Source organism: Aureimonas sp. Leaf454 (assembly GCF_001424685.1).
Classification (GTDB): Bacteria; Pseudomonadota; Alphaproteobacteria; order Rhizobiales; family Rhizobiaceae; genus Plantimonas.
Genome location: NZ_LMQT01000011.1, coordinates 1 through 54949, shown reverse-complemented (window position 1 = coordinate 54949; position 54949 = coordinate 1). Strand labels below are relative to the sequence as shown.

Sequence of the window (54949 nt, the reverse complement as noted above, 5' to 3'; positions counted from 1 at the left end):
GATGGTCATCGCTTCGGGTTCGGGCCTGCGCCCGCTCCCGACGAGGTCGACATGCCGATCTTCCTCTAGTGGCCGGGAGGCATTACCCTTCAGCGCAATCTTCCCGGCGTTGGTCATCCGCATGCGCCGACGCGAACGGAATCGTCGCGACCATCAGCTCCGGGCGATCTGACCCCGCGCTACCTCCCCATTTGCGTGCTGCACCTTCCATGGACCTGGGTCGAAAACGCCTGGACGCCGTCGCTGTCCCGCGGCATCCAAATGCCTGGCGCCCGGTCGTCGGAGCGAAGGAGGAACTCATGGCTTATCTTGAATCCCTGGTCGAGAACGCGCAGGGCGCCGTCGAACGCGCGCTCATGGTAGTCGGAGAGCTGGTCACCCACATGGAGCGCAAGGAACACGGCGACCTGGGGGCGACGCGGCACGTCGAGGGCACGCTGTACGCGGCCCACAATCTGTTAGGCGATCTCGCTCCCTTGATTTTGGAGAATGTCGAGGAGGACGAGGAGGACGAGGAGGAGGAGGAGGGCTGAGCGCGTCAATTCCTCCAAACGCGTCCGATTTCACTCATGGACAATCGGTTTGCCCGCGGCACGTAGTGGTCTTGGTCCCCTACAGAGTCCGTACGGCCGAGCTACTGCTGTAGCCAGGGCTCGACGCATTCCTTTGACGGATGCCGCGATCGTGCGCACCATCTACCTGTCCCTTGCTCGGGACGGTCTGGAGAACTCGGGGAGGTTTCGACCTCCCCTTTTTTTGCCTTCATGTAGGCATGCCTTGACGGTAGTTCCGTAGCCCGCATCGCACCCTGGGCGGGGGTGGTCTAGTGGTTGTCGGGGCCAACGCCCTAGGGCCGATCCGATTGGATCGATGGGCTGGCGCATGACAAGCAGGGCGAACGGCCTGCTAAGGTAGGCATTAGCTCGAAATGTCATCTCGACTCGCCTAGTTGAAGGCTTGTAGGCATTAAGGCGTATAGGCAATCATTCAAATAGTCATGAAGTTTCGTAGGCAGGCAGGTGGATGGGGAAGATCGACCCAGTTTTGGAACTGATTTGTCCCCAGATCGTCCCCGCCGGAGGCGAATGACTACTCACGCCCAAGCTACGCAGGCGTTTCGCATGTCTCTGGGTCCTCATGGGAAATGAGGTTCCGACCCATCCGCGTCAAATTCCCCCCCATGGACAGCCCTCTTCGTCCGGGGCACGAAGGGGAGATGACCCAGTCCTTTCCACTCAGTCCCAACATGCGAGACCGGATCTCGGAGGCGGCCGATCAATACGAACGGCTCGCCGCCGACCTTCGCCGCGTCCTTGCCGACGGCTATCCCGAGCCAGACGACAGCATGCCCTTGATGGATAACTTCACGGTCACGACGCGGACGGTGCCTTGCTTGAGGGGAACCGCCGTCGGCCATCCGACCCTGGTCGCGACGGAGCCGACGACGACGAGTGCCATCGCCCTGTTGAGCTTGCCCGCGGGACTCGTGCGGACACAGTCGCGTTGGTACCGCCTGGGCCAGCGCCTTGCCCAGGACGACCTCCCTGTCATCGCGCTCGGTCTCGACCGAGGAGCCTGACGTCGGGCAGCGGCTGAAGCCGCTCCGTGAGGCTGGCCGCTACTCGGCCGCCTCGACCCAAAGGACGTCGGCGGTCGCGTCCGGTTCCGCCTTCTTCCGCAGGCGTACGAACGACGCCGGGAAGACACCCGTCGGCTCTTCGTCGATATGGCGTTGCTGGGCTTCCATGAGGTCGGCCACGACGGCCGCCTTCTTCGCCTTGATCTTCGCCTTCTCGGCAAGGTCGAGCTTTTCCATGAAGCGACAGACCAAGCGCAGCGCGGTCGTCAGGTTGCTCCGTCGTCCCCTGCCCATTTCCTCGAACCCGGGGGCCGCATGCAGCCTGTGTTCGGCATCCTCGGCCGACTTGACCTTGCGCCCGTTGAGAAGCCGAAGGGCGGCGCGCGCGTCGGACATGCGCTGGCTGACGTTCTCCTGCGCGATCGCCCCTTCCTCGACGAGCCACCGCGCGAACCCCGGCGGGATCGCGACGGGCAACGTGGACGCCGGCGGTTCGCCGCGGGAGTGCGCGAGGAGGATGCGTGCGCATAGCTCGCTGAACGGGGCTGGCACCGAGTTCGCGATCATCAGCATCTTCGACGCCTTGGTCAGCGGCTTCGCCGGGTTCGGATCCCAATTCCAGTCGACCGGGTAACCGGCCAACTGCGCGAGCTGTTCGAAGGACAGCAGCGGCAGGGAATGGACGTCGAGGACGTCCCCCTTGCGCGGCTTGTAGCTGGGTCCCGGGGCATCCCCCGCCCTGCGGGTGATCGTCGAGGCGGGCTCGTCGAGGCTCGACGTTCCGCATGACGAGCTGCCGCCCGGGTAAACGAAGTAAAGGTCTGACCGCAAGAAGAACTGCTCGTCGGATTTGGTGACAACGTAACCGCCCTTTCCGGTCTGCTTCCGGTCGGCCGTAGTGGTCAGCGTCACCCCCGGCTCGTCCGCCGATCTGAAGCTCACCCGGTCTTCGGACCTATGACCCATCCGGAAGTAGACGCTGCCGACGCTGTCGCCCAGGACGTCCCTGACGGTCGTGCGACGGGTGGCCTTCGCCCCTTCCAAGTAGGCGGTGGCCCAGCCGTCCGCCTCTCCCAGCGCCCCGAAAACGATGAGCCGCTGCCTGGCCTGGCCGACGCCGTACCAGCTCATGTCGACGATATCCTCGGATATGCCGTAGCCGGCCCTCCGAAGGATCGCCATCGCCCTGCGGTAGACGCGCGAGCCCTGTGCCTGGGGAACGTTCTCCATGATGAAGTGCCGCGGGCGCGCGGTGGCCACGCAGACCGCGAACGCCTCGGTCAGCTTGGCACGCGGGTCGGCGTCGCCGAGACGCTTGCCCGACGGGCTGAACGCCTGGCAGGGCGGGCCCCCGACGATCACGTCCGGACGCATGTCGGCAATCGTCGGCGCCGCAGACAGGAGGTCGGTCAGGTCAGCCTGTCTCTGCTTCCTCGGCTTCCTCATGGGGAACGGCACGATGCGGCCTTGCGGCGGACAGGGCATGTTGGCGGCATGCACCGCGATCGCGTCCGGCTCGAAATCCCAGGCACCGACGATGTCGCATCCCGCCCGCTTGAATCCTAAGGAAAACCCGCCGGATCCGGCGAAGAGATCGACAATGCGCATGGTGAGTCCTTTGAATGCCTAGTGGTCTTCCTCCACTGGTATCCGGGCGTGCGTTGCCGACTCCCTACGGTTGTCCCGGGGGATCGATTCTCAGTTAAGCGGGCGTCCGCAAACGTGGTTGACGTCGTCTTCCTCTTCCGGGAAGGTGTCGCGACTCCAGGACCTCCGACATGGCTCTCTTCAAGAACATAGGCTGACCTCGAGCGCGCGCCGCGCGATCGATCCGCCATGTTCTAAAGGAGACTTCCATGTCCGACATCCCTTCCCAACGCCCGCTTGGGCCCGACCTTACAAACGCCCGTCTCATTGATCGCTGGACCATTCGAGGTTGGAGTCACGATCCCGTCCTCGTCGGGATTGAGGACGGCGTGGAGGTCGTGATCCCGATCGGGGGGGTGATTCTATCAATCGGCTGGGCGCACCTGCGCGACAACACAGGGACGCTGCGGCTGGGGAACCCTGCGGACGACGCGCCCTCGCCTTGGGACCTGATGGCGATCAGCGAGGGAAACATGCGCGCAGCCGCCGAGGCCGAGGCCGAGGCCAAGGTCGACGTCGAGGGCGAGGAGTGAAAGACCTCACCTACGCGCAGCTCCTCGATCGTGCGCAGGTCCCGGAGCTCATCGACCTCGAGTGTAGCCATGATCATGACTGGCGCGCCCTGATCATGGGCTTGGGCGGTCCCGAGGGGGGTGAGGATCGAGCCAACCTGGTCTGGGCGCTGGAGCAGCGAGGGCAATGCGAGCCGGGCGACACGATCCATGATCCTGGTCCCCACTACTCGGTCGTCGCCACAGTGGTCGCGAACGGCGGGTCGCCCGTCGACGAGACGCGCCTGATGTACGCATGCGCGCTCGCGGGCTGGAGGACGGCGCAGGTCGAGTTGTCCGCGGCGTTCTCGGCGCTCGCCGTCGACCAGCGCCACGTCGCCTATGAATTTGGCCGTCGGGTAAGCCGCGGCGAGCCGACGCCGCAGCTCGTCCGGCGGCTCGAGTATCGAGCGGAGTCGTGCGCTGGCTCCGCGCTCGGATGGGGGGCTGTCGCGAGCGGCCGTCGCGCGTTCGGCCTTCCGGAGGACGCGGGTCTCGACATTCAGGCGCGTGCCATCGGGACCGATCTCCTCGCGATGCTTGGATGGCGGAACCGGAAGCTGCCCGAGGAACCGACCGTCGGCGAGGAGCACAGCGACGGGGAAGAGGTCCTGCCGACGTCCGTCGCGCCTGCCTCGGTTCGGGTCGTGGAGCGTATCGTCGGCAGTACGTCCTTTGCGAAGAATGCGATGACGGGAGTGGCTGATCTCGTAGGCCGCGACATCCCCCTCGTCATCGCGCCAGATGGCGAGGACCTTCGGCGGATCCGGCGGGAGATCGCGGCGGTCTTTCCCCATGCGGTGCCCGCGCTGGACGCGCTGCTTTCAGACGTCGCGCCCGGCCGCGCCATCCGCTTGCGGCCGACCATGTTGCTGGGCCCTCCGGGGACGGGAAAGTCACGTCTAGCACGCCTCCTGCTCGCCCGGTTGGGCGTCCCCTACGCTGCGCTCGACGCCGCGGCCATGGCCGACCAGGCCATCGTCGGCTCTCCCCGGCGGTGGCGGCACTCATACCCATCGGTGCCGATCAGCCTGGTCCTCGAGCACGACGTGGCGAACCCCGGCGTCATCTTGGACGAGATCGAGAAGGCGGGACGGACCGAGGCCGGGTCGGTGCATGACCCGCTTCTCGGGCTGCTTGAGACGGGGACGGCGAAGGCATGGCGCGACCAGTTCCTCGACGCTGCCGCCGACCTCAGTCACCTGACATGGCTCTTCACCGCCAACTCGACCAACGGGGTCCCTGCGCCGCTTCTCAGTCGGATCCGTGTCCTGCGCGTTCCGGCGCCTGCGTCGGAGCATGTGCCCACGCTTGCCCGCTCGCTCCTTCGTGAGGTCCTCGAAGACCGCCTGGTTGACCATCGCCTCGAAGCCGATCTTGCCCCTTTCGAGCTGGAGACCATCGGCACCGCCTTCGCGGGCGTGCGGAACGGCAGCCTGCGCGACCTGAAGCGCATCGTCGAGGCAGCGCTCGACGCCCGCTCGATGCCGCCCAAACACTAAGGAGCCGACATGGCCGACGACTGGCAACGCGTGATCATCGAACGGTGGCGCTACCAATTTCCCAAACACTTCAGCTTCGAGTTCGGGCCCGGCTGGGGGCCGATCATGGACGAGCTGTGCCGCCGCGTGGACGCCGTCCTCGACGACGACTGGAAGGACGGTCAGTCGTTTCAGTGGACACAGTGCAAGGAGAAGTTCGGCTCCGGAAGGTTCTACAATTCAGGACCCGACGAGGTGGAGCGGCACGTGGACTGGGCGGAGGCGGTCACGCTCCGGACCTGTGAACAATGCGGCCAGCCAGGCATCATGCGGCGAGATGGATGGTTCGGCGTGCGATGCGATGAGCACGCCTCCTAACAGGCATGCCTACATACCTACTTGCATCCAACCTGCCGGACGAGGCGACCGCACGGTCGACACCTCGTCGGGCACCGGAAGAACGACGTCGCGCACGTCCGTCGGTTTCCACGCGCTGCGTCTCCGGCCATAGGCCTGGATGGCGGTCGTGGTCACGCAGTGACCGACCGCTGCCGACACCTCGGCGGGGCGCAGGCTGGCTTTCGCCGTGGCGACGAACTGGTGGCGGAGGCTGTAGAGCGTGAACCCGCCCTGCCCGGTTGCCGCCATGCACGCGCGCGACAGGACGTGGGACACCTGCCGCTGCCGACGTTCGTACTGGCCATGGCGGTGCCAGTCGGCGCCCAGCTCCGTCATTCGGATGATCACCCCGCGCGTCCGGTCGGTCACCACGGCGAGGTCGAGGGTCCTCGCCTCGCCGTTCCCGCGCCCGTTCGTTGCCTTCGCGTTCACCACGAACAGCTTGCAGTCCTCGACCATGGCCGCCCGCCACTCCCCGGGGCGGAGCCCGGTCGCCAGACCGGCCACGACCCAATCCGCGGCGATCAATGCCACCTCGGACGTCGAGACGCGACGAAGCCACACGAGGATCCGATCGAAGACGTCTTTCGGGAACCGTTTCCGTTTGCGGGCGCCCGTCCGCCTCGGCTGCCTGCCCTGCTCCGCCGGCTCGCCGATGATCCGGATCGCCGCGTCCGCCGACAGGTCGTCCATGGCTTCGATCACGGTGGCCGCGGCTGCGCGATACTGCCTCCAGGCGGATGGTCGAAGGGTTGGCCTGATAGTGTCCCGCAGCCATTCCGCGAACTCGCGCGAAACCGGGGTTTCGTCGTGCTCCAACCCTGCGGCCGCAACGAACCGGGCGAGCAGGCTCAAGCCCCGCCGGACGTACCGCTCCTGCGTTTGCGCAGTCCGCGTGGGTGCGAGCGCCGTCCCACCCTTGCTTGTCTCGATCCCGGCCGCGCGTGCCTTTCTCAACAGATCTTGCTTGCTCATGTCCTGGCCCTCCCGCCCCGATCATGCGTGCCGGCGTTGCGCACCACCAGGTTGCCGGCGTCCCCGGGCACCGCGCGGACCCCATGACGCATGGCGGAGCAGGGGTATGACCGGGTCCGCCGCTGGAAAGCAGGAGAAAATCGACGCCGGCGCCTGGACGCCGCCTCCCGCGACGCCCGACACTGAGATGGGGGACAAGCCGTCTCGAACTTAGGCAAGCCTATTTGCCTACAAGCCTAGCGCCTAAGACAGGATCACGTCATGACCGTCGCATCCAGGATCACCCAACATGACAACGGGTTCAGCACCCGACGCGACTGGAACTACACCGTCGTCATCAACGCACACGGCGTCGAAGTCGCCGGCACGTACCGCGACGGACGCACCTGGCGCATCCACGACTTCTTCGTCGATCCTGTGACTGGCAGCCGCCACCTCACCACGTCGGCGAACCCGTTCAAGTTCACCTGCCTCGCCGACCTCGTCCATTGCCTGGCCATGACCGCAACGGTCCGTACGGCGCGTCCGGAGACTGCGTCCGCATCTGTCGTGCCCCCGTCGCCCTACCCCGTCAGGGACATCGTGGAGGCGTGCGAAGCGCAAGGGTTCGTCGTCGACGAGGTCTCCCAGCGCGACGATGGCGAATCCGTCCTCGTCCGCTCAAGCAAGGGCACGTTCATCTGCCTCAACCGCGAGGGCACGCGGTGGTCGGCGTGCGCGCCGGATCTCAACAAGCTGCTCATGGGATTCACGGAGCCGCTTGCCGCGATCCGCGCGGCCGTCGGTTTCGACCTTCCGGACGACCCGGCTGTCCTGGCGCCCGCACCCACCCTCCAGTGACGGACTACAGGAAGGCGCAAGGGCAAGCCTTTACGCCTTCCTGCCTAGTTGCCTACAAGCAGACAAGCCGACGGGGAGTGAGAACGCTCATGGCCAAGATCATCGCGGAGCTGTCGGGCAAGGGAGGAGGGGGCAAGTCCACGTCCTCCATCCACCTCGCCACCGCTCTCGCATCCATGGGGCATGCCACGGTCCTGATCGACGTCGACCCGCAAGCCTCGTCGGCCGACTGGGCGGACACGGCCGACCTCGGCGAGAACCTTGTCGTTCAGTCGGTCGTCGCCTCTCGCCTTGGACGGACCATCGAGGCGGCAGCCGACGCCGATTACGTCGTGATCGACACCGGGGCCAAGAGCTCCGAGGAAGCCATGTCGGCGGCTCGCGTGGCCGATCTCATCCTGGTCCCGTGCCGCCCGAGCATCCTCGACCTGCGGGCGATCAAGACCTCGGTCGACGTAGCGAGGATCGCGGGCAAGCTCGACCGGACCTACGTCTTCCTCAACGCCGTGGCCGCTGCGGGGACGGTTGCGGACGAGGCGGAGGAAGCCGCCGGCGGATACGGCGTCCCGGTCTGCCCCGTCCGTTTCGGCAGCCGACGGACGTTCCAGGCGGCCATCGTGTCGGGCTCGCACGCCATGGCCTACGAGCCGAAGGGAAAGGCGGCGGCCGAGCAAGCCGCGCTTGCGGAATGGGTGATCAAGACGATCGACGAGAAGGGGCGCTGAGATGGCCAAGCCGAAGATGAACGAGATGAAAGCCATGCTGGCCGCGACGGCGGGCAAGGCCACGTCGGGCCGTCCGGTTCCGGTCGATGCCCCGGCCCCGGTGGCTGCGGCCGCGGCGCCCGCCGCCCCGGAGACGCTCACCTCCAAGGGCCGGAGCGGCACCAGGGCAGGGAAAAAGATCGTGTCGATCTACATCGACGAGAGTTACCACGACGAGCTGAAGATCTTCGCCATCCGCCGGAAGATGTCGATGGAGGGCATGGTGAAGCATGCCCTGAACGAGTGGCTGGCAGGCCAGGGGATGCCGCCTGCCGCCTGACCTGGGGCTGGATCGAACGGACATGACGGGGGCTGGATCGGGGACGATCTGGCCCCCTTCCGTTTGACACCTCACGCCGCATGGCGTCCATTGCCGAATGGCCGATCATCGGCCGCAAGATTCGCAACGAAGGACAACCGCGACGAGGCAATGAAAACGGCGAAGCCCCCAAGGACGGCAATCCAAGGGGGCTCCAAAAACCATAGGCGCTTTCGCTACCAGACATGGCGAGTAGTGCATGGCTCCGTGCGTGGAGTCAACGTGGAAACGGCGTTTCCGCGAACGCTCCACTTTTGTCCCGACGCGGCCCCGAACGGGAGCCGTGAACGATGCTGCATGCCCTCTTGGACCGTGTCCGGTCCACGCCCCGGGAGGGGCTGACCCGCGTCCTGACGGATGCCTGGGTCCTGTCCGCCGACGGAAAGTTGAACGACGACGAGGCCGCCGAGGTCGAGCGTGCCGTCCGTGCGCGGCAACAGCCGGGTGCCCGTCGCGAGGTGATCGGCCGACGGGGTCCGTCGCGCCGGACCGAGGAACAGCGTGCCGGCGCCCTTGCCCGCCGACGGCTTCTCGCGGCGTCGGGCGCGCTGCCACCCGACGTCGCCGCACGGTTCTCCGTGGCCGAGCAGGCCGTCCTCATGGTGGTCGCCGTCGAGGTGGCGCGTCGAGGCGACTGCCGCATGTCTGTCGGCGAGCTGTCCGCAAGGGCAGGGTGTTCGCAACGGTCCGCCCAAAACGCGGTCAGGAAGGCGGCGTCGGCAGGGCTGATCAGCGTCGAGGCGAGGAAGGTCGCCCGTCGGCGCAACGACACGAACGTCCTCCGTGTCATCGATCGCGCGTGGCGTCGCTGGCTCGATCCGTGGCGGGCGGAGGGGTGGGTGCAAACCAATGCAAGGCAAGATCAGACTCATATTCCAAGAAGGCGATCGACGAGGCTATCGCCGTGGAATCCCGAACCCGTTACAAAGATTGGGAGGGACCAGGAGGCGAAGCCGTGGGAGCGACGAGACAGAAACTGACCGACCGGATCGTGCGCGACGCCGAGGTCGCGGTGGCCGCTGAAATGTACTTGTGGGACGAGCAGGTGAGGGGCCTCGCGCTGCGGGTCCGGCGTGAGGGCGGAAAGAGCTGGCTAGTGAAGCGCGGCCACTGTCGACGGACGCTTGGGAGGGCACCGGAGATGTCGGTTTCGGAGGCGCGTGCCGCAGCCCAGCACGCGATAGCCGAGGAGACCGTCGGACTGGCTCCCCGAAGAAAGCGGACGGCGACCGTGCAGGCTTGCCTACAGGCCTACCTGACCGACTGGGCCGAGACGCGGTGCAAGCCGCGGACACTCGAGGGCTACCGGGATCTGGCCGACAGGGTCATCGGCCCGCGGATCGGCAGCCTGCTCGCCGACAAGCTGACCGCACGCGACGTCGACCGCCTTCTCGTCGACCTGCGAGCGCGACCGGCGACCGCGAACAAGGCGTTGGCCCTTCTCCGGGCCACGATGAAGAAGGCCCTGCGGTGGGACCTCCGCGATCCGGCGCTGGGCGATCCGACGGAGGGTGCGGAAGCCTATGACGTCGCGCCCCGAGAGGTCGCCTTGGAGGCCGGCGAGCTGGCTCTCGTGCTGGATGGACTGCGGTCCGTCGGGCAGCGGTGGCCGGACGCCGCGGCATGCCTTCTCGTGCTCGCCTCGACAGGCTGCCGCCGGGACGAGGTCCGCCTCCTCGAAAGGGACTGGGTCGACTGGGTGGCAGGCGAGGTCATGTGGCCCGATACGAAGACGGGGGCGGGTAGCCTCCACCTCTCGCCGGCGGCGGTGCGGCTGCTCGCCGAGGCGAAGGAGCGGCATGCCGACGGGAAACCTTGGCTGTTCCGGTCGGCCGACGGCACCGGACCGCTCGCGCGCAGCACCCTCTACAGGACCTGGGCGGCCGCCCTCGACGTCGCGGTCGAACTCGGGGCAGATGCCCGTCGCCTCCAGGACTTGCGCCCTCACGACCTCCGGCACACCTTCGCCAGCCTCGGCCTCTCGAGCGGACTCTCCCTGGACGACGTCCGTCGTTTGCTACGCCACCGCTCCCGTCGGTCGACGGAGCGTTACGCTCGGCTTCTCCCGTCGCGGGAAAGGGAACTGGCTCTCGCGTCGGAGACGTTCCTGCGCCTCGCTTGAGGCGCGTCGGCGATGGACGATCGTGGACAACGTCCACTGCCGACCCCGTTTGACCAACGGCCCTCGCGGTCCCAGCCATCGGAGACGCCCCGACTCCGGGAGAGAGCCGCACGCGGCTGAGCGGGAGCTTGGTAGGCTTGGGTCGAGCAGCCGTGGGCAAGGCATGGGATGAGGTTCCGGGCGACGGGGCCCGGGGTGTAGTCTACCAGATCGAAATGTTGACAAAGGCGATGGAAGACATATTGTCTCCCATGTCCAATCCCTGAGGATCCCATGGCGGCCTTTGACTTCCTTGCTTGGCAGACGCGCAACGGCCTGACGAAGGAGCAGGCCGCGGCGATCGTCGAGCTGTCGCCCAAGAGCGTCCAGCGGATCCGTACCGGGACACAGGGCGTAGGCCGCTGGCAGCAGCATCTCGCCGAGGCGTTCGAGGCGAGCCGCCGGGTGTCAGACGACCTCGACATCATGGCCGCCGCCATGGATCTGGCGGTGGCCTGCGAGGCCGCGCCGCTCGGCGTCGTGACCGGGGTCACCTCGGCCGCGCTGCGCGGCTGGTCGACCGCCGCGACGCACGATCGAATCCTTGCCATGCCTCCGCATCCGGCTGTCCTGACCCAGCCCGGGGACGTCCTGGCCGTCGCTTGCACGCTGCTTCCCGAGCGCGTCGAACTTCGCACGGACGTAGACGGCCGCACCTACCGCCTCGCAGATCCCGTCCGTACCCTTGTCGACGCGGCCGCAGGCGATGTAGCGCAGGTCCGGTGGCACGTGCAGGAGGCGTTCAACTGCGCGATCGCCGACGGCGTGGACCTCGACGACGTGCGCGAGTTCGCCGACCGCCGGGCCGACGGCACAAGGGAGAAGGTGGACGCTTACATCGCCGGGGCGTCCGCCGGCGGAGCCGCCCAGGCCGCTTGACGCTTGCGATAGATGGGGGACACCATGGCCTCCATACTTTCCGGAGCGTCCTATGTCCGACAAGCCGTTCAATCCGGCTACCATCGCCGATTCCCTGAAGAACATGGCCAAGGCCCTGGGGACGGACACCCGCCTCTTCCAGGCCCGCTTCGTGATGGAGAGGTTCGTACTCCGCATCGACGTCGTCGACCTCGACGAGGAGATGATGGTCTGCGGCGCCATGATCGCACACCTCACCCCGGGGCTCGAGGGCCACGCCCGGTCGACGACGGACATCGACCTCCGGTCGAACCGATCGGTGCCCGAGGCGGAACGGGTCCTCGGCCTCGTACGCCGCGCGCTTGGAGTCGACCTCGCCGACGGCGTCCGCTTCGACTTGCGCCGCGTGGAGGGCGGCGCGGAGGCGGAGCACGACGGAGGGCTGAAGCTGCACCTGCGCGCGCTCCTCGGCGATACGGGGCCGCGGACGCCGTACGCCGATTTCCACATCGACGTGGCCTTCGGGGGCAGGAGGCCCGCGTCGGTGAAGCGCGTTCGCTTCGACAGCATGCACCCGCGCCTCGCCGGCGGGAGCTACCTGTCATGCGGCATGCCCTACCAGGCTGCCGAGAAGGTGTCGGCCGCCATCCGGATCGGCGCGATCTCGACTCGCATGAAGGATTACCGCGACCTCTGGATGATCGCGACGGGGCGGACGCCCTGCGACCGCGACGAACTCTCCGATGCCCTGTCGACCATCCTTGAGGATCGCGCGCAGCCTCTCGTCGCCGAGGCCCTCGACCTGCCCGGCTACGTCGACGGGTTTGCCGCCGACCACCAGGACGACTGGGCCGCATGGGTGCGCGCGTCGCGCCTGACGGGGCAGGTGCCCGGCGACCTTGCCGAGGTCGTTGCGACCGTCCGCATCCTCGTCGACGAAACTCTCCGCGGCGTCCGTGCGTTGCGCGGCGAGAACGCCTGCGGACCGCGATGATGGTCGCCGACGATTTCGTTCGGATCCCTGCTGCCGCCATGGAGAGCGAGTACCTGTGGCGGCAAGAGGGGCGCTTCGCCGCCTTCGTCCGCCTTTGCGGGGAGGCCGCTCCCAGCCGGCGCGTGGCTGACGTACGCGGCGTGCCCGCCATGCTCGAGCGCGGCCAGCTCGTCGTCACGCGAGACTCCCTCGCCCTCACCTTCCGAACCACACGCGACGTTGCGCGCAGGCACCTCGAGTGTTTCGAGCGGGAGGGCCTCGTGTCCCTCGCCGACGCCTCGTCGGCAGCCGTCGACGGTCAGCCCTCCCCGACCGGACGCCTCGTCACCATCCGGGGGCTGTCCCCGGGGGCGAGGCCCGTCGGGGACGGATGAGCCGTCCTCGTTGTCAACAATGCGGGGAGCTCGGTCGGAAGAGGGAAGACCGGCAGGGCGTCGGAGAGGCTGGCCGTGCTCGGGACGGCGGTCCCCGCCTTGTCGGGCACAAGACTTGAGGCGCCCGACAGGATGAAGCGTTCCGCCCGTCGTGCGGGACGCCGCGGGACGAGGTTCTCGGCGTCCTCGGGAGACGCGCACGGCGTCCGAAGATGACGACAAACTCGAGGCCGACGCGATGCATCGGCTGCGCATCCAGGCACGATCGGCGACGACTGGAAGGGGGCTGCGGCTCCTTCTCCATGTCCGCGTGCCGCCCGTCCGATCCGACTTCCGGCTAGGGAACCAGACCCAAGGGGGGATCGGGCCAACCTCGTGAAGTCTCCCCGTTACTTTCACGCTCGAATCGCGGTTCTCGAACCCGGCCCGCCCGCCAGACCCGGCACCGGGATGGATGCCCGGACCCGGTGATTCCCCCGTCCCGGGGACGGGGCGGCCTTGTGCCAAGTCTGCCGGCGCCGAACCATCGTCGAGACACCCTACCCGGCGCAGATCGGGAGCGGCGACCAGACCCACGACGACCGAGCAGGACCAGCCGATGCCACCGACCCGAAGCCCGAAATCCGTGAAGCCGTTCCGGATGCCCGACGGCGTATTCGAACGCGACAAGGCGCTCGGCGGCGCCTTCCAGTGCGACTACGACACCCTTGCCGAGGTGATCGACCTCCCGCCGGTCCGCTCGGTGTCGCAGGGAAGGGCCATGGCGGCCATCGTCCTCGACGCCGCCGTCGAGGGGCAAGGTCTCGACCGCACGATCTCCTACAGCCGCGGCCGGGACTACTGGTCGCGCAACCGCCCTTGGCACGACAGCGTCGACTACAGCTACGACCACGTCGTCCCGTCGGTCGACGCCCTCGTCGAGGCTGGCCTGCTGCGCGATCACGTGAAGGCACCGTCCGGGAAGCCGACCGGCTGGCAGTCGTCCTACAAGGCGGGCGATGCCCTCCATACCCTCCTGCTGCCGAAGCACCGGGTCGTGCAGACACGAGAGCTGATCCGGATCCGCGATCGCGCGACGAGGCACCTCATGCCAGTTCCGGACACCGAACGGGTGCGGCGCCAGTGGCGCTGGACGGAGCGTTTCGACGAGTCCTTGCAGGGCATCACCATCGAGCTCGGCGCCGGCACGAGGAACGGCGACCTCATCTCGTTCACCCGCATCAACCCAGACGGCAAGGAAGTAACGCATACAGTCCATGTCGGGCAGACGACCTACTACCGCTCCTACAGCGGCGATCTCGATAGTGGCGGCCGCTTCTACGGCCACTGGGTCCAGGGCGTGCCCAGCCTCCTCCGCGAGGGCCTCATCCTGAACGGCGATCGCGTGGCCGAACCCGACTACAAGACCCTGCACTTCGGCCTCCTCTACGCCTCGGCGGGCATCCTCCTGCCCGAGGGATACGACCCGTACCTCGCCGTCGACTGGGGCAACGGGCGCCCGCACAAGCAGCGTCGCGACCTAGTGAAACGCGGGGCGAACACCCTCATCAACGCCCCGTCCTTCCTGTCGGCGCGCGGGGCCATCGCCGCCCGGATCGCCAAGGCCGACGACGCCTTCGTGCTCGGCCCGAGGGGCAAGCTCCAGCCGTCGCGCGAATCCTACGCCGAAGCCGAGGCCATGATCACGGCGGTGAAGGTGGCGCATCCTCGCGTCCGACACCTCCTCCACCGCGACCTGGGGATCCGGTTCCAGCAGATCGATTCAGAGATGGCACGCGAGGTCTGCGACGAGCTGGCCCTGAAGAAGGGGATCGCTGTCGTGCCGATCCACGACAGCTTCGTCGTCCCCATCCAGTCGGAGGGCATTTGCGAGGAGACGATGGAACGGGTGAGGGAAAAAGCCTTCTCACGCGTCATGGAAAAAGGCGGCAGATCAGCGGCTTACAGCCAAAAGATCCAACATGTGCTGGACGGTGCCCTGCCCCCTCCTGCCCCTGCCTCTCCGGTTCCCCCGGCGGTCCTCCAGTCTGACTCTAGCGCGACGGCTGTCCAGCTTGACTCGGGTTCGGACGGATCGGGGTGGCTCGACGCTTCGCCCTTCTCCGATCCATCCTACCTCGCATCCGTCCTGTCCGACGTCGGCTCGTTCGATCCTGCCGCCGATCACCGTCGGGAGCCTCTTGTCGCACTACCTCGTTCCCACGGCCGTGCTGCCCCTCCTGAGGCCCCTGTGGCGGCTCGTGCGGTCGACTTGGTGCATCCGCCCATCCCGGCCGTCGAGAGCGTCGTGGCGCCCGTTCCCGTTGCCCCTTCCGCCCGTGCCAGACGTCCGTCCTTCTGCCAGCCCGGGTATGACTGGGAGGCCGCAGAGCTGGCCGCCATGGCGGCCGCTCCGTTGTCGGGAGCGCGCCGGTGGAAGAAAACCAAAGGCAGGAGGATCAGCCCATGACGACCACGTTCACGGTGTGCAGACCAGTGCGCCAACGTCCCGGGGGACCACCCCTCACCGGAACCACCCGAGTGCGTGGCGTGCCCTTCCAGGTTCGGGGCTACGTGGATCCCGGTCGTCGCCTCCGCCTCGAGCTCGAGCCTGAAAGGAAGGCAACGGCATGGTCGCAGGAGGACGGTCGCATGCTCCTCCGTCGCGTGATCGCGGACGGAAGGGAGCGGTTCGTCGGCGAGTGGGACGGCCTCGGATCCAGGTGGTCGGTCGTCGCTGAGGTCCGCCACCCGCCCGTCGTGGAGACCGGCGCCGTGCCCGGTTCCGAGAGCTGGTACCTATCTTGTAACCTCGAACCGAAAGGGGCGTGACGGGACCTCGGAGGTCCTGCGCGCCCCAGTTCTACCTGGTCTGCGCCAGACCTTCGCTGACGAGACGACCGAGGGCGCCCTCATGCGTCATCGCCGACCCGACGTCGGGCTCGCATCCAAGTCCTCTTGAACATTACAAGGATCTTTGCATAGTCGCGGTCATGAACGATGACTCAGCCGTAACCGCTCTTTCCGCCCTCGCCCATGCCGACCGCTTGGCAGCCTTCCGCATGCTCGTCCGCGCAGGCCCGAACGGCATGCCGTCGGGCGAGATCGCGGAGACGCTCTCGATCCCGCCAACGCGAATGAGCTTCCACCTCGCGACGCTGGAGCGATCGAAGCTCCTGCGGTCGTGGCGGGACGGCCGCTACGTGCGCTACGCGGCGAGCTACGATGACATGCGCCAGCTCCTTGCCTACCTCGTCGACGACTGCTGTTCCGGCAATCCAGAGATCTGCGGCGACCTGACCAGCTTGCTTCCCGCCTGCACACCGGAGACCTGCCCGTGACCGTCACGATCTACCACAACCCCGCCTGCGGGACCTCGCGCAACACGCTGGAGATGATCCGCCAGTCCGGCGAGGAGCCGCAGGTCGTCGAGTACCTGAAGACACCGCCAAGCCGTGAGGTGCTGATCGAACTGCTCGACGTCATGGGGATGAAGCCCCGGGACATCCTGCGGAAGAAAGGCACGCCGTACGCAGAGCTCGGCCTCGACGACCCCGCACTCGGCGATGAAGAGCTGCTCGACGCGATGATGGCGCACCCGATCCTGATCGAGCGCCCGATCGTCGTCACGGACAAGGGCGTTGCGCTCTGCCGTCCGTCGGAGAAGGTGCTACCGCTCCTCGACAACCCCGTCGCGACCTTCACCAAGGAGGACGGTGAGGCCGTGTCGGTCGGATCCGCCTCGTGAGCCTAGTCGGCACTCTTGTTGCCTCGGACGCAGATCTCGTGGGCTTCCTGTCGTCGGCTGGTCTGCCGACGGAGGACGTGCACGAGGCTGGCCGCGTCTTCCTCCGCTTCACCGACCTGTCGGGCCGGCTCGTCGGCGTCGGCGGGTATGAGCCGCGGGGCGACGCCGCCCTGTTGCGTTCGATCGTCGTTGTTCCTGACCGACGCGGCGAAGGGTTCGGGAGGCACATCGCCGAGGCGCTGATGCGTCGTGCTGCCGATGACGGAGCCCAGACGGCGTACGCGCTGACGACGGGGCCGGACACGTTCCTGACCGCGCTCGGCTTCGAGCGCATCGACCGCGCGTCGGCACCGACGTCCGTGCTCGAAACGAGGCAAGCGCGCGGCCTCTGTGGGGCTTCCGCAGGTCTCTGGCATAGGGAAATCGGTGAATGACCGACTCGGTATCGATCGACCTTCCGAACGCCGACCTGACGCAGCTCCAGCCGATCGACGTCGCGGCGTTGGCGGCACCGGGCGACCCGACGCACCCGCCGCGGATCCTCGTCCTCTACGGTTCGATCCGCGAGCGGTCGTTCTCGCGTCTCCTGTCGGAAGAAGCCGGACGGCTGCTCCGCTGGTTCGGCTGCGAGGTGAGGACCTTCGATCCGCGGGACCTGCCGCTGCCCGACGGTGCCGAGCCTGACCATCCGAAGGTCAAGGAACTGCGCGATCTCGCCGAATGGTCGGAGGGCATGGTCTGGGTCAGCCCGGAGCGCCATGGCGCGATGACCGGGATCATGAAGGCGCAGATTGACTGGATCCCCCTCAGCGACGGCGCCAAGCGGCCGACGCAAGGCAAGACGCTGGCGGTCATGGAAGTGTCGGGCGGCTCGCAGTCCTTCAACGCCGTGAACCAGATGCGCATCCTCGGCCGCTGGATGCGCATGGTGACGATCCCGAACCAGTCGTCGGTGCCGAAGGCCTTCCTGGAGTTCGACGAGGCGGGACGCATGAAGCCATCGGCCCTCTACGGCCGCGTGGTCGACGTCTGCGAAGAGCTGGTGAAGTTCACCTGGCTCATACGCGGGCGCTCCGCCTACCTGACGGACCGCTACTCCGAGCGCGTCGAAAGCGCCGAGGAACTCTCCAAGCGCGTCAACCAGCGCTCCCTCTGATCCTCCCGCCTCCGGACATCCCATGCTCGCCTTCGCGATCTTCGTCGCCACCCTCGTTCTCGTCATCTGGCAACCACGGGGGCTTGGCATCGGTTGGTCGGCGCTCGCCGGCGCGGCCGTTGCTTTCGTCACTGGCGTCGTCGGCTGGGCTGACGTCGGCGTTGTCTGGGACATCGTCTGGGATGCGACCTTCACCTTCGTCGCGCTGATCGTGATCTCGCTGATCCTCGACGAGGCCGGGTTCTTCTCCTGGGCCGCGCTCCACGTCGCGCGCTGGGGCGGCGGCAACGGCCGTCGGCTGTTCCCGCTCGTCGTCCTGCTCGGTGCCGCGATCGCGGCCGTCTTCGCGAATGACGGGGCGGCCCTGCTGCTGACGCCGATCGTTCTCGCGATCCTCCTTCGCCTGGACTTCCCGCCAGCCGGCGCGCTCGCCTTCGTCGTCGCCTGCGGCTTCGTCGCCGACACGACGAGCCTGCCACTGGTGGTGTCGAACCTCGTGAACATCGTCACCGCCAACTACTTCGATGTCAGCTTCGGCCGCTACGCCGCAGTGATGGTTCCGGTGAACCTGGTGTCGCTCGTGGCGACGCTCCTCGTCCTCTGGGCGTACTTCAGGCGGGACATCCCCGAGCGCTACGACACGTCCGAGCTGGAAGACCCGGGGCATGCGATCAAGGACCGCCAGGTGTTCCGCGCAGCCTTCCCCCTCCTCGGCCTGCTCCTCGTCGCCTACTTCGTCACTGGACCTCTCGGCGTGCCGATCTCGTTCGTCACCGGCGCGGCTGCCGTCGTCCTGATGGCGATCGCCGGACGCTGGTTCGCGGGCGGGAGCGGTGCCGTCGTGCCGCTCACCAAGGTGCTGCGCGAGGCACCCTGGCAGATCGTTGCCTTCTCGATCGGCATGTACCTCGTCGTCTACGGCCTCGGGAATGCCGGGCTTACCGACATCGCCGCCGGGATGCTTGTTTGGCTCGGCCAGCAGGGCACGCTCATTGCCACCGTCGGGACGGGCTTCGTCGTCGCGGTGCTGGCCTCCGTCATGAACAACATGCCCGCCGTGCTGGTCGGGGCACTCGCCAACGACCGCGCTGCGCTCGACCCGCTGACCCGTGAGCTCATGGTCTACGCCAACGTCGTCGGCAACGACCTCGGGCCGAAGTTCACTCCCATCGGCAGCCTGGCGACGCTGCTCTGGCTCCACGTCCTCGCGGGCAAGGGGCAGACGATCACCTGGGGCCAGTACATGAAGGTCGGTCTCGTCCTCACGCCGCCGGTCCTCTTCGCGACGCTGGTGGCGCTGTGGCTCTGGCTCCCGGTCGTGTCGTGAGGCCGCGCTGGCAGGTCATCTCTGCGCTTGGCGTCTTCGAGATTTTGGCGTGGGGATCGTCCTACTACCTACCTGCTGTCCTCGCGCTTCCGATCGCGAAGGACACCGAGTGGCCCCTGCCCTGGGTGATCGGCGGCGTCAGCGTCGGGTTGCTCGTCTCGGCCTCCATCTCTCCCCGGGTCGGTGCGACGATCGGGAAGACCGGTGGCCGCCCGGTCCTCGCCGTCGGCGCCCTGCTGCTGTCGCTCGGGCTGGCAATCCTGGGCCTCTCACCGAACCTTCCGGTCTTCCTCCTCGGGTGGGCCGTCGTCGGCCTCGGGATGGGCATGGGCCTCTACGATCCGGCATTCGCCACACTCGGCCGCCTCTACGGATCCGACGCCCGATCCGCGATCACGACGCTGACGCTTTGGGGCGGTTTCGCCAGCACGGTCTGCTGGCCCCTGTCCGCCGTGTTGGTCGAGCATCTGGGCTGGCGAGGCGCGTGCGTCGTATACGCGGCCCTGCACCTCTGCGTGTCGTTGCCGCTGTCCCTCCTGTTCGTGCCGACGGCAGCCGCGCCGGTCATCCGTCAGGTTCACCGAAGCGGCCCCCGCCTTCCGGCACCCGGCGAGCGCCGCGCCTACCTTCTCCTGGCCGGGCTGCTCGTCGTCTCCGGCACGATCTTCGGCCTCGTCTCCGTCCACCTCCTGACGCTCCTGCAAGCCCGCGGCGAGACGCTGGCGGCCGCCGTGTCACTCGGTGCGATGGTCGGCCCGTCGCAGGTCGCCGCGCGGGTCCTCGAGATGGCTGGCAGAGGTCGACACCATCCGCTATGGACGTTGCGGGCCGCCGTCGTGCTGATCGGGGCGGGTGTCTGCCTACTTGCCTTCGACGCGTTCCCGATCGTTGTGGCGATCGTCCTCTACGGCGCGGGCAACGGCGTTTTCTCGATCGCCCGGGGCACGGTACCTCTGGCCCTGTTCGGGCCCGACACCTACGCTGCCGTCATGGGGCTGCTGGCGCGCCCGGCACTCGTCGCGCAGGCGCTGGCGCCGACGGCGGGCGCTGCGATCATCGCGTATGCCGGGGCCGCGCAGACGTTTCTCGTCCTCGCCGTGCTCGCTGTGATCGCGGTCGGACTTGTCTCTCTTCTCCGGGAGAGGCATCCCCATACGGATGCGCCGCTACAGGAAGCGACCGGACCCGTATGACCCTTGCCGTCTACGCCGCAGCGGCGCTCGCCGAGATCGCTGGATGCTTCGCGTTCTGGGCCTGGTTCCGCCTCGACAAGTCGGCCCTTTGGCTCGCGCCCGGCATGCTGGCGCTGGCAGCGTTCGCCTGGCTGCTGACGCTGGTTGAGACGGAGAATGCCGGGCGGGCGTATGCCGCCTACGGCGGGATCTACATCGTCTCGTCGATCCTCTGGCTTTGGTTGGCGGAGGGCGCGCGGCCGGATCGCTGGGACATCATCGGCGCTGCCGTGTGCGTCGTCGGCGCCGGGATCATCCTGCTCATGCCGCGGAACGCCTGAGGCATCGTTCGTTCGACTTTTGCCTGCGAGCCGGGTCTCTCACCGCGGCTTCCATCCAAGAAGCCGCATCGCGTTCGCCGTGACGAGGACGGTCGCACCCGTGTCGGCGAGGATGGCCGGCCAAAGGCCAGTGATGCCGACCACGGTGGTGACGAGGAACACCGCCTTCAGGCCGAGCGCGATGGCGATGTTCGCGCCCGTGTCGGCGAGGATGGCCGGCCAAAGGCCAGTGATGCCGACCACGGTGGTGACGAGGAACACCGCCTTCAGGCCGAGCGCGATGGCGATGTTCGTCCGGATGTTGCCCATGACGCTCTTCGAAAGCGCGATCATGTCTGGGATGTCCTTCACCCGCCCGTGCAGTACGGCGGCGTCCGCCGTCTCCAGCGCGACGTCGGTCCCGCCGCCCATGGCGATGCCGATGTCGGCGGCCGCGAGCGCGGGGGCGTCATTGATGCCGTCGCCGATCTTGGCGACGGTGAAGCCCTCCGCCTGGAGCTCGCGCACGATGCGCTGCTTGTCCTGCGGCAGGAGCTCGGCGCGGGCTTCGATCCCGAGGCCCGCCGCCACGGCCTCGGCGGTGCGCTTGTTGTCGCCCGTCAGCATGACGGTCCGGATGCCGGAGGACTTCAGGCTGGCGAGGCCCTCTACCGCGTCCGGTCGCGCCTCGTCGCGCATGGCGATGAAGCCAGCGACCGTCCCGGCGACCACGACGACGGACACCGTCTTGCCCTCCGCGTTCAGCGCCGCGATCGCGTCCTGCTGCTCGGCCGAGAGGGCGGTGCGCTTGGCGGCTGCCTGGGGCGATCCGAGGAACACCCGCTCTCCGCCGACGCCGCCCTCGATGCCCTCACCCGCGACGGCATTGGCGTCGAAGGACGGCGGGGTCGGCACCTTTTCGGTCTTCGCGCGGTCGAGGATCGCGACRGCCAGCGGGTGGCTCGATCCCTTCTCGAGGGCAGCCGCGAGCGACAGGACCTGCGCTCCAGAACGGCTGCCCGCGACGATGTCGGTCACGACGGGCTTGCCCGCCGTCAGCGTGCCCGTCTTGTCRAASGCGATGGCRGTGATCYTGCCCAGCGTCTCCAGCACCGCGCCGCCCTTCATGAGAAGGCCGCGGCGGGCGCCCGCCGACAGGCCGGCGGCGATGGCCGCTGGCGTCGAGATCACGAGCGCGCAGGGGCAGCCGATCAGCAGGATCGCGAGACCCTTGTAGATCCATTCGTCCCGATATCGGCGTCGTGGATNGCGCCCGCCGACAGGCCGGCGGCGATGGCCGCTGGCGTCGAGATCACGAGCGCGCAGGGGCAGCCGATCAGCAGGATCGCGAGACCCTTGTAGATCCACTCGTCCCAGCTCCCGCCAAAGGCAAGCGGCGGGACGACGGCCACGAGCGCGCCGACCGCGAGCACCGCGGGCGTGTAGACCTTGGAGAAGCGGTCGATGAAGCGCTCCGTCGGCGACTTCGACTCCTGAGCCTCCTCGACCAACCGGACGACGCGCGCGATCGTGTTGTCGGAGGCCGCAGCCGTCACACGGACGCGCAGCACGCCGCCGGCATTGATCGTGCCGGCGAAGACGGGATCGCCCACGACCTTGCGCTTCGGTACGCTCTCGCCCGTCACCGGCGCCTCGTCGATCTCGCTCGCCCCTTCCGTGATCGTCCCGTCGGCTGGAACGCGATCGCCCGGACGCACGAGGATGATCGCACCGACGAGAAGGCTCTCGGCAGGCACCTCGGTCGTCTCGCCGTTCGCCTCCACGATCGCCGTCTTCGGCACGAGCGCGGTCAGGCCTTGGATGCTGGCCCGGGCACGTCCGGCGGCGACCCCTTCCAGCATCTCGCCGATCAGGAACAGCAGCACGACGGCCGCCGCCTCCTCCTCCGCGCCGATGAACATGGCGCCTACGGCGGCGATGGTCATCAGCGTCTCGATCGAGAACGGCGTGCCGTATCGGGCCGCGGTGATCGCGCGCCACGCGACGGGCACCAGGCCGACGGCGAGCGCCGCGATGAACGCCACACGCTCGACCTGGGGGAAGAGGTGGCCGACGGCATAGGCGGCGAGCAGGGCCGCTCCGCAGGCTGCCGTCAGCTTGGCCTTTTTCGTGCGCCACCACGGCGCGTCACCGTCCGAGGCGGTGCCATGGGCATGCCCATGCCCGTCGTCTTGCGAGTGGTGCCCGCCTTCCGCGGAGGAACCGCCGGGAGCGGCATTCGCGTTCGCCGGCTCCGCGCCGTAGCCGAGGTTGCGCACCTGCCGCATGATCCGATCGCCATCGACGTCGTCGCCATGGCGGACCTTCAGCGTTCCCGCCGAGACCGACACGGAAACCTCCTCGACGCCGGGCAACTTGCGCACGGCGGTGTCGATCTTGGAGGCGCATCCCGCACAGTCCATGCCTGTCACCCGGTAACGGGTCTCGCTCGATGCAGCACTCATGGCGGTCTCCTTGCGTCGGTTGTCAGGGAGGCCTACCTCCTCATGTGACTAGAGGAGCAAACGAAAAATGAAGACGGGTGTCCCGATCGGTGCGGCATCGAAGGCGAGCGGCATCAAGGTGCCGACGATCCGCTACTACGAGGAGATCGGTCTCCTGCCGACGCCGCCGCGCACGGAAGGCAACCGTCGCCTTTATGACGCCGCCGACCTGCGCCGCCTTCGGTTCATCCGCCATGCCCGGGAACTGGGGTTCGAGATCGCCCCGATCCGCGAGCTGTTGGCTATGGCGGGAGAACCGGATCGCCCCTGTGAAGGCGCGGACGGGATCGCGCGGGCCCATCTCGCGGACATCGACCACAAGATCGCCCGGCTGACGGCGCTGCGGACGGAGGTCGCGCGGATGGCGGACTGCTCCAACCACTCCGTCGCCGATTGCCGTGTGATCGAGGTACTCGGCGACCATGGCGAGTGCCTACACAAGACGCATTGACGATCGCCTCGCGCGGCCAATTCGAAGTGACGGCTGTCGACCCCTCGGAGCCGTTTGGCGCCCTTTCAGCTTGCGCCATTAGCAGACGTTCCGTCTGAACGCCGAACTGAACCTGCTCGTCTCTAATTTTCAGTCCTTTGGGAATAAGCGCCGTTCTTGAACGTCTTCCGTTGGCCAATCGCGGCCGAACCGAAGGACACCGAGCCATGAAGACCCTTTTCGCAGCCATCGCCATTCTTTCCGCCGGGGCTTCGGCCGCGCTTGCGGGTCCCGCCGGCGACATGGCGAAGGCGCATATCGAAGCGATCGCCAAGGGTGATACCGCCGCGATCACCGCCGCCTATGCGCCGTCCGCAACGCTTCACTGGGTCGGGGGTCCGCTCGATGGCACCTATGCGGGTCCGAAGATCGCCGCGACCTGGGCAAAGTTCGCCAAGGCGCAGACGGGCCTCAAGGCCACCATCATCGAGATGCGTGAGAGCATGAACCCGAAGGGCGCCACCGTCGTCGCCGATGTCGTCTTCGCCAACGACAACAAGATCCCGGTGCGCTACGTCATGATGTTCCGGGACGGCAAGCTCGCCGACGAGATCTGGCAGATCGACCCCGCGTTGGCGAAGTAAGGCATGTCCACCGACGAGATCGCGGCGCGGATCGAACCGCTCATTCCGGGCCTGAGGCGCTATGCCTATGCGCTGGTGCGCGATGGCGACGCCGCCGACGATCTCGTCCAGGACTGCCTGGAGCGTGCCGTCGGGCGCTGGCACCTACGCCGGCCCGACGGCGACCTGCGCGCCTGGCTGTTCGCCATCCTGCGCAACCTCCACCTCTCGGGCCTGCGCCAGCACAAGCGGCGTGGGCCCCACGTGGCGCTCGACGAGATGGCCTCGCCGCCGGCGGTGGATGGCGACCAGGACGGCCGCGCCGGGCTCCGCGACGTTCTCGCGGGGCTCGATGCGCTGAGTGAAGAGCACCGCACCGTCCTCCTTCTCGTCGGCGTCGAAGACCTGAGCTACGACGAGGCGGCGCGGGTGATCGGGCTGCCGGTCGGCACGGTCATGTCGCGCCTATCGCGGGCGCGCGAGAAGCTGCGCGCCATCCTGGAGACCGGGATCCGCGCGCCCTTGAGGAGAGTCAAATGAGCCGCAGGGACACGCCCGTCGGCGAGGACGACCTGCAAGCCTATGTGGACGGACGGCTTGAGGCCGAGCGGCTGCCCGCAGTCGAAGCCTATCTCACGGAGCGACCGGAGATCGCCGCGGCCCTCGCTCGCGACCGCGCGATCGCCCGGGCACTGCGCGAACGGCTTGCCTTCAAGGCCGAGGAGCCGATTCCCGCGCGGTTGCGCATGGCGAACATCCGCGAGGCCCGGCGCGGTCGCTTCGCGGCCACACGTCTGCGCATCGCGGCCGTCATGGGCTGGCTGATCCTCGGCAGCGCCGGCGGGTGGCTGGCGAACGACGTCCTGCGCGTGCCGCCGCAGATGGCTCGTGTGGCGGTCATGGCCGACGAGGCGATCGCGGCGCATCGCACCTTCGTGGTCGAGGTGGTCCATCCCGTCGAAGTGCGGGCCGACGAGGAGGCACATCTCCTGCAATGGCTATCGAAGCGGCTGGGAACGCGGCTGTCGGCTCCGGACCTGACGGGGCTCGGCTATCGGCTGATGGGCGGGCGCCTCCTGCCTGCGGGCGCGGGTCCCGCTGCGATGCTGATGTACGACGACGACCAGGGCACGCGGCTGACGCTGTTCATCAAGACCGACGAGAAGGACGAGACGTCGTTCCAGTTCGTCGAGGAGAACGGCGTCTCAGCCTTCTTCTGGCGCGACGCCGGCCTTGGCTACGTCGTGTCGGCCGAGGCGCCGCGCGAACGGCTGATGCAGGTGGCGACGGCCGTCTACGACAGCCTGAACCGCCCCGCCCCGGGCCTCTCCGGCGGTACGCTGTGACGCTCGATCAGCTTCGCATCTTCGTTGCCGTTGCCGAGCGCGAGCACGTGACGGAGGCGGCGAAGTCGCTGAACCTCACGCAGTCGGCGACGAGCGCCGCCATCGCCGCGCTGGAGGAGCGCCACGACGTCCGGCTGTTCGACCGCGTGGGGCGGAGGATCGAACTCACCGAGGCGGGTCGCCTGTTTTTGCCCGAGGCCCGCGCGGTGCTTGCACGGGCCGAAGACGCTGGCATCGTGCTTGCCGAGCTTACCGGACTGAAGCGGGGCCGCCTCCGGATCGTCGCCAGCCAGACAGTGGCGAACCACTGGCTGCCGCCGGTGCTCGCGGGATTCAAGGCCCGCCATCCCGGCATCGACCTTCGGCTGAGCATCGCCAACACGGCGCGCACGGCCGAGGCGATGCTGGATGGCACGGCCGATCTCGGCTTCGTGGAGGACGAACTCGGCGATGCCAGGCTGGGCACGCAACGCGTTGCCGACGACCGGCTAATTCTGGTCGCGGCATCCATGCGCGTGGGCTCCGGCTTTCCCGTCGCACCCGAAGATCTCGCGTCGGCGCGTTGGGTGCTGCGCGAACGCGGCTCGGGCACCCGCGCGATCCTCGAAAGCGCGCTCGAAGCCTTAGGTGTCGATCCCACCGCGTTGTCGGTCGAACTCGAACTGCCCTCGAACGAGGCCGTGCGCGCGGCGATCGAGGCGGGCGCCGGCGTCGGGATCCTCCCCGCCGTGGTCGCGGATGCCGGCCTTCGCACGGGGACACTGGTGGCGCTACCCTTCGACCTGCCGTCGCGCGGGTTCCATTCGGTTTTGGCGAAGGACCGTCACCCGAGCCGCGCCGTCGCCGCCTTTCTGGCCGAGCTGCCGACGATCGAGGTTCCACAGGCGTGATCGATGGATCGACGACGTCAGAACGGCATTCGGTCGACGCGATCGTCGAGCGTCTCGCGGCGCTGCCTGGCAAGGCCAACCTGTTCAACCCCTATGCCGGGTTCGACGCGGAGATTGAGGACGCTGACGCGCTAGCCATCCGCTGTCGCAATCTCGGGCGTTATCTCGCCGCGATGGCGGATCGCGGCGTCAATGACCTCTGGCTCGGCGAAGCACCCTCGCGCTTTGGAGCGCGTCGGACAGGCGTGCCGTTCACGGGCGACGGGCGGCTCGCCCACCTGTCGCAGCGGCTCGGTCTCGATCCGCCGCTGGCGCGGGCGACCCGCGAGACCCTGCCGACACCTGAGTCCGGAACCTCCCGGGAGATCTGGGATGCGGTGCCCGACCCGCTGCCACTGTTCTGGAACGCGGTGCTCTTCCATCCCCATCGCGGCGTTCTGCCCTTGCGCAACCGGATGCCGACGCGGACCGAGATCGCCGAGCACCGAGAGGTGCTGGAGATGATTGTCGCGATCTTCGCGCCGCGCCGAATCCTCTGCATCGGCCGGGTGGCGCAGCGTGCGGCGGACGGGCTCGGCATCCCCGCCACCTACGTGCGCCACCCCGCCCAGGGCGGCGCCGTGCGGTTCCGGGCCGGCGTCGCCGTGTTTTGAAGATCCTGAGCCACTGGCTTACCCCGTCAGCGAATGACCAAGCGGTGTCGTTCGACGGCCTTTGTCAGTATGTCTTCGCGAGATACTCGACGATTGCCTTTGCGTCGGCCTCTTCGATCGGGGCGTGATACGTGGCGATCATTTTGTGAACCTCCGCTGTCCAGAATGCCTCACCCATGCCGGGCGGCTGTGTATTGATGTAGTCAGCGGAATGACAGGCGGCGCAGTTGTTCTCCGCAGCCTCTAGGTTCTTGCCTGGCTTGAACGTTGCCGTCTCTTCGGGCAGTTCGTAGGAAAGCGGTTCTGCGAGCGCTGTTCCGGCGGAGGCTATCGCGACGGTCATGGCGCTCATGGCCACGAGGAACTGCAAGCGTCGTTTCATGGTGCCCTTCCTCATGCCGCGACAACGCGGGTGGTCTCGACGACATTCCGCAGGTAACCGGAAGGGTTCCAAGTCGCTTCCATCGGCTGGCTCTCGTTGAGCACGTTGGTCGCGCGGACCTTGAGGGCGTGGTCGCCGGCAGACAGCGTCACTGATGCGGTCCATTCCCGGAAAGAGAACTTGCCGAGATCCTCTCCGAGTACTGCGGGCGCGAAGGTCTTGCCTCCATCCGCAGAAACCTCAACCATCGCAATTCCCGAGCCGCCGTCAAAAGCGATGCCGCGCAGTGCCGTCGGCTGCCCAGCCGCCACCTTGGCTCCATTTTCGACGCTGGTGATGAAGGAGCGGACGGCAAAGCGACCAATCGGGACGGTCGTCTCCGGCTTGGTGCCAGCGGGAACGCAGGCGCAGTCGTTGTCGGGAACGCGGTATGCCGTCTTCATCCAAAAATTGTCGAGCGGCGTGTCGAGGACGGTGATCTCGTTGAGGTGCTTGACCCAATAGGTCCCGAAGAAGCCGGGAACGACGAGACGAACGGGGAAGCCGTTCAGCCACGGCAAGTCCTCGCCGTTCATCTGATAGGCCAGCATCACTTCGCCGTCGAGGGCATGGTCGAGCTTTAGTGATTTCGCGAAATCGGGCGTTTCCGGAATGACAGGACCGTCCAGCCCGCCGAATGAAACCTCGACGCTGCCCGCCGAGACTCCGGCCTTTTCCAAAATGGACTTCAAGGGGACGCCCTTCCAGCGAGCATTGCCCATCAACCCATTACCCGCCTGGCCTCCGCCGACGCGCGGATCGAAAAATCCTCGGCTGTTGCCCGAGCATTGGTGTACGGCGACGAGTTCCACCGGATCGAATCCTGTCTTCAGGTCATCGAGCGAGAGCGATAGAGGTTTCACTACCTTGCCCTTCACCTCGATCCGGAAAGCAACCGGATCGATCTCCAGCGGGATGTCCGCGAGGTGGTAGCGGACGAAGAACGCGTCGTTCGGAGTCAGCATGCTCTCGTTAAAAACGGCGAACGGCGTCTCGAGCTGTGGCGGGCGGGAGGTAAGCCCGATCATCGCCCGCTTCCCGGGATAGGTGACCAGAGGCCTCTCGCCGTTTCCGAACGGCAAGTCCACCGCTTCGGCTGCGAATGCTGCAAGCCTAGACACCCCGAAGAGCCCCGAGCCCAGGCCCAACGCCGCGCCGCCGGCGGTTCTTAAAACTTGTCGCCTGTTGACCATCTCAACTCTCCTCTTTGAAATTTATCCGCGCACGTGTCTGGGTATAAGACGCTCGAGGGGGACGTTTATTCCCTTGCTCGAGGCACAGAACCTCGTTTCTGCACGATCAGTCCTTGATGCAGGGCGAGACGAAGAGATCGCCCCTCCAGGCACCGCGCACCGTCCTCGTTCCGACGATCACCCAAAGCACCGCCAGCACCGCAACGAGCACCGCGCCGAAGACGTGGATGGCAGCGATCGGCAGGAGGGTGCCGAGCTTCAGCGTGGCCACGGCATAGACACCAAGGGGGAACGTGTAGCCCCACCAGCCGATGTTGAAGGGAAGGCCGTCGCGCAGGTAGCGCAGCGTCACGAGCACGGCCATCGCCAGCCACCAGAGCCCATAGCCCCAGAGCAGCAGCCCGCCGAAGAAGCCGAGCCCTTCCGCAAAGGCGCCGAAGCGCTCCAGACCGTTGGCGGAAAGGATCGCGGGGGCCGCGCCGCCCAGCGTCATCAGCCCGAGCGAACCGGTGCCGATCGGCCCGAGCGCCAGCCAGCTCGACGCCGCCATGTTGGCGTGCGGCAGCTTGTGGATGGCCATGCGCAGGAGGAGCACGACGAGGATGCTGAGCGCGATCGGCACCGACAGCGCCCAGAGCGCATAGGAGAGGGTCAACACCACGAGCTGTGAATGCGGGTCGACGAGATGCGCCGCGAGCAAGCCCCCGGAGACGGCGGCGACTTCGGCCGCGACCACCGGCAGGAGCCAGACCGCGGTCATCTGGTCGATCGTGTGGCTCTGGCGCGTGAACATCATGAAGGGGATGGCGACCCCGCAGGCCGCCGCCATCGCGACGTCGATCCACCAGAGCGTCTCTGCGATCCCGACCGCCACCTCGCCATAGCGCGGCAGGCCGAAGATCAGGAAGCCGTTGACGATGGTGGCGAGGCCCATCGGGATGCAGCCGAAGAACATCGACACGACGGAATGGCCGAAGATGCGCTTGGCCCCGTCGAAGAAGAAGATCCAGCGGGCAGCGTAGAGCCCGGCGAAGAGCGTGAACAGCGCGATGTTGAACATCCAGAGGCCCTCGGCCACCGGATGCAGCATCGGCACGTCAGCTTGGAACTGCGACAGCGCGATCGCGAGGATCCCGGTACCCATCGTGGCGGCGAACCAGTTCGGGGTGAACTGGCGCACGACCTCGCGCGGGCTGTCGAGGCGCGACAGCGGTTGGAGGCCAAGGGTGACGGCACGCATCTGTTCGAAGGTCATCGGCGGAGATCCTTATCCTGCCGGGATCATGCACAACGGCGATCGTTCGATCCAACGCGTTGTTTTGGTCATTCCGATCGATGGAGGCGATGGATCCATCAGGCGCCTCGCCCCGAATAAATGTTGCCGCCACGGGAATGAAAGGCTTCCGCATGCGTCTTCTTGTCGAACCCCGTACTTCGAGGACCCTGTGATTCCATGCTGAAGACGCTTCTCCTAACCCTGGCCTTTGCCGGGGCGTCACTCTCCTCGGCAGAGGCGCAGGACGCGCCCGCCCATCAGCACTCGGCGATGGTGCCGGCCACGCCCGACGGTTCACACTATGCCGAAGCGACCGCGGAGGCGATGGAGAGGATGCATGCCGGCATGATGTCGGCCCCGGTGACCGGGGATCCCGAGCACGACTTCCTGTCCCAGATGATCCCGCATCACCAGGGCGCGATCGACATGGCCAAGGCCGTCCTCGGCTCGACCGAGGACCCGGCGATCCGCAACCTCGCCCAGTCCATCATCACCGAACAGTCCTACGAGATCGCGCTGATGCGCTCGATGCTCGCTGCATCCGCCGACAAACCAAAGCCCGTTCCGGAGACAACCCCATGACCCGCACCGCCATCCTCGCCGCCGCGCTCCTTGTCTCGACGTCGGCCTTCGCGCTGCCCGCCGCCTCAGACCGCGTCTACACCGCCGACCAGAACTCCAACACGGTCTCGGTCATCGACCCCGTCGCCAACAAGCTGTTGGGCCAGATCCGGCTCGGCAATCCGCGGCCGGACGTTCTGAGCCCCCTCTACAAGGGCGAGGTCAACGTCCACGGCCTCGGCTTCTCGCCGGACCACAAGACGCTCGTCGTCGTCTCGACGGTGACGAACTCCGTCACCTTCATCGACACGGCGACCAATGCCGTGAAGGGCACGACCTATGTCGGGCGCAACCCGCACGAGGCCTTCTTCACGCCGGACGGGAGAGAAGTCTGGGCGACGGTGCGCGGCGAGGACTATCTGTCGGTGATCGATGCCGCGACCTATAAGGAAACCGGCCGCATCCCGACGACCAGTGGCCCAGGCATGACCAAGTTCTCACGCGACGGCAAGCTCGCCTTTGTCGCCAACTCGTTCAACCCGGTGCTCGAGGTCTTCGACGTCGCGAGCCATGCGCTGGTGAAGCGGATCCCGGTCGTCTCGCCATTCGTGCCCTTCGTACAGGTGAGCCCTGACGGCAGCGACGTCTGGCTGACGCACAAGGATGTCGGCAAGGTCACGCGCGTCGATGCCAAGACGCTCGAGGTGAAGGAGGTCATCGACAGCGGACCGATCTCCAACCATCTCGGCTTCGGCACGGTGGACGGCGCGACGCTGGTCTACGTCACGATCGGCGGCGAGAACGTCGTGAAGGTCTACAAGCCCGGCGAGAAGACGCAGCTCGTCGCGACCATCCCCGTCGGCGCATTGCCGCACGGCATCTGGGGATCGGAGGACGGCAGCCGGATCTTCGTCGGGCTCGAGAACGGCGACAAGGTCGACGTGATCGACACGGCCGAGCAGAAGGTCGTGGCCGAGATCCCGATCGGTCAGGCCCCGCAGGCCCTCGTATTCGTGCCGGGCGCGGTGCCCGAAGGTGCGGGCACCGAGAACCTCATGCCGTTGAAGGCGGGTCCAGAGAACCTGACGCTCTCGCTGAAGGCGCCTGAGGGCGCGGACGGTTCCGGCATGGTCGTCTCGCGCAATCTCGGGCTCGTCGATGCGATCGACGTCAGCCTCGCCAAACTGAAGCCGATGACGGAGTACGGCGTGTTCTTCGAAGGGCAGGACGAGCCCGTCGTAGTGCTGAAGACCAACGACAAGGGTGCCGGCATGGCCTCCAGCATCGGCCCGGTGCGCACGATCGGCGCCCCCGAGGAGCCGACGGCGGGCAAGGAGCCGCGGCTGGTCGTGGTCGAGGGTCTGAAGGGCACGGCCCGCCCGGTCCTCGCCAGCCGCTAGAGACGGCTGGGTCCAGAGTTGCGTTGCTAGCCAAGCGTGATCCACAGGACGACGCAGACGGCCAGCAACGCACCTGCGATGAGAACCCATGAAAGACCTAAGTCGCGAGCCTTCGACACACCTCTGGCGCTCGATGGCCCATCTTCGATTTGGGCCAGCTCTTTCATCTCCAGCCCCTCTGTATCTTCCGGTCCATGCTGCTTGCTCATGGCAATCCCGCCTTTCATCTGCTCGCATCATCGACCAACCGCAGAAACGATCGGACGTGTTGTCGCGCTAGCCGATCGGACGCGTTCGCGGCCTTCGTCCCTTTGCAGAGCCTCAGCCGACTCTGATCGGGACGCGATGCCACGAATAGGCGAGATAACCCTTCCAGTTCCAGATCTTCGCGATGTCGTCGGGTTGCGAACCGCCGACACCGTCGAAAGAACGGACGGCGAGATGGTGCTGTCCGGTCGGTAGGTCGAGGACGACAGACCAGAAGATCCACGCCCACTGGGTATCAGCCTGCTTGTCGATAGTAGCCTCGTGCCAATTCTCGCCACCATCGTAGGAGACCTCGACCTTGGCGACGCCACCGCCAGAGGACCGTCCTCAGCTCGTTGCGTCGTTCGAGTTCGGAGATCGTGGCACTGATGTCGTTCGCGGACCTCTCGGCAGCCGTCGTACCCGGCAGACGGTCAAAGTGGTCGACAGGGCTCATGCGTGCATCTCCGCGGATCCCTGGGGGGCGGACGCGACGTCCCGGCTGACCGCACCGCCCGCCTCCGGCAAGCGCCAGCCCTTCACCAGCGCGAACACGGCCGGGATGACGACGAGCGTCAGGACGGTCGACGAGACCATGCCGCCGATCATCGGCACCGCGATGCGCTGCATCACTTCCGAGCCCGCACCGTGGCTCCACAGGATCGGCAGGAGACCGGCCATGATCGCGACGACGGTCATCATCTTCGGCCTGACCCGCTCGACGGCGCCGATCATGATCGCGTCCCGCAAGGATTCACGGTCGAAGGCCCTGCCCTCGGCCCCGCACCGTCCCCGGACCTCCGCCACTGCGTGCTGGAGGTAGATCAACATGATCACGCCCGTCTCCGCCGCGACGCCCGACAGGGCGATGAACCCCACGGCCACGGCGACGGACATGTTGAAGCCGAGCCACCACATCAGCCAGACGCCGCCGACTACGGCGAACGGCAGGGAGAGCATGACGATCAGCGTCTCCGTCATGGACCGGAAGTTCAGGTAGAGGAGGAGGAAGATCAGGAGCAGCGTGACGGGAACGACGACCTTCAGCCTGGCCTCGGCACGCTGGAGGTACTCGAACTGTCCGCTCCAGGCGACATAGGTGCCGGGCGGGAACGTTACTCCCTTGGCCACCGCCTCCTGCGCCTCCGCGACGTAGCCGCCGAGGTCCCGTCCTGCGATGTCGACGAAGACGTAGATCGCGAGCTGCCCGTTCTCCGTCCGGATGGAGGTCGCCCCCCGCGTCAGCTCGACCTTGGCGACCTCGCCGAGCGGAACCGCTCCTCCGCCTGGGAGCGCGATCTGGACGTCCCTCGCGATCGCGTCTGGATCGGAGCGGAGTTCTCGCGGATAGCGGACGACGACGGCGTACCGCTCCCGTCCCTCGACGGTCGTCGTCACCGTCTCGGCTCCGAGCGCCATCCCGATCGTCTCCTGCACGGCGCCGACGGACAGTCCGTAGCGACCGAGGGCCTCCCGGTCGGGAACGATGTCGAGGAAGTAGCCGCCGACCACTCGCTCGGCATAGGCGCTGGACGTTCCCGGCACGTCCTTCAGCACTCGCTCGATGTCCTTCGCCACCCCCTCCATTTCCGCCAGGTCGGTGCCGAACACCTTCACGCCGACAGGCGTCCGGATGCCCGTCGAGAGCATGTCGATGCGAGCGCGGATGGGCATCGTCCAGGCGTTCGAGACGCCGGGGAACTGGAGGGCCTTGTCCATCTCGGCCCTGAGGCTGTCGACCGTGACGCCCGGCCGCCATTCCTCCTCAGGCTTCAGGTTGATCAGCGTCTCGAACATCTCCGTCGGCGCCGGGTCGGTGGCGGTCTGCGCCCTGCCCGCCTTGCCGTAGACCGAGGCGACCTCGGGGAACGACTTGATGATGCGGTCCTGCGTCTGGAGAAGCTCGGCCGCCTTGGTCACCGACAGCCCCGGGAGCGTCGTCGGCATGTACATCAGCGTTCCCTCGTTGAGGTTCGGCATGAACTCGGACCCGATCTGCCGGGCCGGCCAGACCGTCACGCCGAGGGCGACGACGGCGAGGAGGATGGTCAGGGTCTTCGCCCGAAGGACGCCGCCGATGACCGGGCGATAGACCCAGATCAGGAAGCGGTTCACGGGGTTGCGGTGCTCGGGCACGATGCGCCCGCGCACGAAGAGGACCATCAGCGCCGGCACCAGCGTCACCGACAGGATGGCCGCCGCCGCCATGGCGAAAGTTTTCGTGAAGGCCAGCGGCCCGAACAGGCGTCCCTCTTGCGACTCCAGCGTGAAGATCGGCAGGAAGGAGACCGTGATCACGAGGAGGCTGAAGAACAGGGCGGGGCCGACCTCGCTCGCGGCCTCGACCAGGATCTCCACCCGCGGCTTGCCGGGCGGCGCGCGCTCCAGATGCTTGTGGGCGTTCTCGATCATGACGATGGCGGCGTCGATCATCGCGCCGACGGCGATGGCGATGCCGCCGAGGCTCATGATGTTGGAGCCGAGCCCCGCCAGCTTCATCGCCCCGAAGGCCATCAGGATGCCGACGGGCAGCATGAGGATGGCGACGAGCGCGCTCCGAAGGTGGAGGAGGAACACCACGCAGACGAGCGCGACGATGAGGCTCTCCTCGAGGAGCGTGCCCTTCAGCGTCTCGATGGCCCGCTCGATGAGCTGCGAGCGGTCGTAGACGGGCAGGATCTCGGTTCCCGGGGGAAGGCTCGGCAGGATGGCCGCAAGCTTCGCCTTCACGTCCCCGATCACGTCGAGGGCGTTGGAGCCGTAGCGCTGCATGACGATGCCGCTCGCGACCTCCCCCTCCCCGTTCAGTTCCGTGATGCCGCGCCGTTCGTCGGGCGTCGTCTCGACGCGGGCCACGTCGCCGAGCCGCAGGGGGACGCCGCCGGGGCTCATGAGGACGATGCTCTCGATGTCGTCGGTGCCGCGCAGGTAGCCCCGCCCGCGCACCATGTACTCGAACTCGGACAGCTCGATCGTGCGGCCGCCGACGTCCATGTTGCTCGCCCCGATCGCCTCCTTCAGCATGTCGAGGGTCACGCCCTGGCTGCGCATGCGGTTGGGATCGACGACGACCGAGTACTGCTTCACGAACCCGCCGACGCTTGCGACCTCGGCGACCCCGTCGGCGTCGGAGGCGGCGAACCTCACGACCCAGTCCTGCAACGACCGCAGCTCGGCGAGCGTCCTGTCCTTGGCCACCACGGCGTACTGGTAGACCCAGCCTACGCCCGTCGCATCCGGCCCGAGCGTCGGTGTCACGCCGGCGGGAAGGCGGCGCCCCGCGGCGTTCAGGAACTCGAGGACGCGGCTTCGGGCGAAGTAGGGATCGGTGCCGTCCTCGAACACGACGTAGACGAAGGACACACCGAAGAACGAGAAGCCGCGCACGACCTTGGATCTCGGCACCGTCAGCATCGCGGTCGTCAGCGGATACGTGACCTGGTCCTCGACCACCTGCGGCGCTTGGCCGGGATACTCGGTGTAGACGATGACCTGGACGTCGGAGAGGTCGGGGATTGCATCCAGCGGCAGCGTCTTCAGGGCGTAGAAGCCCCCGGCGACGGCAAAGAGCGTGCCGACGAAGACGAGGACGAGGTTTCTCGCGGACCAGGCGATGACGCGGGCGATCACGGCCGTGCCTCCGCCGTCGGGGCCGGCCCGTCCTTCCCGGGGCCGAGGGCGGAGAGGGCCGCCTTGATGTTGCTCTCGGCGTCGATCAGGAAGTTCGCGCCGGTCACCACGCGGTCCCCCGCGTCGACGCCCTTCACGACTTCGGTCATGTCGGTCCCGCGGGCACCGATCTCGACCGGACGCGGTTCGAAGCGACCCTCGCCGCGATCGAGGATGACGACTTGCCTTGATCCCGTGTCGAGGATCGCGTCGTTCGGAACCGCGACGACCGCGGCGCCGGCACCGGACTCGATCGCGACGTCGGCATACATGTCGGGCAGCAGGAGCCCGTCGGGGTTGGCGACCTCGATGCGCACCTTGACCGTCCGGGTCTCTGGCGAGACTTGCGGGTAGACGAGGCCGACGCGCCCTTCGAACGTCCTCCCCGACAGGCCCCTGAAGGTGCTCCTTGCCACGCTGCCGAGCCGGACGGAGCCGATCTCCCGTTCAGGCACGTCGGCGACGATCCAGACGCTGGAAACGTCCGCGAGCCGGAAGAGGACGTCCCCTGCTTCGGTCATCATGCCGGCGACGGCTGATCGCTCCAAGACGAGGCCGTCCCGGGGCGCCGTCCAGGTCATGGACGGCGGGACCTTGCCTGTCTGCTCCATCTCGGTGATGGCCTCCTCAGGAACGCCGAGGTTGCGGAGCTTGAGGCCGGCGCCGCCTGACCTCGCGGCCCCGCCGCTCTTCAGCTCGATGACGAACTGGGCGCCGGCGGCCGCCATCTCGGGCGAGTAGAGGCGGACCAGCGGCTGCCCCTTCCGCACGGCCGAGCCCGTGGTCACGTCGGAGACCTCCTCGACGAAGGCGTCGGCCCGCGTCGTGACGATCGTGACCGCCCGCTCGTCGATCTTGACGACACCCGGCACCCGCAACGGCCGACCTATCGGCTGCCGGGACACGATCTGCGACCGGACCCCGGTTCGCTGTAGACGGCCAGGCGAGATCGTGACGATCCCGTCCTCCTCCTCCGGACCGTCGTAGACGGGGATGTAGTCCATCCCCATCGAGTCCTTCTTCGGGACCGGCGAGGTGTCGGGAAGGCCCATCGGGTTGCGATAGTAGATGACGTTTCGCTCGCCAGCGGGGGGCGCCGCCGTAGTGGACGCTGTCGCACCCGCGACGGCCGCGGATGCGCCCTGACCGTCCCGATCATCTCCGACCGCGACGGGGACGAAGTCGCGCCCGTCAGCAGTCTTCGTGGGCACTGCGGAGTACAGGGGCTTGCCGTCGGGGTCCCGGTAGTAGGCGACCCGTGCATCCTTGGCCGCGCCGGGGCGCGCGGGCTCGGTCATGCCGCCCGTGCGGAGGGGTTGCGACGTGGCGGAGCCCACGACGGGGGGCATGCCGCTCGCGAACGGCAGCGCAGCGGCGAGATCGGCCAAGGCGGGCTGGCCGAGGCCGATCCAATAGCCTCCGCCCCCCGCCGCGACGACCGCGGCGAGGGAAAGGCCCACAAGGGATGGGCGCATCACTCGGTGGCCTTGAGGACGAGCTCGTTCCGCAGCGTTCCCTCCTCGCCCTGCACCTTGGCGCCGAGCGAGATCCGCCAGCCGCCGGCCATGACGAAATTGCCCTTCACCACGTAGATCCCGGGTTCGGGCGACGGGGCGACCTCCACCGGCGCCGTCATCGTCTCCATGCCGTCGGGCGCCATGTCGAGCCGGGTCTCGAAGATGACGGCGTCCGGCACGGTCATGCCCGTCCGCTTGTCGACGAGCCTGACGCGGACGGGGATGTCCTTGCCCATCGCGACGGTGCCGTCGACGAGCTGGAACTCGTAGTCTGTCATGGCGGCGGCCGCGTTGCCCGCGAGCCCCGTGGAAAGGCATGCGACGAGCGCCGCTGCGGCGACGTGCTTCCTGAGTTCGTTCATGAGGTCGAAGTCCCGATCGATCGGCCGCGGCACGATGCCGTTCGGCCGCGCGGCAATGGCCGCGAGGTTCCGTTCGTCCTGGTGGTCCAGGCCGTGAAGGACGGCGCGAAGACGCGCCGCGGAACTATCAGGTTCTGGGAGGTCGGGGCGGTGGAGGCTGCGCGAGCGAGGTCAGCAGCCGCCCTCCCTGCAAGCCGAAGGACGACGTCGATCCGTCTCGCGGAGCGAGACCAAACGCGACAGACGGGCCCGCCGGGATGCATTGGGAGGTGCAGGCGGACATCGACGGACAGGCGGACTTCCCGCAGTCGGTCGTCGCCTGGCTCCTGTCGTCGGGGCAACATGGCATGTCGCCCGCCGCTGCCATGCCTTCCATGTCCGCCATCCCGGCCATCTCCATGGCCGACACTTGCGGATCCGATGCCTCGGCTGCCGCGGGGGGAAGCGCACCGGACGCCGTGGCCATGGCTTCGCCGATCGGCATGAATGCCAATGCGGCGACGACCATGGTCGCGAGGAGGCCTCGGAGGCGGAGTGCGGTTTTCACGGAGTGCAGGATGCCATTTCCCGGATCGCAAGAGAAGGCGGCAAGGGCGGGACCGTTGGTCGCCCTGTTGGAAGGCTCACCCAAGTCAGCGTCCGCCTGAGGCCGCGCGCGGTCCGGGAAGCATGCGCCCGAAGACGCCGTCCCGTCGGACGAGATGGTAGGCCGCGCCGAGAACGTGCAGCACGAGGAGCGCCAGGATGGCCTTCCAGATCCAGACGTGGGCCAGTGCGGCCCCGCCCCAAAGGTACCGGGCCACGAACCCCGAGGCGGCTTGGGCCAGCAGGGCCGCGTACAGGCCGGAATGGACCAAGGCGGCAACGCGATCCTTCCAGCCGAGGCGAGATCCCTCCCGCCGGCGTCGGAAGCGCAGCCCGAGGCGGGCGACCATCAGGACGCCGATCGCGATCCCCGACCATGTGTGGACGGAGTGCTCGAGGAGGTCGATCGGCTTCGGGCGCATCAGGGACGAATGAGTTCGGGCGATCGCGTCGTACGTCAGCCACTGCACCGTCACGAGCGCTACGACCGCCCAGTGCAGGACGATCTGGAGCGGCGAGTAGCGCGTGCGTCCCGCTTCTGCCGGAGCGTCCCAGCGGCTCTTCGGCATGCCCGATGTTCCCATGGCCGTTCCGATCGTGCGTCCTGCCGCCCGGAAGCGGACCCTCGAGATCAGCATGCCCATCTTCAGTAAAGGACTCCCAACGGCAGGAACGCGACGTCGACGGCCTCGACGCGACCCGGCACCTCGACCTGCCGGCGCATGCGCCACGCCTCGCCGAGCGCCGCGGGCGGAAGACGCTTCAGTATGGCTTCGGACACGATCAGCCGTGCCGAAAGCACCTTGCACATGGACTGGAGGCGCGCGGCAAGGTTCACGGTGTCGCCCAGGACGGTGTGCTCGCCGTGCGCGCCGCCCGCCACGACGCCGCCGACAACCGGCCCGAAGTGGAGCCCGATCCCGAACGTCATCGGTTCGGCCCCGGCCTTGGCCATCGCCTCGCTCCAGGTCTCAAGCCTGTTCACGAGCTGGCAGGCGCAGTGGAAGGCGCGTTCGGCGTCCGCTGACCGGGACTCGTCGAGGCCGAAGACCGCCATGACGCCGTCTCCCATGAACTTGTCGATCGTGCCGTCCCAGTGGCCGACGGCGTCGACGACGCGCCTGCGGTACTCCCCGAGCAGGACCCCGAGCTCCTCCGGCGACATCGTCTCGGCAAGACCCGTGAAGCCGCGGATGTCCACGAACAGGACGGCTGCCTCGCGCCTCACGAGGCCGATCTGAAACCCGTCGGTCGCGATGCGCTCCGCCGTGCTCGGAGCGAAGAAGCGGGCGAGGTTGACCCTTTCCGAGGTGCTCGACACCGCCGTCACGACGACGCGTCGGATGTCGATCGCCAACAGGACCTGGAAGACCGCGACCGCTAGGAAGGCGATGGCACGCACGCCCGCATCCCGCAGGTCGTCGAGCGACGGCATCCCGGCGTTGGGGCCGAACATGACGGCAGCGGCGGCCGCGGCGGCGGTGCCGACGGACACGATCGCCGCGAAGGCTGCCACGGTGCCCGCGCGCATTCGGAGGCCCGCATGGGCCAAGAGGACGAAGGCAATGGCGAGGCTCGGCGTCGAGACGGCCTCGCCGATCCCGACGCCCGGGACGAACATGTGCTCGGCTGCCAGGTACACCACGAGAGCGGCGTCGACGGCGACGTAGACCCAATTCATCCAAGGCCTGTAGATGCCCATGGCCACGAGCCCGATCGCCGTCACGGACGTGACGGCGTAGGACAGGAGGAGAAGGAGGTGGACCGGGTGGCTGCCCCCGTCCGGCTCGAGGGCCACCGAGACCGCGAAGACGGCGAGGGTCACGAAGCGCCACAGCGCCGTCCTCAGCTCGCTCTTCGTCTCGACGTCGGACATGATCCTGGCCGGATCGCCGCTTGCCGCATCGATGGCCACCATGTGCGCTTGTCTTCCTGCCGGGCGCCAGCGGTCCGGCGATCTCTGTGTCGAGGTGGCGGCGGGACAGGCGCCCCGCCGCCGGACCGTCACTTCATCTCGACGACGGTGATCTTGCCCTTCACGCGCTCGGCGACGAACTCGACCTTCTGGCCGACCTTGGCCTTCTCCACCATCGAGTCGTCGGCGACGGCGAACACCATCGTCATCGCCGGCATCTCGAGGTTCTTCAGCTCGCCGTGCTTGATGGTGATCTTCTTGGCCTTGGCGTCGACCTTGGTGATCTCGCCCTTGGTGTACTCCGCCGCGAAGGCGGGAGCCGCGAGGCCGAGGGCGAGGGCCGCGACGGCGGCGAGCATGGACGTCTTCTTCATCGTGTCGTTCCTTTGACGTGGTTGGTGGTTCAGCCCGAGACCTTCACGGGGCCGTGCATGCCGGACTCGTAGTGGCCGGGGATGAGGCAGGCGAACTCGAAGTCGCCCGCCTTCGTGAAGGTCCAGACGATCTCGCCCGACTTGCCCGGCGCCAGCCGGATCGCGTTCGGGTCGTCGTGTTCCATCTCCGGGAACTTCTCCATGAGCGCCTTGTGCTCGGCGTTCTTGGCCATCTCGTCGAGGACGAACTCGTGGTCGGTCTCGCCCGTGTTCGTGACGACGATCCGGATGGTCTCGCCCTTCTTGGCGACGATCTGCGAGGGCTCGTAGACCATCTTGCCGTCGTCGGTCTCCTTCATGGAGATTTTGACGGTGCGGCTCGCCTTGGCGGCCTTGCCGGGCTTGCCGGCCCCCATGTCGCCATGGCCCCCCGCATGGTTCCCGGTCGCGAACGCCGGGACGGCCAGCAGGGACAGGCCGATCGCGGCGGCCATCATCATTCTCTTCGACATCGTGCTTCCTCGTGTCAGGCTTCTGGGTGGGACCGGCTCAGTGGCCGGAGTGGTCCGACGCCTTCGCGGGCGTCGTGGACGTCTTCTCGAGCGCCCCGGTCTTCATCGGAGCCTCGGGTGCCTTGGCGGCCTCGGGGAGTTCGCCCGTCCACTCGTAGGCGACGGTGCCCGGGGGATGCGCGTACTCGCCGGGATCGGAGTAGTCGCCCTTGGCGAGGCCCTCGCGGACCTTCACCACGGTGAACATGCCGCCCATCTCGAGCGGGCCGAACTGGCCCCACCCCGTCATCATCGGGATGGTGTTGTCGGGGATCGGCATCGACATCTCGCCCATGTCGGCCATGCCCTTCGTGCCCATCGGCATGTAGTCGGGCTGGAGCTGGCGGATCTTCTTGGCGACGCTCGTCTTGTCGACGCCGATGAACGTCGGGACGTCGTGCCCCATGGCGTTCATCGTGTGGTGCGACTTGTGGCAATGGAGCGCCCAGTCGCCGGGGTTGGTCGCGTCGAACTCGAAGGCGCGCATGCCGCCGACGGGGATGTCGATCGTGACCTCGGGCCAGCGCGCCTCTGGACGCACCCACCCGCCGTCGGTGCAGGTCACCGAGAAGTCGTAGCCGTGCATGTGGATGGGGTGGTTCGTCATGGTGAGGTTGCCGACGCGGACCCGCGCGCGCTCGTTCAGCCCGATCGGCAGCGGATCGATGTTCGGGAAGACCCGCGAGTTCATCGTCCACATGTTGAAGTCGGTCATCTCCATGATCCGCGGCACGTAGGTGCCGGGGTCGATGTCGTAGGCCGAGAGCAGGAAGACGAAGTCCCGGTCGACGGGCATGAAGGTCGGGTCCTTCGGGTGCACGACGAAGGAGCCCATCATGCCCATCGCCATCTGCACCATCTCGTCCGCGTGCGGGTGGTACATGAACGTCCCGCTCTTCTGCATGACGAACTCGTAGACGAAGGTCTTGCCCGGCTTGATGTGCGGCTGGGTGAGACCGCCGACGCCGTCCATGCCGCAGGGCAGCAGCATGCCGTGCCAGTGGATGGTGGTGTGCTCGGGCAGCTTGTTGGTGACGAAGATCCGGACCTTGTCGCCCTCGACGCACTCGATCGTCGGTCCCGGGGACTGGCCGTTGTAGCCCCAAAGGTAGGCCGTCATTCCCTCGCCCATCTCCCGCTCGACGGGCTCGGCGATCAGGTGGAACTCCTTCCAGCCGTTGTTCATGCGGAACGGCAGGGACCAGCCGTTCAGCGTGACCACGGGGTTGTAGTCGGGGCCGGCGGAGGGGGCGAGCGGCGGCTGCGTCGTGGCCTCCTCCATGATGGGCGCGTCGGGCAGCGCCATCGCCGAGGTCTTCGTCCAGGCCGCGACGCCCGCGAGGGCGGCGCCGGCGCCGATGAATGCTCTTCTCGAAACCATGGTTCTCTTCCTCTCGATCAGTCTTCGTCGCCGCCGGCCTCGGCGACTTCCGCCTCGGCTTCGGGACCATCGGAGGCATCGCCCCCGTAGATCGCCGTGGTCAGGCCCGCCTCGGCGAGCCAGAAGGCACGCTTGGCGTTCAGCGACTGGATGTTGGAGTTCACCCGTTCCCGCGTGTCGGTGAGCAGGTCGAAGGTGTTGGTGATCATGCCGTTGTAGGTGAGGAGCCCCTCCTGCTCGATCGTGGTTCGCAGGGGCAGGACGCTGGAGCGGTAGTGGCGGGCGATGTCGTAGCTCGACCTGTAGGCTTGGTACGCGGACCGGGCTTCGGACCTCGCGTTCACGGCCTTCTCCGCCAGGAGGTTGGCGGACCGCATGTACTCGAACTCGGCCTTGCGCAGGCGCGCCTCGCCCGAGTCGAAGATCGGGATCTCGAAGCTTGCCTCGAAGACGCCGGAGTAGACGTCCTTCTTCTCGGTGTCCCCGTCCTCCTTCTCCTCGATCTCCCGCTCCACCTCGACGCCCGCGCCGAGTTCGAGGTCGGACACGAAGCGCGTTGCCTTGGAGAGGCCGTAGGATTTGGCGAGGACCTCCAGCTCGAGCTTGCCGATCTTGAGGTCGACGCGGTTGCGCAGCGCCTCGGCCTCTATGGCGGTGCGGGTCCCGACGCGCCTCGGCAGGGCTGGGAGGGCGTTCGGGACCTCGAACTCGATGTCTTGCCCGTAGACGCCCATCGCCCGGATGAGGCGCTCCTTGGCAAGGCGGGCGGCAAGGCGAGCCTCCGCTGTCCGCCCCGTCAGTTCCGCGTAGAGCACCTGCTCGCGTGCCTGGTCAGCCTTGGTCATCGACCCCGTGCCACCGAGCTTGGAGGCGAGCTCGGCGGCGGCGTCCGCCCCCACCTTCGCCCTGTTCAGGTAGGAGACATGCTCCCAAGCCGAGACGGCCTCGATCCATGCGGCACGGGCCTCGGCCGCCACCGAGAGAGTCCGCTCGACGGCCTTCATCTGCGTCTCGGCAAGGCGGATGGATGCGACCTCGAGCCTGCGCTCCCGCGTGATGAAGGCGATGATGTTGGCCGCGACGACGCCCTCGATCGTGCGGGCGGCGGTGATCTGACTGGCGCCGATCGACACCGTCGGATTGACGAACAGGCTCTCCTGCCAAGCCTCGGCTGCCGACGCGCCGACGTCGGCATAGGCGGCCTGAAGGCCGCGGTTGTTCAGGAGCGCGACCTGGACCGCCGTGTCGGCGCCGATGGTCTTCTTCTGGACCATGGAGCGGACCCGCGCGCGGATGCTTTCGGACTCGCGGGCGTTCTGGACCCAGACCGTTTCCTTGCGCAGGGCCGATCCCGTCTCCTCGGAGACGCGGGAGAAGCCGAACTGGGCGTCGAGGCCGCCGTCAGCCGAGACGCAGCCGGAAACGAACAGGGGCAGCGCGACGACCGCCAGCCTCTTCAGGAGGAGCGCGATCACTTCGTCTGCTCCGTGCCGTCCGTTTCGGGGGATTCGGATTCGGTGTCGGGAGCCGGGGACGCGAGAGGCGCGACCTCGACGCCCGTGCCTCGCCATCCGCTCGGAGAGACGGGGGTCCGGGGCGTGTAGGCACCGATGACGGACGCGTAACCCTTGGCTTTCGTGCCGACCCCCGGGTCGGCGGCAGACGTGTAGGACGCGAGATCGGTCAAGCCGACGGGTTGGCCCGCACAGCCGGCCAGAAGCAGGCCGGGCAAGCCGACGGCGATGAAACGGAGCATTCGGTGAACCTGACGACGGACAGGCCACGCCCGGCGATCGCGCCGAAGCCGGGAACCTGCCATGGACAAAGGGGCGGAGCCCGGCGTCGGTCGACGAACGGATTCCGGTTACCTGATGCGAACGGTCGTCCCGAATCGAGAGCGAGCGCGCACATCCGACGGCGCGCATGGCGCCGTCCGTGTCAGGTCAGGTCCTGGGAGGTCTGTCGGCCGTGGTGCCGGGAAGTCCCGACAGCGACGCATGGGCCGGCTGGACGGCATCCTGCCGCGTCAGGTCACGGTGATCGGCATCCGTCTCGATCGGCACGAACACGGAAGGGCAGTGGCTCGCGCACTTGGTGTCGGACGGTCCGGTATGGTCTCCGGCCTTGGACGAGCCGTCGTCGCGGTCCCCGTGCGCATGGCCGGACGCTTGGTGCTCATGCGCCGGGGCTGCATCCACATCGACCACCATGGACTGGGCCTGGGCGTCGTGCATGGGGATGGAAGGCACGCTGGCATGCGCCATCTGCGACAGGATGACGGACAGGCAGAGAAGGGCCGCAGAGAGCAGCCTCCTCGTCGTCGCCGTCATGTTTAGCCTGTCGAGCATGCAATTCCCGTAAACGATTTGCGGTGTGCCGTCCATCCGGAGCGACGTCCGCGTCCAGTTCCGCGCCAGCGGCTCAGCCTCGGTGTCGATCGTCGCCCCCCGAGCGGAAGGATTCGATCATCCCGCTGCGACCAACGAGGAGGCGCCGAGCAGGAACAGGTAGCGGCCGAGCTTTCCGATCCCGACCAGCGGCACGAAGACAGACATCCTGACGCGGAGCATCCCGGCAGCCACCGTCAGGGCGTCGCCGACGACCGGCAGCCAGGCCAGGAGCAGTGTCCACGTCCCGAAGCGGTCGAAGACGCACTTTGCCCGGTCGACCTGGGTCTGGCCGACGGGAAACCAGCGCCGGTCGACGAACCGGAGCAGGAACCGGCCGCAGGCCCAGTTCGCGACCGACCCGAGGGTGTTCCCCACGGTGGCGACCGCGACCAGCGCCGACGGCACGACCTCTCCGGAAACCGCCAGCGCCACGAAGGTGACCTCGGACGCTCCGGGGAGAACGGTGGCCGACAGGAACGCCGACCAGAACATCCCGACATAGGCCCAGGCCTCGGTGGTCAACGACACCCCGGGGCGAAAACCGCCACGCTGCCCGACCCGATCAGCGTCAGGCTGCTAGCTCGTTGGGGTAACCAGCGTCCTTCACGGCCGCCCGAACGGCCTCGCTGCCCACCGACGTATCCACCGTCACCAGACCGGACCCGAGATCCACCTGCACGTCGGCATTCGGGTCGACCTTCTTGATCGCCTTGGTGACCGAGGACACGCAGTGGCCGCAGTTCATTTCCTGCACCTTGAGTTTCAGCATGGCTGTCTCCTTTCGTCGTCGTCGAATGGAAGATGGGGTTTCCCATCGTTGGAAGGTCAAGGGCCTCAGCGGATCCCGCCGACCTTCGTCAGGGCGTTCTGGGGGCGGCGCCGGGTGCGGACGGCGGCCTCGGCAGCCGTGGATCCGTCCGACAGGCTGCCGATGATCGGGCAGTCGGGACGACCGTCGCCGTGGCAGTTGCGGGCGAGGTGCCGGAGCGTGCCCGCCATCTCCTCCAGCTCGCGCATGCGTGCCTCCAGCATCTCGACCTGCTCCATGGCGATCCGCTTGACGTCGGCGCTGGCCCGTCCCCGGTCCCGCCAGAGGGCCAGCAACTGGCCGATCTTCTCCATCGAGAAGTTCAGGTCCCGCGCCCGGCGGATGAAGCGGAGCGTCGACACGTCGGACGACGAATACACCCGGTAGCCCGACTCCGCCCGTTCCGCGGGCTGGATCAGCCCGACGCTCTCGTAATGGCGGATCATCTTGGCGCTGACCCCGGACGCCTTGGAGGCTTCCCCGATGTTCATGTTCGTCTCCTCGAGGTTCAGTGATCGCCGATCGGCTCAGGCCGCGGCTGCGGGAGCGAAGCGGCGCAGCCGCAGCGCGTTGCCGAGCACGAAGACGCTGGACAGCGCCATGGCGCCCGCCGCCAGCGCCGGCGACAGGAGCGTGCCGTTCAGCGGGTAGAGCGCACCTGCCGCGACGGGCACGAGGACAACGTTGTAGGCAAACGCCCAGAACAGGTTCTGCCGGATGTTGCGGATCGTTGCCCTGGACACCTGCACGGCGGTCACGACCGCCCTCAGGTCGCCCGACATGAGCACCACGTCGGCGCTCTCGATCGCAACGTCCGTGCCCGTGCCGACGGCGAGCCCGACGTCGGCCGCGGCGAGCGCCGGGGCATCGTTGATGCCGTCCCCGACGAACGCGACCTTGCCCAACGTCCGAAGGCTCTCGACCGCTGCGACCTTGCCGTCGGGCAGAACCTCGGCGAAGACGTCGTCGATGCCGAGCCGGGCTGCCACCGCCCTCGCGGTGCGGGCGTCGTCGCCCGTGACCATGGCGACGCGCAAGCCCAGGCCGTGGAAGGCGCGGACCGCCGCAAGGCTGGTTTCCTTCACGGGATCCGACACCACGACCAGTGCGGCGAGACGCCCGTCGACGGCGGCGTAGAGCGGAGACTTGCCTTCCTGCGCCAGTCGCCCGGCCTCGGTGGCGAAAACGGCGGGATCGAGGCCGAGGCGCACCATGAGGCGGTCCGCCCCGACGGCGACGTTGCGACCCGCGACGACGGCCTCCACGCCGAACCCGGGAATGGCCTCGAAGCTGTCGACAGCCGTCGCGGGCAGCCCCTCGGCCTTGGCGGCGGCGACGATGGCCGCCGCGATCGGGTGCTCCGACTTCGCCTCGACGGAAGCGACGAGACCCAGCACGTCGCCGCGGTCGAAGCCGTCCGCAAGGACGAGGTCCGTCAGGTCGGGCCGCCCTTCAGTCAGGGTCCCCGTCTTGTCGAGCGCGATCACCTCGATGTCTCTCAGCGACTGCAAGGCCTCGCCTCGGCGGAACAGGACGCCGAGCTCCGCGGCCCGCCCGGTCCCGACCATCACCGACGTCGGCGTCGCGAGGCCCATGGCGCAGGGGCACGCGATGATGAGGACGGCGACCGCGTTGACCAGCGCGAAGCCGAGGGCCGGATCGGGACCGAACACGATCCAGACGAGGAAGGTCGCGGCAGCCGCGGCCATCACGGCCGGGACGAACCATCGCGTCACCCGGTCGACGAGCGCCTGGATCGGCAGCTTGCCGCCCTGCGCCTCCTCGACCATGCGGATGATCTGGGCGAGCACCGTGTCGCCCCCGACCCGGTCAACCCGGTATGTGAAGCTGCCGGTCTTGTTGATCGTGCCTCCGACGACGGTGGCACCGCCCTCCTTGGCGACCGGCAGGGGTTCGCCCGTGATCATGGACTCGTCGACGAAGGACGAGCCGGAGAGCACCGTCCCGTCGACGGGGATCCTCTCTCCGGGACGCACCTCGACGGTGTCGCCCACGACGACCTCGTCCAGCGGGACCTCCGCGAAGCCCGACGGGCGCCCGACACGCGCGGTCTTTGGGCGGAGGCCAACGAGCCGCTTGATCGCCTCGCTCGTCCGTCCCTTTGCCCGGGCCTCGAGAAGGCGCCCGAGGAGGATCAGCGTGACGATGACGGCAGCGGCCTCGAAGTAGACGTTCGCCGTTCCGGCGGGCAGGACGCCGGGCAGGAAGGTCGCGACGACCGAGTAGCCCCAAGCCGCCAGCGTGCCGACGGCGACCAGCGAGTTCATGTCCGGCGCGAGACGCGCCAGCGCGGGCAAGCCCTTGCGCAGGAACCTCAGGCCGGGCCCGAAGAGGACCAGCGAGGCGAGGACGAACTGGAGGATGCGGCTTTCCGCCATCCCGATCCGGTCCATGACGAGATCGTGGAAGGCGGGAACGAGGTGTGAGCCCATCTCGAGGATGAAGAGTGGGGCGGTCAGGACGGCGGCGATGAGAAGGTCACGGCGGAGCTTGGCGTACTCCGCCTCTTTGGCAGCCTGTCGTGGATCCACGGCGTCGGCGGTAGATGCCGTCAGGGCGCGGGGCTCGTAGCCGGCATCGCGGATCGCCGCCTCGATCGTGCGCGTGTCGACCGTCGGGAGGGTCCGGATCGTGGCGCGCTCGGTGGCGAGGTTCACGGTTGCAGATGACACGCCGGGAACGGCGGCGATCGCCCTCTCCACGCGCCCGACGCACGAGGCGCAGGTCATGCCCTCGACCGTCAGCTCCCGCGTTTCCTGACGGACCTCGTAGCCCGCTTCCTCGACTGCGTGAAGGACGGCGGCGCTGTCGCCGGGGCCGGCGAAGGTTACATCGGCACGCTCGGCCGCGAGGTTCACGGTGGCCGACGCGACGCCAGGCACGGCCGCGATGGCGCGCTCCACGCGTCCGACACAGGAGGCGCAGCTCATGCCGTCGATGTCGAGGCGGAGCACCTCGCCGGCTTTCTCGATCGTCTTCGCAGGCAATGTCTGGTTCATCGGATCCATCCCGAACTGGCGACTTGCCGGAAGATGGGGCTTCCCACCATGGGAAGGTCAAGGACACTTCGACGACTGGTTTCCGGAGCCGTGACGCGCACGACGGTACGATCCCGTGACGCCCCTCCGGTTGGCCTGTTCCCTGATGTCTTGCTCCCGCCACGCTTGCGCTGGCAGGCTGTGCCGACGAAACACCGGAGCCATGCCATGACGCCGACGAAGTCGATCCTCGCCGCCCTTGCCCTTGTCGGCCTGTCCGGTCCCGCCTTTGCGGACCATGCGCCAAGGCACATGCACGTGTTCAAGTCGCCGACTTGCGGGTGCTGCGCGGCCTGGGCCGACATCGCCCGCAAGCACGGGTTCGACGTGACCGTCGAGGACCGAGACGACATGACGGAACTCAAGCGCGGCCTTGGCATCTCGGAACCCGTGGAGTCCTGCCATACGGCGAAGGTCGGCGGGTACGTCGTGGAGGGTCACGTCCCGATGGAGGCCGTCGACAAGCTCCTGGCGGAGCGGCCGAAGGTGGCGGGAATCGCCGCGCCCGGCATGCCCGCCGGCTCCCCGGGGATGGGCGACGACCCGAACGCGCAGTTCGACGTTCTCTCGTTCGGCGGAACGTCCGCCTTGCCCGACGTCTACTACCGCGCCGGGCGCGACTGAGGGCGCCGCCGGCGTCCAGCTTCGATACGTGCGCCTTCCGGCGACGTCTGATGCCGATCCGTCCACCGAGCTCGTGGATGGAACCTCCGCGACCTAGTCCGGTTCTCGACGCATCGGCTCATGGAAGGTTCGATGTTCGGTACGTGCCTGCGTAGACTCGTCGTATTGCTGTCGCTGGTCGCGGTCGCCGCGTTCGCCGGCCACGGGTCGGCGATGGCTGCGTCTGCGCCCGTCGGTATGGCGGACCACCATAGCGCCGTCCAGGCCGACGCCGCGGCGCATGCGGACGGGCACTCCCACCATGCGGGCCCCGACGCCTCGAAGGCGTCCACGGATGCGATGGCCTGCTGCGGGAAGTCCTGCATGAGCCTTCTCCCCTTCCCGCTTCCGCCCGAGGTGGCGGTGCATTCCCGCGCCTCCGATCTCGACGCCGTCGAACCCGACGAGCGCACGGGCATCAGGCCTCCGGAACTGAAGCGCCCTCCCAAGCTCGCCTGATCCCCTCCTGTCGCTCCCGCGCCATGCGCCGAACCGTCACGTCACGGTTGGACGTGCCGGGATCCGAAACCCTCAGGTCCGAATGACGGTCCTTCGACGCCCGGCGTCGTCGCGCATCCGTTTCCATTCGAGAAGGAGAAGACGACATGCATCACATGTCTTCCGACATGCAGGCCTGCATCGACGAATGCCTGCGCTGCTACCAAACCTGCCAGTCAATGGCGATGAACCACTGCCTCGAGATGGTCGGGGAGCACGTCGAGAAGCGGCACTTCACCCTCATGTCCGCATGCGCGGAGATGTGCCGTACCTCGGCACACATGATGCTGATCGGCTCCGAGCACCACAAGGCGACGTGCCGGGCGTGCGCGGAGATCTGCGAGGCCTGTGCGGCGGACTGCGAACGCGTCGGCGACATGCAGGAATGCGTCGACGCCTGCCGCCGCTGCGCCGAGAGCTGCCGCAAGATGGCGGCCTGACCGAAAGCCAAGACGGCGGGCGACCGAGCTCCACCGTACGGCCCGAATGCATTCAACAACGAACGGTCCTGCGGGACCCATCCAAAGGAACGAACCCATGCGCAAGATCCTCATCCTCTCCGCCACTCTCGTGGCTTTCCCCCTCGTGGCCGCAGCTCAAGACAACGGCGCCAAGTCCAGCGACATGACCGCCAGGATGTCGTCCGAGACGGTTGAACTTCCCAAGGCCTGCATGGACGCCGCTGGATCATCCATGGACATGTCCAAGATGATGGGTGGCATGGAGGGCATGATGTCGTCCGGATCCAGCGAGGTCGTGAAGGCCAACATGGACGCCATGATGAAGATGCACGGTCCGATGATGACGGCGACCATGATCAAGGACCCCGACCTCGCCTTCAACTGCGGGATGATCGCCCATCACCAGGGGGCGATCGCCATGTCCGAGGTCGAGCTGAAGATGGGCAAGGACGAGAAATCCAAGGAAATGGCGCAGATGATCATCGACGCCCAAAAGAAGGAGATCGGGGAGATGACGGCCTGGGTCGAGAAGCACGGCAAGTAAGCCAGCCCCGCGCCCCGGCGGTCCTGCCGCCGGGGATCCCGATCCCTCGGCGACGGCCTGGTTCCGAGCGGGCGGCGGGCGGCGCATCCCGTGGGGAAAGCGCTCCGCGACACCTTGACGGCGACGAGTGGCGTGTTACCTGTTGCGTAACGTCGAAGATGGCATTACCTAGCGAGTAACGGTCGACCGGATGGAACTCTCGTTCAGGACGGCCAGGCTCCGCAAGGAACTCTCCGACGCCAAGGCGATGGACCGGGCATACGGCGCCGACCGCGGCCGTGCCTTGAGAATGAGGCTGTCCGTGCTGCGGGCGGCGGCCTGCTTGAGGGACGTGCCCCATGGTCCGCCGGACCGCTGCCACCAACTGACGGCGGACCGGGCCGGCCAGGTGGCGGTGGTCGTCAAGGACCAGTGGCGGCTCGTCTTCGTACCTGACCACGACCCCGTGCCGAGGCTTCCCGACGGCGGCCTGGACGAGGCCGCGGTGACGCGCATCCAGTGCATCGAGATCGTGGACTACCATCCGGGCAGAAGGGCTTGAGGGAGGACGACGCATGGCCGCGACCGACGCCAACGCCTGGCAACCGAATTGGGCGACACATCCGGGGGAACACCTGGCCGAGTACCTCGACGAGCGCGCCCTGTCCCAGGCCGAGTTCGCGCGCCTGGCGGGCATGACGCCGAAGCTCGTGTCGACGATCGTCGCCGGGACCAACCCCGTCACGCCCGAGACGGCAGTGAAGCTCCAGCGGGTTCTGGGCTTGAAGGCGGACATCTGGCTGTCCCTCCAAGCGGCTTGGGACCTGCACGAGGTACGCAGGCGCGAGGGGGAACGGGCAGCGCATGCCCGTGACTGGCTGCGCCGTTTCCCGCTTGCCGAGCTGCGCAAGCTCGGCCGCCTGCCCAACACCAAGGACGAGAGCGCGCTTCTCGGCTGCGTGCTCGACCTCCTCGGGATCGGGACGCCCGACGCGTACCATGCGCGCCTCTCGGCTCTTGCCGTCCACCACCGGAAGGGGCGACGGGGCGGTACCTCGCCGGAGCACGAACTGTGCTGGTTGATGCTCGGCGAGGAACGGGCGCGTGGAATGAACCTTCCCGACTACGACGAGCAACGCTTCCTCGACGCTTGCGTCGAGATCCGCGGGCTCACGGTCGAGGACCCGGCGGTGTTCGAGCCTCGCATGCTGGACCTGTGTCGCGAGGCGGGAGTCGCCCTCGTGTTCCAGAAGCCCATCTCGAAGACGTGCCTGTTCGGATCGGCACGATGGCTGAACGGCGGTCGGCCGATCATCCAGATGTCCCTGCGCATGAAGTCGAACGACCATTTCTGGTGGACGTTTTTCCACGAGGCGGCACACGTCGTCCTCCACCGCGGGCGCAACTTCGCCGATGACCAGAACGGCACGGACGACGGGGTGGAGACCGAGGCGGACGCCTGGGCGGAGCGCGCGCTCGTCGGCGACGCCTCGCTCGACGCATTCGCGGCCACCTGTCCGCGTTCGAAGGCGGAGATCGGCGCCTTCGCCCATCGCGTCGGCATCCATCCGGGCATCGTCGTCGGGATGCTCCAGCACCGCGGCGTCGTTCCCTTCAGCCACATGAACGACTTGAAGGTCCGTTTCGAATGGGCGGACGCAGTCGCCGTCTAGCTCCGGTCGTGATGCCTCTTCAGGCTTCGGCGGCCAGCAGCCGCTCCACCTTCTGCCGACGGACCTTCATGTCCTCGTGCATGTCGAGCGTGCCGGCGAACTCGCCGTCGCCGTCGTAGAGGTAGACCCCGGCCGAGTGGTCGATCGTGTAGTCACCGCCCTCTGTCGGCACCTTCTTGCGGTACGCCTTGAACGTCGAGAACGCACGCTCGACCTCCGCATCCGGACCCGTCAGGGCGACGATCCTCGGATCGAAGGACTGGAGGTAGGCGTTCAGCACCTCGGGCGTGTCGCGCTCGGGATCCCCGCTGACCAAAATGACCTGAAGGCCGTCGCTGCGGTCACCGAGATCGACAAGGAGCGCCGAGAGCTCCGCGAGCGTCGTCGGACAGATGTCGGGACAGTGCGTGAAGCCGAAGAACACGGCGACGGGCTTGCCGCGGAAGTCGGACCACGTCCTTGGCTTCCCGTCCTCGTCGACCAGCTTGAACTCGCCGCCGATCGGCGTGAGCGACGCCGTCGACGCGGCGGGGGTCGGCGACGCGCCGGGCAGGATCCATGCGGCGCCGACAAGGACTCCCGCAGCGACCGCGACCGCGCCCCATAGCCAGAGACCGACGGTGCGCAGCGTCATGGCTGATGCCCCTCGTGCGAAGGCGCAGCGGCAGCCGCGCCGAAGCCCTCAACGGAGAACCGAACAGGGACGGTCCCCGCGCGCTCGAAGACGAGGGTGCCGTCGAACGACGTGCCTTTCACGATCGGCTCCTTCAGGTCGAGCAACATCACGTGCGTGCCGCCTGAGGCGAGGTCGACGGTTGCCCCGGGTTCGACGAGGATCCCGTTCTCGACGCGCCGCATGCGCGCGACGCCGTTCTCGATTGTCGTGGCATGGACCTCGAACCGCCCGGCGACGGTCGCGGTCCCACCGATCAGCCGATCCGGCTCGGTCCCGTCGTTTCGGATTGAGAGGTAGCCGACCCCGACCTTCGCGTTCGGTGGCGTGGGGCGAGATGACGGATGGTCGATCGTGAGGCTGCCGGCCTTGAACTCGTGCCCGCTGGCCGGACTTAGGACAACGGCGAGGCCAAGGGCGGTCGCGGCCGCGAGGAACCTCACTTCGGATACCGCGCGAACACCGTCGACGTGCCGTCGCGGGCGACGAGGAGCACCTCGTAGGGCTCGTCGCTGGTGCCCATGCCCGGGCTGCCTGCGGGCATGTCGGGAACGGCGAGCCCGATCGCGTCCGGCCTCTCGGCAAGCAGGCGCTTCACCTCGGCTGCCGGGACATGGCCCTCGACGACGTAGCCGCCGGCGAAGCCGGTGTGGCAGGAGGTTTGCCCCGGCTTCAGTCCGGCGCCCGTCTTCTTGGCGTAGAGATCGGCCATGGCGAGGTTCTCGTTGGAGACCTCGAACCCGGCCTCCTCGAAGTGCTTCATCCAGCCGATGCAGCAGCCGCAGCCCGACGTGGAGAACACCTCGACGGTCTCGGCCGCCATGACGGTCGTGGACAGGAGCGCCAGGGCGCCGGCGAGGAAGGTCGTGCGCTTGGACATCATGACTTCGAGCTCCTTAAGTCTTCAAATCCAGCGCCGAACGGCGCTTCGGTAGGCGACATATGCCGGGCCGAACGAGTGCTGGAGGAAGCGCTCCTCGTCCCGGACCTGGATCTCGCAGGCAATCCAGAAGGCAACCGCGCAGACGATCATCGCAGGCGAAGGAACCGCCACCGCCAGTCCAGCCGCCATCGCGAGCATCCCAAGGAACACGGGATTGCGGCACAGGCCAAACAGCCCCGTCGTGACCAGCGCGTCGGGCGCCGTCTCCGGGACACCGACCCTCCACCTGCGACCCATGCCGCCTTGGGCGAACAGCGTCAGCACCTGTCCGCCGACGGCCAGTACCAGCCCGGCCAGCCGCACCATCGACGCCTCGCCCGCAATCGGATGGAGGGACGGTATAGTGGCTCCCCTCGCGTACGCGACGAGGGCCAGGGCGGCACCGACGATCGATCCGGCGAACAGCAGCCGCGCGATCCGCTGGCGGAGGCTCCGCCCGAACCCGTAAGGACGGCTGCCGATGGAGGCGGATGTTCGCCAGGTGGCAAGCGCCAGCCAAGCCGCGGTGACGACCAGCACGATGGGCGGACCGAACCGCAGGAGTTGGTCGACGGCGTCGCTCACCGCGGCTTCCATCCGAGAAGCCGCATGGCGTTCGCCGTGACGAGGACGGTCGCGCCCGTGTCGGCGAGGATGGCCGGCCAAAGGCCAGTGATGCCGACCACGGTGGTGACGAGGAACACCGCCTTCAGGCCGAGCGCGATGGCGATGTTCGTC

The 54949-nt window shown here is 67.6% G+C and carries 61 protein-coding genes and 2 pseudogenes; 36 read left to right on the top strand and 27 right to left on the bottom strand.

What is annotated here, in order from left to right; genetic code table 11:
* Positions 1-299 precede the first annotated feature (299 nt).
* Both ASG43_RS08830 and ASG43_RS08825 read left to right on the top strand, forming a co-directional pair.
* On the top strand, positions 300-533 hold the full coding sequence (locus ASG43_RS08830; protein ID WP_056503285.1) for a hypothetical protein: 234 nt from the start codon (positions 300-302) through the stop codon (positions 531-533).
* A gap of 683 nt (positions 534-1216) precedes the next feature.
* The gene (locus ASG43_RS08825; RefSeq protein WP_056503282.1) at positions 1217-1579 is read left to right on the top strand and encodes a hypothetical protein; all 363 of its coding nucleotides are present in this window, start codon (positions 1217-1219) and stop codon (positions 1577-1579) included.
* Positions 1580-1618: 39 nt separating this feature from the next.
* On the opposite strand, the gene ASG43_RS08820 is transcribed toward ASG43_RS08825, so the two are convergent.
* Complete coding sequence (locus ASG43_RS08820) at positions 1619-3187, bottom strand: DNA cytosine methyltransferase (protein ID WP_056503280.1); 1569 nt, start codon at positions 3185-3187, stop codon at positions 1619-1621.
* Between the two features lie 248 nt (positions 3188-3435).
* Between ASG43_RS08820 and ASG43_RS08815 the strand changes: the two genes are divergently transcribed.
* Genes ASG43_RS08815 through ASG43_RS08805 form a run of 3 tightly spaced genes read left to right on the top strand, consistent with a single transcriptional unit; the run spans position 3436 to position 5636 of the window.
* Positions 3436-3759, top strand: a complete 324-nt coding sequence (locus ASG43_RS08815) for a hypothetical protein (RefSeq protein ID WP_056503274.1) — start codon at positions 3436-3438, stop codon at positions 3757-3759.
* On the top strand, positions 3756-5279 hold the full coding sequence (locus ASG43_RS08810) for an AAA family ATPase (protein WP_056503272.1): 1524 nt from the start codon (positions 3756-3758) through the stop codon (positions 5277-5279). The genes ASG43_RS08815 and ASG43_RS08810 overlap by 4 nt, the downstream gene beginning before the upstream one ends.
* Positions 5280-5288: 9 nt before the next feature.
* Positions 5289-5636 (top strand): hypothetical protein, encoded by a 348-nt coding sequence (locus ASG43_RS08805; RefSeq protein WP_056503270.1) that lies wholly within the window; start codon positions 5289-5291, stop codon positions 5634-5636.
* A 9-nt stretch (positions 5637-5645) separates the two neighbouring features.
* Here ASG43_RS08805 and ASG43_RS08800 read toward each other — a convergent pair whose 3' ends face one another.
* Positions 5646-6632, bottom strand: a complete 987-nt coding sequence (locus ASG43_RS08800) for a hypothetical protein (RefSeq protein ID WP_056503268.1) — start codon at positions 6630-6632, stop codon at positions 5646-5648.
* A 261-nt stretch (positions 6633-6893) separates the two neighbouring features.
* Between ASG43_RS08800 and ASG43_RS08795 the strand changes: the two genes are divergently transcribed.
* The 17 genes from ASG43_RS08795 to ASG43_RS08715 all read left to right on the top strand — a co-directional run bounded on the left by ASG43_RS08795 (position 6894) and on the right by ASG43_RS08715 (position 20665).
* Positions 6894-7472, top strand: coding sequence for a hypothetical protein (locus tag ASG43_RS08795; RefSeq protein WP_056503266.1), 579 nt, complete (start codon positions 6894-6896; stop codon positions 7470-7472).
* 89 nt (positions 7473-7561) lie between these two features.
* Positions 7562-8197, top strand: a complete 636-nt coding sequence (locus ASG43_RS08790; protein ID WP_056503262.1) for an AAA family ATPase — start codon at positions 7562-7564, stop codon at positions 8195-8197.
* Between the two features lies 1 nt (position 8198).
* Positions 8199-8516: a CopG family transcriptional regulator gene (locus ASG43_RS08785; RefSeq protein ID WP_056503260.1), complete on the top strand. Its 318-nt coding sequence runs from the start codon at positions 8199-8201 to the stop codon at positions 8514-8516.
* 329 nt (positions 8517-8845) lie between these two features.
* Positions 8846-9535: a hypothetical protein gene (locus tag ASG43_RS23085; RefSeq protein ID WP_056503258.1), complete on the top strand. Its 690-nt coding sequence runs from the start codon at positions 8846-8848 to the stop codon at positions 9533-9535.
* On the top strand, positions 9511-10677 hold the full coding sequence (locus tag ASG43_RS23080; protein ID WP_056503255.1) for a tyrosine-type recombinase/integrase: 1167 nt from the start codon (positions 9511-9513) through the stop codon (positions 10675-10677). Before ASG43_RS23085 ends, ASG43_RS23080 begins: the two co-directional genes overlap by 25 nt.
* A 273-nt stretch (positions 10678-10950) precedes the next feature.
* On the top strand, positions 10951-11595 hold the full coding sequence (locus ASG43_RS08770) for a hypothetical protein (protein WP_056503252.1): 645 nt from the start codon (positions 10951-10953) through the stop codon (positions 11593-11595).
* 52 nt (positions 11596-11647) lie between these two features.
* The gene (locus tag ASG43_RS08765; RefSeq protein WP_056503250.1) at positions 11648-12568 is read left to right on the top strand and encodes a nucleotidyl transferase AbiEii/AbiGii toxin family protein; all 921 of its coding nucleotides are present in this window, start codon (positions 11648-11650) and stop codon (positions 12566-12568) included.
* A complete protein-coding gene (locus ASG43_RS08760) occupies positions 12565-12942 on the top strand; it encodes a hypothetical protein (RefSeq protein WP_056503247.1) in 378 nt (125 codons plus the stop codon). Before ASG43_RS08765 ends, ASG43_RS08760 begins: the two co-directional genes overlap by 4 nt.
* A gap of 625 nt (positions 12943-13567) precedes the next feature.
* On the top strand, positions 13568-15391 hold the full coding sequence (locus ASG43_RS08755; protein ID WP_156386604.1) for a hypothetical protein: 1824 nt from the start codon (positions 13568-13570) through the stop codon (positions 15389-15391).
* 182 nt (positions 15392-15573) lie between these two features.
* On the top strand, positions 15574-15753 hold the full coding sequence (locus ASG43_RS22665) for a hypothetical protein (protein ID WP_156386603.1): 180 nt from the start codon (positions 15574-15576) through the stop codon (positions 15751-15753).
* A gap of 161 nt (positions 15754-15914) precedes the next feature.
* Positions 15915-16262 carry a metalloregulator ArsR/SmtB family transcription factor gene (locus ASG43_RS08745; RefSeq protein WP_056503241.1) on the top strand — a complete coding sequence of 116 codons (348 nt, stop codon included), beginning with the start codon at positions 15915-15917 and terminating at the stop codon, positions 16260-16262.
* A complete protein-coding gene (gene arsC, locus ASG43_RS08740; RefSeq protein WP_056503238.1) occupies positions 16259-16669 on the top strand; it encodes an arsenate reductase (glutaredoxin) in 411 nt (136 codons plus the stop codon). Before ASG43_RS08745 ends, arsC begins: the two co-directional genes overlap by 4 nt.
* Positions 16666-17103, top strand: a complete 438-nt coding sequence (locus tag ASG43_RS08735) for a GNAT family N-acetyltransferase (RefSeq protein ID WP_082490768.1) — start codon at positions 16666-16668, stop codon at positions 17101-17103. Before arsC ends, ASG43_RS08735 begins: the two co-directional genes overlap by 4 nt.
* Positions 17100-17825 (top strand): arsenical resistance protein ArsH, encoded by a 726-nt coding sequence (gene arsH / locus ASG43_RS08730; protein ID WP_056503233.1) that lies wholly within the window; start codon positions 17100-17102, stop codon positions 17823-17825. Before ASG43_RS08735 ends, arsH begins: the two co-directional genes overlap by 4 nt.
* Positions 17826-17847: 22 nt before the next feature.
* Positions 17848-19152 (top strand): arsenic transporter, encoded by a 1305-nt coding sequence (locus ASG43_RS08725; protein WP_056503230.1) that lies wholly within the window; start codon positions 17848-17850, stop codon positions 19150-19152.
* Complete coding sequence (locus ASG43_RS08720; protein WP_156386602.1) at positions 19149-20345, top strand: MFS transporter; 1197 nt, start codon at positions 19149-19151, stop codon at positions 20343-20345. Before ASG43_RS08725 ends, ASG43_RS08720 begins: the two co-directional genes overlap by 4 nt.
* Positions 20342-20665 (top strand): YnfA family protein, encoded by a 324-nt coding sequence (locus ASG43_RS08715; RefSeq protein ID WP_056503226.1) that lies wholly within the window; start codon positions 20342-20344, stop codon positions 20663-20665. The genes ASG43_RS08720 and ASG43_RS08715 overlap by 4 nt, the downstream gene beginning before the upstream one ends.
* 39 nt (positions 20666-20704) lie before the next feature.
* On the opposite strand, the pseudogene ASG43_RS08710 reads toward ASG43_RS08715, so the two are convergent.
* Positions 20705-21912, bottom strand: a pseudogene (locus ASG43_RS08710) (heavy metal translocating P-type ATPase); the annotation flags it as partial.
* A 1264-nt stretch (positions 21913-23176) separates the two neighbouring features.
* Here ASG43_RS08710 and ASG43_RS08700 point away from each other — a divergent pair.
* From ASG43_RS08700 to ASG43_RS08675, 6 genes are all read left to right on the top strand, one after another.
* Positions 23177-23599, top strand: a complete 423-nt coding sequence (locus tag ASG43_RS08700; RefSeq protein WP_056503224.1) for a helix-turn-helix domain-containing protein — start codon at positions 23177-23179, stop codon at positions 23597-23599.
* 206 nt (positions 23600-23805) lie between these two features.
* The gene (locus ASG43_RS08695) at positions 23806-24222 is read left to right on the top strand and encodes a nuclear transport factor 2 family protein (protein ID WP_056503220.1); all 417 of its coding nucleotides are present in this window, start codon (positions 23806-23808) and stop codon (positions 24220-24222) included.
* A 3-nt stretch (positions 24223-24225) separates the two neighbouring features.
* Positions 24226-24741: a sigma-70 family RNA polymerase sigma factor gene (locus ASG43_RS08690; protein WP_056503219.1), complete on the top strand. Its 516-nt coding sequence runs from the start codon at positions 24226-24228 to the stop codon at positions 24739-24741.
* Positions 24738-25547, top strand: a complete 810-nt coding sequence (locus ASG43_RS08685; RefSeq protein ID WP_056503217.1) for an anti-sigma factor — start codon at positions 24738-24740, stop codon at positions 25545-25547. Before ASG43_RS08690 ends, ASG43_RS08685 begins: the two co-directional genes overlap by 4 nt.
* A complete protein-coding gene (locus tag ASG43_RS08680) occupies positions 25544-26437 on the top strand; it encodes a LysR substrate-binding domain-containing protein (RefSeq protein ID WP_056503216.1) in 894 nt (297 codons plus the stop codon). Before ASG43_RS08685 ends, ASG43_RS08680 begins: the two co-directional genes overlap by 4 nt.
* Positions 26434-27090 carry a uracil-DNA glycosylase family protein gene (locus tag ASG43_RS08675; protein ID WP_056503213.1) on the top strand — a complete coding sequence of 219 codons (657 nt, stop codon included), beginning with the start codon at positions 26434-26436 and terminating at the stop codon, positions 27088-27090. The genes ASG43_RS08680 and ASG43_RS08675 overlap by 4 nt, the downstream gene beginning before the upstream one ends.
* Positions 27091-27154: 64 nt before the next feature.
* On the opposite strand, the gene ASG43_RS08670 is transcribed toward ASG43_RS08675, so the two are convergent.
* The 3 genes from ASG43_RS08670 to ASG43_RS08660 form a co-directional block, all read right to left on the bottom strand.
* On the bottom strand, positions 27155-27472 hold the full coding sequence (locus ASG43_RS08670; RefSeq protein WP_056503325.1) for a hypothetical protein: 318 nt from the start codon (positions 27470-27472) through the stop codon (positions 27155-27157).
* 11 nt (positions 27473-27483) lie between these two features.
* Positions 27484-28704 carry a molybdopterin-dependent oxidoreductase gene (locus ASG43_RS08665; protein WP_056503210.1) on the bottom strand — a complete coding sequence of 407 codons (1221 nt, stop codon included), beginning with the start codon at positions 28702-28704 and terminating at the stop codon, positions 27484-27486.
* A gap of 106 nt (positions 28705-28810) precedes the next feature.
* A complete protein-coding gene (locus ASG43_RS08660) occupies positions 28811-29959 on the bottom strand; it encodes a TDT family transporter (protein WP_056503206.1) in 1149 nt (382 codons plus the stop codon).
* Between the two features lie 198 nt (positions 29960-30157).
* On the opposite strand from ASG43_RS08660, the gene ASG43_RS08655 reads away from it, so the two are divergent.
* Both ASG43_RS08655 and ASG43_RS08650 read left to right on the top strand, forming a co-directional pair.
* The gene (locus ASG43_RS08655; RefSeq protein ID WP_056503204.1) at positions 30158-30562 is read left to right on the top strand and encodes a DUF305 domain-containing protein; all 405 of its coding nucleotides are present in this window, start codon (positions 30158-30160) and stop codon (positions 30560-30562) included.
* The gene (locus ASG43_RS08650) at positions 30559-31941 is read left to right on the top strand and encodes a hypothetical protein (protein ID WP_056503203.1); all 1383 of its coding nucleotides are present in this window, start codon (positions 30559-30561) and stop codon (positions 31939-31941) included. Before ASG43_RS08655 ends, ASG43_RS08650 begins: the two co-directional genes overlap by 4 nt.
* Positions 31942-31967: 26 nt before the next feature.
* Here the strand turns inward: ASG43_RS08650 and ASG43_RS08645 are convergent, their stop codons facing one another.
* The 17 genes and pseudogenes from ASG43_RS08645 to ASG43_RS08565 form a co-directional block, all read right to left on the bottom strand.
* Entirely contained in the window at positions 31968-32150 is a 183-nt protein-coding gene (locus tag ASG43_RS08645) for a hypothetical protein (protein WP_156386601.1), read from the bottom strand.
* A gap of 112 nt (positions 32151-32262) precedes the next feature.
* Positions 32263-32514: pseudogene (locus tag ASG43_RS22135) on the bottom strand (molybdopterin oxidoreductase); the annotation flags it as partial.
* Positions 32515-32640: 126 nt separating this feature from the next.
* On the bottom strand, positions 32641-35817 hold the full coding sequence (locus tag ASG43_RS08640; protein WP_056503197.1) for a CusA/CzcA family heavy metal efflux RND transporter: 3177 nt from the start codon (positions 35815-35817) through the stop codon (positions 32641-32643).
* On the bottom strand, positions 35814-37331 hold the full coding sequence (locus ASG43_RS08635) for an efflux RND transporter periplasmic adaptor subunit (protein WP_156386600.1): 1518 nt from the start codon (positions 37329-37331) through the stop codon (positions 35814-35816). Before ASG43_RS08635 ends, ASG43_RS08640 begins: the two co-directional genes overlap by 4 nt.
* Positions 37331-37735, bottom strand: coding sequence for a FixH family protein (locus tag ASG43_RS08630; protein ID WP_056503324.1), 405 nt, complete (start codon positions 37733-37735; stop codon positions 37331-37333). Before ASG43_RS08630 ends, ASG43_RS08635 begins: the two co-directional genes overlap by 1 nt.
* A gap of 632 nt (positions 37736-38367) precedes the next feature.
* Positions 38368-38958 carry a cytochrome b/b6 domain-containing protein gene (locus ASG43_RS08620; protein ID WP_244488032.1) on the bottom strand — a complete coding sequence of 197 codons (591 nt, stop codon included), beginning with the start codon at positions 38956-38958 and terminating at the stop codon, positions 38368-38370.
* Positions 38959-38966: 8 nt separating this feature from the next.
* Complete coding sequence (locus tag ASG43_RS08615) at positions 38967-40238, bottom strand: adenylate/guanylate cyclase domain-containing protein (protein WP_056503186.1); 1272 nt, start codon at positions 40236-40238, stop codon at positions 38967-38969.
* 86 nt (positions 40239-40324) lie between these two features.
* Positions 40325-40609, bottom strand: a complete 285-nt coding sequence (locus ASG43_RS08610; RefSeq protein WP_056503184.1) for a copper-binding protein — start codon at positions 40607-40609, stop codon at positions 40325-40327.
* A gap of 29 nt (positions 40610-40638) precedes the next feature.
* Positions 40639-41121 carry a cupredoxin family protein gene (locus ASG43_RS08605; RefSeq protein WP_056503178.1) on the bottom strand — a complete coding sequence of 161 codons (483 nt, stop codon included), beginning with the start codon at positions 41119-41121 and terminating at the stop codon, positions 40639-40641.
* Between the two features lie 37 nt (positions 41122-41158).
* The gene (locus ASG43_RS08600; RefSeq protein ID WP_082490766.1) at positions 41159-42541 is read right to left on the bottom strand and encodes a copper oxidase; all 1383 of its coding nucleotides are present in this window, start codon (positions 42539-42541) and stop codon (positions 41159-41161) included.
* A gap of 17 nt (positions 42542-42558) precedes the next feature.
* A complete protein-coding gene (locus tag ASG43_RS08595) occupies positions 42559-44016 on the bottom strand; it encodes a TolC family protein (protein WP_056503176.1) in 1458 nt (485 codons plus the stop codon).
* Positions 44013-44297, bottom strand: coding sequence for a hypothetical protein (locus tag ASG43_RS23075; protein WP_056503173.1), 285 nt, complete (start codon positions 44295-44297; stop codon positions 44013-44015). Before ASG43_RS23075 ends, ASG43_RS08595 begins: the two co-directional genes overlap by 4 nt.
* Before the next feature lie 187 nt (positions 44298-44484).
* Positions 44485-44889 carry a hypothetical protein gene (locus ASG43_RS08585; RefSeq protein WP_156386598.1) on the bottom strand — a complete coding sequence of 135 codons (405 nt, stop codon included), beginning with the start codon at positions 44887-44889 and terminating at the stop codon, positions 44485-44487.
* Positions 44890-45006: 117 nt separating this feature from the next.
* Positions 45007-45453, bottom strand: a complete 447-nt coding sequence (locus ASG43_RS08580; protein ID WP_244488031.1) for a YqaA family protein — start codon at positions 45451-45453, stop codon at positions 45007-45009.
* 46 nt (positions 45454-45499) lie between these two features.
* Positions 45500-45700 carry a heavy-metal-associated domain-containing protein gene (locus ASG43_RS08575; RefSeq protein ID WP_056503167.1) on the bottom strand — a complete coding sequence of 67 codons (201 nt, stop codon included), beginning with the start codon at positions 45698-45700 and terminating at the stop codon, positions 45500-45502.
* Positions 45701-45765: 65 nt separating this feature from the next.
* A complete protein-coding gene (gene cueR / locus ASG43_RS08570; RefSeq protein WP_056503165.1) occupies positions 45766-46230 on the bottom strand; it encodes a Cu(I)-responsive transcriptional regulator in 465 nt (154 codons plus the stop codon).
* Positions 46231-46266: 36 nt separating this feature from the next.
* Positions 46267-48759 (bottom strand): heavy metal translocating P-type ATPase, encoded by a 2493-nt coding sequence (locus ASG43_RS08565; protein ID WP_056503317.1) that lies wholly within the window; start codon positions 48757-48759, stop codon positions 46267-46269.
* Positions 48760-48966: 207 nt separating this feature from the next.
* On the opposite strand from ASG43_RS08565, the gene ASG43_RS08560 reads away from it, so the two are divergent.
* From ASG43_RS08560 to ASG43_RS08535, 6 genes are all read left to right on the top strand, one after another.
* Positions 48967-49422 (top strand): DUF411 domain-containing protein, encoded by a 456-nt coding sequence (locus tag ASG43_RS08560; protein WP_056503162.1) that lies wholly within the window; start codon positions 48967-48969, stop codon positions 49420-49422.
* A 363-nt stretch (positions 49423-49785) separates the two neighbouring features.
* On the top strand, positions 49786-49920 hold the full coding sequence (locus tag ASG43_RS23715; RefSeq protein ID WP_280137202.1) for a hypothetical protein: 135 nt from the start codon (positions 49786-49788) through the stop codon (positions 49918-49920).
* Between the two features lie 146 nt (positions 49921-50066).
* Positions 50067-50399 carry a four-helix bundle copper-binding protein gene (locus tag ASG43_RS08550; RefSeq protein WP_056503158.1) on the top strand — a complete coding sequence of 111 codons (333 nt, stop codon included), beginning with the start codon at positions 50067-50069 and terminating at the stop codon, positions 50397-50399.
* A 97-nt stretch (positions 50400-50496) separates the two neighbouring features.
* Positions 50497-50964, top strand: coding sequence for a DUF305 domain-containing protein (locus ASG43_RS08545; RefSeq protein WP_082490763.1), 468 nt, complete (start codon positions 50497-50499; stop codon positions 50962-50964).
* 190 nt (positions 50965-51154) lie between these two features.
* Positions 51155-51505, top strand: a complete 351-nt coding sequence (locus ASG43_RS08540; protein WP_056503156.1) for a system killer suppression protein — start codon at positions 51155-51157, stop codon at positions 51503-51505.
* A 13-nt stretch (positions 51506-51518) separates the two neighbouring features.
* Positions 51519-52616 carry a HigA family addiction module antitoxin gene (locus tag ASG43_RS08535; protein ID WP_056503153.1) on the top strand — a complete coding sequence of 366 codons (1098 nt, stop codon included), beginning with the start codon at positions 51519-51521 and terminating at the stop codon, positions 52614-52616.
* A gap of 19 nt (positions 52617-52635) precedes the next feature.
* On the opposite strand, the gene ASG43_RS08530 is transcribed toward ASG43_RS08535, so the two are convergent.
* Genes ASG43_RS08530 through ASG43_RS08515 form a run of 4 tightly spaced genes read right to left on the bottom strand, consistent with a single transcriptional unit; the run spans position 52636 to position 54796 of the window.
* Positions 52636-53250 (bottom strand): SCO family protein, encoded by a 615-nt coding sequence (locus ASG43_RS08530; protein ID WP_056503150.1) that lies wholly within the window; start codon positions 53248-53250, stop codon positions 52636-52638.
* The gene (locus ASG43_RS08525) at positions 53247-53732 is read right to left on the bottom strand and encodes a copper chaperone PCu(A)C (RefSeq protein ID WP_056503147.1); all 486 of its coding nucleotides are present in this window, start codon (positions 53730-53732) and stop codon (positions 53247-53249) included. The genes ASG43_RS08530 and ASG43_RS08525 overlap by 4 nt, the downstream gene beginning before the upstream one ends.
* Entirely contained in the window at positions 53729-54172 is a 444-nt protein-coding gene (locus ASG43_RS08520) for a DUF411 domain-containing protein (protein WP_082490762.1), read from the bottom strand. Before ASG43_RS08520 ends, ASG43_RS08525 begins: the two co-directional genes overlap by 4 nt.
* 21 nt (positions 54173-54193) lie before the next feature.
* Entirely contained in the window at positions 54194-54796 is a 603-nt protein-coding gene (locus ASG43_RS08515) for an isoprenylcysteine carboxylmethyltransferase family protein (RefSeq protein WP_162244694.1), read from the bottom strand.
* Positions 54797-54949 lie beyond the last annotated feature (153 nt).

Coding starts and splice junctions, on each gene's coding strand:
- ASG43_RS08830 (WP_056503285.1), top strand. CDS start 300: ATGGCTTATCTTGAATCCCTGGTCGAGAACGCGCAGGGCGCCGTCGAA.
- ASG43_RS08825 (WP_056503282.1), top strand. CDS start 1,217: ATGACCCAGTCCTTTCCACTCAGTCCCAACATGCGAGACCGGATCTCG.
- ASG43_RS08820 (WP_056503280.1), bottom strand. CDS start 3,187: ATGCGCATTGTCGATCTCTTCGCCGGATCCGGCGGGTTTTCCTTAGGA.
- ASG43_RS08815 (WP_056503274.1), top strand. CDS start 3,436: ATGTCCGACATCCCTTCCCAACGCCCGCTTGGGCCCGACCTTACAAAC.
- ASG43_RS08805 (WP_056503270.1), top strand. CDS start 5,289: ATGGCCGACGACTGGCAACGCGTGATCATCGAACGGTGGCGCTACCAA.
- ASG43_RS08800 (WP_056503268.1), bottom strand. CDS start 6,632: ATGAGCAAGCAAGATCTGTTGAGAAAGGCACGCGCGGCCGGGATCGAG.
- ASG43_RS08795 (WP_056503266.1), top strand. CDS start 6,894: ATGACCGTCGCATCCAGGATCACCCAACATGACAACGGGTTCAGCACC.
- ASG43_RS08790 (WP_056503262.1), top strand. CDS start 7,562: ATGGCCAAGATCATCGCGGAGCTGTCGGGCAAGGGAGGAGGGGGCAAG.
- ASG43_RS08785 (WP_056503260.1), top strand. CDS start 8,199: ATGGCCAAGCCGAAGATGAACGAGATGAAAGCCATGCTGGCCGCGACG.
- ASG43_RS23085 (WP_056503258.1), top strand. CDS start 8,846: ATGCTGCATGCCCTCTTGGACCGTGTCCGGTCCACGCCCCGGGAGGGG.
- ASG43_RS08770 (WP_056503252.1), top strand. CDS start 10,951: ATGGCGGCCTTTGACTTCCTTGCTTGGCAGACGCGCAACGGCCTGACG.
- ASG43_RS08765 (WP_056503250.1), top strand. CDS start 11,648: ATGTCCGACAAGCCGTTCAATCCGGCTACCATCGCCGATTCCCTGAAG.
- ASG43_RS08760 (WP_056503247.1), top strand. CDS start 12,565: ATGATGGTCGCCGACGATTTCGTTCGGATCCCTGCTGCCGCCATGGAG.
- ASG43_RS22665 (WP_156386603.1), top strand. CDS start 15,574: ATGCTCCTCCGTCGCGTGATCGCGGACGGAAGGGAGCGGTTCGTCGGC.
- ASG43_RS08745 (WP_056503241.1), top strand. CDS start 15,915: ATGAACGATGACTCAGCCGTAACCGCTCTTTCCGCCCTCGCCCATGCC.
- arsH (WP_056503233.1), top strand. CDS start 17,100: ATGACCGACTCGGTATCGATCGACCTTCCGAACGCCGACCTGACGCAG.
- ASG43_RS08725 (WP_056503230.1), top strand. CDS start 17,848: ATGCTCGCCTTCGCGATCTTCGTCGCCACCCTCGTTCTCGTCATCTGG.
- ASG43_RS08715 (WP_056503226.1), top strand. CDS start 20,342: ATGACCCTTGCCGTCTACGCCGCAGCGGCGCTCGCCGAGATCGCTGGA.
- ASG43_RS08700 (WP_056503224.1), top strand. CDS start 23,177: ATGAAGACGGGTGTCCCGATCGGTGCGGCATCGAAGGCGAGCGGCATC.
- ASG43_RS08695 (WP_056503220.1), top strand. CDS start 23,806: ATGAAGACCCTTTTCGCAGCCATCGCCATTCTTTCCGCCGGGGCTTCG.
- ASG43_RS08690 (WP_056503219.1), top strand. CDS start 24,226: ATGTCCACCGACGAGATCGCGGCGCGGATCGAACCGCTCATTCCGGGC.
- ASG43_RS08685 (WP_056503217.1), top strand. CDS start 24,738: ATGAGCCGCAGGGACACGCCCGTCGGCGAGGACGACCTGCAAGCCTAT.
- ASG43_RS08670 (WP_056503325.1), bottom strand. CDS start 27,472: ATGAAACGACGCTTGCAGTTCCTCGTGGCCATGAGCGCCATGACCGTC.
- ASG43_RS08665 (WP_056503210.1), bottom strand. CDS start 28,704: ATGGTCAACAGGCGACAAGTTTTAAGAACCGCCGGCGGCGCGGCGTTG.
- ASG43_RS08660 (WP_056503206.1), bottom strand. CDS start 29,959: ATGACCTTCGAACAGATGCGTGCCGTCACCCTTGGCCTCCAACCGCTG.
- ASG43_RS08655 (WP_056503204.1), top strand. CDS start 30,158: ATGCTGAAGACGCTTCTCCTAACCCTGGCCTTTGCCGGGGCGTCACTC.
- ASG43_RS08650 (WP_056503203.1), top strand. CDS start 30,559: ATGACCCGCACCGCCATCCTCGCCGCCGCGCTCCTTGTCTCGACGTCG.
- ASG43_RS08645 (WP_156386601.1), bottom strand. CDS start 32,150: ATGAGCAAGCAGCATGGACCGGAAGATACAGAGGGGCTGGAGATGAAA.
- ASG43_RS08635 (WP_156386600.1), bottom strand. CDS start 37,331: ATGCGCCCATCCCTTGTGGGCCTTTCCCTCGCCGCGGTCGTCGCGGCG.
- ASG43_RS08630 (WP_056503324.1), bottom strand. CDS start 37,735: ATGAACGAACTCAGGAAGCACGTCGCCGCAGCGGCGCTCGTCGCATGC.
- ASG43_RS08620 (WP_244488032.1), bottom strand. CDS start 38,958: ATGCTGATCTCGAGGGTCCGCTTCCGGGCGGCAGGACGCACGATCGGA.
- ASG43_RS08615 (WP_056503186.1), bottom strand. CDS start 40,238: ATGGTGGCCATCGATGCGGCAAGCGGCGATCCGGCCAGGATCATGTCC.
- ASG43_RS08610 (WP_056503184.1), bottom strand. CDS start 40,609: ATGAAGAAGACGTCCATGCTCGCCGCCGTCGCGGCCCTCGCCCTCGGC.
- ASG43_RS08605 (WP_056503178.1), bottom strand. CDS start 41,121: ATGTCGAAGAGAATGATGATGGCCGCCGCGATCGGCCTGTCCCTGCTG.
- ASG43_RS08600 (WP_082490766.1), bottom strand. CDS start 42,541: ATGGTTTCGAGAAGAGCATTCATCGGCGCCGGCGCCGCCCTCGCGGGC.
- ASG43_RS23075 (WP_056503173.1), bottom strand. CDS start 44,297: ATGCTCCGTTTCATCGCCGTCGGCTTGCCCGGCCTGCTTCTGGCCGGC.
- ASG43_RS08585 (WP_156386598.1), bottom strand. CDS start 44,889: ATGCTCGACAGGCTAAACATGACGGCGACGACGAGGAGGCTGCTCTCT.
- ASG43_RS08575 (WP_056503167.1), bottom strand. CDS start 45,700: ATGCTGAAACTCAAGGTGCAGGAAATGAACTGCGGCCACTGCGTGTCC.
- cueR (WP_056503165.1), bottom strand. CDS start 46,230: ATGAACATCGGGGAAGCCTCCAAGGCGTCCGGGGTCAGCGCCAAGATG.
- ASG43_RS08565 (WP_056503317.1), bottom strand. CDS start 48,759: ATGAACCAGACATTGCCTGCGAAGACGATCGAGAAAGCCGGCGAGGTG.
- ASG43_RS08560 (WP_056503162.1), top strand. CDS start 48,967: ATGACGCCGACGAAGTCGATCCTCGCCGCCCTTGCCCTTGTCGGCCTG.
- ASG43_RS23715 (WP_280137202.1), top strand. CDS start 49,786: ATGAGCCTTCTCCCCTTCCCGCTTCCGCCCGAGGTGGCGGTGCATTCC.
- ASG43_RS08550 (WP_056503158.1), top strand. CDS start 50,067: ATGCATCACATGTCTTCCGACATGCAGGCCTGCATCGACGAATGCCTG.
- ASG43_RS08545 (WP_082490763.1), top strand. CDS start 50,497: ATGCGCAAGATCCTCATCCTCTCCGCCACTCTCGTGGCTTTCCCCCTC.
- ASG43_RS08540 (WP_056503156.1), top strand. CDS start 51,155: ATGGAACTCTCGTTCAGGACGGCCAGGCTCCGCAAGGAACTCTCCGAC.
- ASG43_RS08535 (WP_056503153.1), top strand. CDS start 51,519: ATGGCCGCGACCGACGCCAACGCCTGGCAACCGAATTGGGCGACACAT.
- ASG43_RS08530 (WP_056503150.1), bottom strand. CDS start 53,250: ATGACGCTGCGCACCGTCGGTCTCTGGCTATGGGGCGCGGTCGCGGTC.
- ASG43_RS08520 (WP_082490762.1), bottom strand. CDS start 54,172: ATGATGTCCAAGCGCACGACCTTCCTCGCCGGCGCCCTGGCGCTCCTG.